The organism is Exiguobacterium sp. s183 (assembly GCF_018617655.1).
Taxonomy (GTDB): Bacteria; Bacillota; Bacilli; order Exiguobacteriales; family Exiguobacteriaceae; genus Exiguobacterium; species Exiguobacterium aestuarii_A.
Genome location: NZ_JACSKN010000004.1, coordinates 57,672 through 115,342 on the forward strand (window position 1 = coordinate 57,672; position 57,671 = coordinate 115,342).

At 48.2% G+C, this 57,671-nt stretch carries 57 protein-coding genes and 1 pseudogene (2 of these 58 cut by a window edge); 30 read left to right on the forward strand and 28 right to left on the reverse strand.

The window, feature by feature from the left end; genetic code table 11:
* The 6 genes from KNP62_RS10450 to KNP62_RS10475 all read left to right on the forward strand — a co-directional run.
* Window positions 1-423, forward strand: the end of a protein-coding gene (locus tag KNP62_RS10450; protein ID WP_214785457.1) for an alkaline phosphatase. It extends 948 nt beyond the left edge of the window; 423 of the gene's 1,371 nt are visible here — the last part of the coding sequence; the start codon falls outside the window, past its left edge; the stop codon is at window positions 421-423.
* A gap of 137 nt (window positions 424-560) precedes the next feature.
* Entirely contained in the window at window positions 561-1,226 is a 666-nt protein-coding gene (locus KNP62_RS10455) for an HAD hydrolase-like protein (RefSeq protein ID WP_214785458.1), read from the forward strand.
* Between the two features lie 61 nt (window positions 1,227-1,287).
* Entirely contained in the window at window positions 1,288-1,782 is a 495-nt protein-coding gene (locus KNP62_RS10460) for an LURP-one-related/scramblase family protein (RefSeq protein WP_214785459.1), read from the forward strand.
* A 13-nt stretch (window positions 1,783-1,795) separates the two neighbouring features.
* A complete protein-coding gene (locus tag KNP62_RS10465; protein WP_214785460.1) occupies window positions 1,796-2,338 on the forward strand; it encodes an NUDIX hydrolase in 543 nt (180 codons plus the stop codon).
* On the forward strand, window positions 2,313-2,882 hold the full coding sequence (locus tag KNP62_RS10470; protein ID WP_214749599.1) for a DUF1349 domain-containing protein: 570 nt from the start codon (window positions 2,313-2,315) through the stop codon (window positions 2,880-2,882). Before KNP62_RS10465 ends, KNP62_RS10470 begins: the two co-directional genes overlap by 26 nt.
* Before the next feature lie 159 nt (window positions 2,883-3,041).
* Window positions 3,042-5,432 carry a carbohydrate binding domain-containing protein gene (locus KNP62_RS10475; RefSeq protein WP_214785461.1) on the forward strand — a complete coding sequence of 797 codons (2,391 nt, stop codon included), beginning with the start codon at window positions 3,042-3,044 and terminating at the stop codon, window positions 5,430-5,432.
* Window positions 5,433-5,479: 47 nt separating this feature from the next.
* On the opposite strand, the gene mprF is transcribed toward KNP62_RS10475, so the two are convergent.
* Window positions 5,480-7,972 (reverse strand): bifunctional lysylphosphatidylglycerol flippase/synthetase MprF, encoded by a 2,493-nt coding sequence (gene mprF, locus KNP62_RS10480; protein ID WP_214785462.1) that lies wholly within the window; start codon window positions 7,970-7,972, stop codon window positions 5,480-5,482.
* A 172-nt stretch (window positions 7,973-8,144) separates the two neighbouring features.
* Here mprF and KNP62_RS10485 point away from each other — a divergent pair, with 172 nt between their 5' ends.
* From KNP62_RS10485 to KNP62_RS10500, 4 genes are all read left to right on the forward strand, one after another.
* Window positions 8,145-8,693 (forward strand): bifunctional transcriptional activator/DNA repair enzyme AdaA, encoded by a 549-nt coding sequence (locus KNP62_RS10485; protein WP_214749608.1) that lies wholly within the window; start codon window positions 8,145-8,147, stop codon window positions 8,691-8,693.
* On the forward strand, window positions 8,690-9,583 hold the full coding sequence (locus KNP62_RS10490; protein WP_214785463.1) for a DNA-3-methyladenine glycosylase family protein: 894 nt from the start codon (window positions 8,690-8,692) through the stop codon (window positions 9,581-9,583). The genes KNP62_RS10485 and KNP62_RS10490 overlap by 4 nt, the downstream gene beginning before the upstream one ends.
* The gene (locus KNP62_RS10495) at window positions 9,570-10,052 is read left to right on the forward strand and encodes a methylated-DNA--[protein]-cysteine S-methyltransferase (protein WP_214785464.1); all 483 of its coding nucleotides are present in this window, start codon (window positions 9,570-9,572) and stop codon (window positions 10,050-10,052) included. The genes KNP62_RS10490 and KNP62_RS10495 overlap by 14 nt, the downstream gene beginning before the upstream one ends.
* A 116-nt stretch (window positions 10,053-10,168) precedes the next feature.
* Window positions 10,169-11,032, forward strand: a complete 864-nt coding sequence (locus tag KNP62_RS10500; RefSeq protein ID WP_214785465.1) for a DegV family protein — start codon at window positions 10,169-10,171, stop codon at window positions 11,030-11,032.
* A gap of 26 nt (window positions 11,033-11,058) precedes the next feature.
* On the opposite strand, the gene KNP62_RS10505 is transcribed toward KNP62_RS10500, so the two are convergent.
* Window positions 11,059-11,601: a histidine phosphatase family protein gene (locus tag KNP62_RS10505; protein WP_214785466.1), complete on the reverse strand. Its 543-nt coding sequence runs from the start codon at window positions 11,599-11,601 to the stop codon at window positions 11,059-11,061.
* A 27-nt stretch (window positions 11,602-11,628) separates the two neighbouring features.
* On the reverse strand, window positions 11,629-12,090 hold the full coding sequence (locus KNP62_RS10510; RefSeq protein WP_214785467.1) for a DUF2691 family protein: 462 nt from the start codon (window positions 12,088-12,090) through the stop codon (window positions 11,629-11,631).
* Between the two features lie 191 nt (window positions 12,091-12,281).
* Here KNP62_RS10510 and KNP62_RS10515 point away from each other — a divergent pair, with 191 nt between their 5' ends.
* Window positions 12,282-13,781, forward strand: coding sequence for a malate:quinone oxidoreductase (locus KNP62_RS10515; RefSeq protein ID WP_214749625.1), 1,500 nt, complete (start codon window positions 12,282-12,284; stop codon window positions 13,779-13,781).
* A 70-nt stretch (window positions 13,782-13,851) separates the two neighbouring features.
* Here the strand turns inward: KNP62_RS10515 and KNP62_RS15780 are convergent, their stop codons facing one another.
* From KNP62_RS15780 to adhP, 5 genes and pseudogenes are all read right to left on the reverse strand, one after another.
* A complete protein-coding gene (locus KNP62_RS15780; RefSeq protein ID WP_483299213.1) occupies window positions 13,852-14,364 on the reverse strand; it encodes a methyl-accepting chemotaxis protein in 513 nt (170 codons plus the stop codon).
* A gap of 24 nt (window positions 14,365-14,388) precedes the next feature.
* Window positions 14,389-14,766 (reverse strand): annotated as a pseudogene (locus tag KNP62_RS15785) (PAS domain-containing protein); the annotation flags it as partial.
* Window positions 14,767-14,878: 112 nt separating this feature from the next.
* Window positions 14,879-15,406 (reverse strand): CarD family transcriptional regulator, encoded by a 528-nt coding sequence (locus KNP62_RS10525; RefSeq protein WP_271305830.1) that lies wholly within the window; start codon window positions 15,404-15,406, stop codon window positions 14,879-14,881.
* 107 nt (window positions 15,407-15,513) lie between these two features.
* Window positions 15,514-15,939, reverse strand: a complete 426-nt coding sequence (locus KNP62_RS10530; RefSeq protein WP_214785470.1) for a MarR family winged helix-turn-helix transcriptional regulator — start codon at window positions 15,937-15,939, stop codon at window positions 15,514-15,516.
* A 111-nt stretch (window positions 15,940-16,050) separates the two neighbouring features.
* Window positions 16,051-17,082 (reverse strand): alcohol dehydrogenase AdhP, encoded by a 1,032-nt coding sequence (adhP, locus tag KNP62_RS10535; RefSeq protein ID WP_214785471.1) that lies wholly within the window; start codon window positions 17,080-17,082, stop codon window positions 16,051-16,053.
* Window positions 17,083-17,276: 194 nt separating this feature from the next.
* Between adhP and KNP62_RS10540 the strand changes: the two genes are divergently transcribed.
* The 6 genes from KNP62_RS10540 to KNP62_RS15795 all read left to right on the forward strand — a co-directional run bounded on the left by KNP62_RS10540 (window position 17,277) and on the right by KNP62_RS15795 (window position 21,786).
* The gene (locus tag KNP62_RS10540; protein ID WP_214785472.1) at window positions 17,277-18,017 is read left to right on the forward strand and encodes a hypothetical protein; all 741 of its coding nucleotides are present in this window, start codon (window positions 17,277-17,279) and stop codon (window positions 18,015-18,017) included.
* Window positions 18,018-18,126: 109 nt separating this feature from the next.
* Window positions 18,127-18,873 (forward strand): methionine ABC transporter ATP-binding protein, encoded by a 747-nt coding sequence (locus KNP62_RS10545; RefSeq protein WP_214785473.1) that lies wholly within the window; start codon window positions 18,127-18,129, stop codon window positions 18,871-18,873.
* On the forward strand, window positions 18,866-19,528 hold the full coding sequence (locus KNP62_RS10550) for a methionine ABC transporter permease (protein ID WP_214696647.1): 663 nt from the start codon (window positions 18,866-18,868) through the stop codon (window positions 19,526-19,528). Before KNP62_RS10545 ends, KNP62_RS10550 begins: the two co-directional genes overlap by 8 nt.
* 20 nt (window positions 19,529-19,548) lie before the next feature.
* Complete coding sequence (locus tag KNP62_RS10555; protein ID WP_214785474.1) at window positions 19,549-20,361, forward strand: MetQ/NlpA family ABC transporter substrate-binding protein; 813 nt, start codon at window positions 19,549-19,551, stop codon at window positions 20,359-20,361.
* A gap of 76 nt (window positions 20,362-20,437) precedes the next feature.
* On the forward strand, window positions 20,438-20,947 hold the full coding sequence (locus KNP62_RS15790) for a helix-turn-helix domain-containing protein (protein ID WP_483299210.1): 510 nt from the start codon (window positions 20,438-20,440) through the stop codon (window positions 20,945-20,947).
* 8 nt (window positions 20,948-20,955) lie between these two features.
* A complete protein-coding gene (locus KNP62_RS15795; RefSeq protein ID WP_483299214.1) occupies window positions 20,956-21,786 on the forward strand; it encodes an IS3 family transposase in 831 nt (276 codons plus the stop codon).
* A 57-nt stretch (window positions 21,787-21,843) separates the two neighbouring features.
* Here KNP62_RS15795 and KNP62_RS10565 read toward each other — a convergent pair whose 3' ends face one another.
* The 3 genes from KNP62_RS10565 to KNP62_RS10575 all read right to left on the reverse strand — a co-directional run bounded on the left by KNP62_RS10565 (window position 21,844) and on the right by KNP62_RS10575 (window position 24,055).
* Window positions 21,844-22,680, reverse strand: coding sequence for an aldo/keto reductase (locus KNP62_RS10565; RefSeq protein WP_214785476.1), 837 nt, complete (start codon window positions 22,678-22,680; stop codon window positions 21,844-21,846).
* 78 nt (window positions 22,681-22,758) lie between these two features.
* On the reverse strand, window positions 22,759-23,721 hold the full coding sequence (locus KNP62_RS10570; RefSeq protein WP_214785477.1) for an HAAS signaling domain-containing protein: 963 nt from the start codon (window positions 23,719-23,721) through the stop codon (window positions 22,759-22,761).
* Window positions 23,708-24,055 (reverse strand): PadR family transcriptional regulator, encoded by a 348-nt coding sequence (locus tag KNP62_RS10575; protein ID WP_214696655.1) that lies wholly within the window; start codon window positions 24,053-24,055, stop codon window positions 23,708-23,710. The genes KNP62_RS10570 and KNP62_RS10575 overlap by 14 nt, the downstream gene beginning before the upstream one ends.
* Before the next feature lie 138 nt (window positions 24,056-24,193).
* On the opposite strand from KNP62_RS10575, the gene KNP62_RS10580 reads away from it, so the two are divergent.
* The gene (locus KNP62_RS10580; RefSeq protein ID WP_214785478.1) at window positions 24,194-24,595 is read left to right on the forward strand and encodes a hypothetical protein; all 402 of its coding nucleotides are present in this window, start codon (window positions 24,194-24,196) and stop codon (window positions 24,593-24,595) included.
* Window positions 24,596-24,632: 37 nt separating this feature from the next.
* On the opposite strand, the gene ahpF is transcribed toward KNP62_RS10580, so the two are convergent.
* Complete coding sequence (ahpF, locus tag KNP62_RS10585; protein WP_074036831.1) at window positions 24,633-26,156, reverse strand: alkyl hydroperoxide reductase subunit F; 1,524 nt, start codon at window positions 26,154-26,156, stop codon at window positions 24,633-24,635.
* 11 nt (window positions 26,157-26,167) lie between these two features.
* Complete coding sequence (gene ahpC, locus KNP62_RS10590; protein ID WP_015880295.1) at window positions 26,168-26,731, reverse strand: alkyl hydroperoxide reductase subunit C; 564 nt, start codon at window positions 26,729-26,731, stop codon at window positions 26,168-26,170.
* Between the two features lie 317 nt (window positions 26,732-27,048).
* On the opposite strand from ahpC, the gene KNP62_RS10595 reads away from it, so the two are divergent.
* Window positions 27,049-27,735 (forward strand): BglII/BstYI family type II restriction endonuclease, encoded by a 687-nt coding sequence (locus KNP62_RS10595; RefSeq protein ID WP_214785479.1) that lies wholly within the window; start codon window positions 27,049-27,051, stop codon window positions 27,733-27,735.
* A gap of 13 nt (window positions 27,736-27,748) precedes the next feature.
* Here the strand turns inward: KNP62_RS10595 and KNP62_RS10600 are convergent, their stop codons facing one another.
* On the reverse strand, window positions 27,749-28,195 hold the full coding sequence (locus tag KNP62_RS10600; RefSeq protein WP_214746560.1) for a very short patch repair endonuclease: 447 nt from the start codon (window positions 28,193-28,195) through the stop codon (window positions 27,749-27,751).
* A gap of 69 nt (window positions 28,196-28,264) precedes the next feature.
* Entirely contained in the window at window positions 28,265-29,602 is a 1,338-nt protein-coding gene (locus KNP62_RS10605; protein ID WP_251125682.1) for a MutH/Sau3AI family endonuclease, read from the reverse strand.
* Between the two features lie 180 nt (window positions 29,603-29,782).
* Here KNP62_RS10605 and dcm point away from each other — a divergent pair, with 180 nt between their 5' ends.
* Complete coding sequence (gene dcm, locus KNP62_RS10610; RefSeq protein ID WP_214785481.1) at window positions 29,783-31,117, forward strand: DNA (cytosine-5-)-methyltransferase; 1,335 nt, start codon at window positions 29,783-29,785, stop codon at window positions 31,115-31,117.
* A gap of 60 nt (window positions 31,118-31,177) precedes the next feature.
* On the opposite strand, the gene htpG is transcribed toward dcm, so the two are convergent.
* Window positions 31,178-33,046: a molecular chaperone HtpG gene (gene htpG, locus KNP62_RS10615; protein ID WP_214785482.1), complete on the reverse strand. Its 1,869-nt coding sequence runs from the start codon at window positions 33,044-33,046 to the stop codon at window positions 31,178-31,180.
* A gap of 278 nt (window positions 33,047-33,324) precedes the next feature.
* Between htpG and gloA2 the strand changes: the two genes are divergently transcribed.
* Complete coding sequence (gloA2, locus tag KNP62_RS10620) at window positions 33,325-33,705, forward strand: SMU1112c/YaeR family gloxylase I-like metalloprotein (protein WP_214785483.1); 381 nt, start codon at window positions 33,325-33,327, stop codon at window positions 33,703-33,705.
* A gap of 25 nt (window positions 33,706-33,730) precedes the next feature.
* On the opposite strand, the gene KNP62_RS10625 is transcribed toward gloA2, so the two are convergent.
* Window positions 33,731-34,357, reverse strand: coding sequence for a TetR/AcrR family transcriptional regulator (locus KNP62_RS10625; protein ID WP_214785484.1), 627 nt, complete (start codon window positions 34,355-34,357; stop codon window positions 33,731-33,733).
* A 123-nt stretch (window positions 34,358-34,480) separates the two neighbouring features.
* Here KNP62_RS10625 and KNP62_RS10630 point away from each other — a divergent pair, with 123 nt between their 5' ends.
* Entirely contained in the window at window positions 34,481-35,230 is a 750-nt protein-coding gene (locus KNP62_RS10630; RefSeq protein ID WP_214785485.1) for an SDR family NAD(P)-dependent oxidoreductase, read from the forward strand.
* A 33-nt stretch (window positions 35,231-35,263) separates the two neighbouring features.
* Here the strand turns inward: KNP62_RS10630 and KNP62_RS10635 are convergent, their stop codons facing one another.
* The gene (locus KNP62_RS10635; protein WP_214785486.1) at window positions 35,264-35,590 is read right to left on the reverse strand and encodes a hypothetical protein; all 327 of its coding nucleotides are present in this window, start codon (window positions 35,588-35,590) and stop codon (window positions 35,264-35,266) included.
* 122 nt (window positions 35,591-35,712) lie between these two features.
* Here KNP62_RS10635 and KNP62_RS10640 point away from each other — a divergent pair, with 122 nt between their 5' ends.
* Both KNP62_RS10640 and KNP62_RS10645 read left to right on the forward strand, forming a co-directional pair.
* Window positions 35,713-36,126, forward strand: coding sequence for a hypothetical protein (locus KNP62_RS10640; protein WP_214785487.1), 414 nt, complete (start codon window positions 35,713-35,715; stop codon window positions 36,124-36,126).
* Window positions 36,127-36,161: 35 nt separating this feature from the next.
* The gene (locus KNP62_RS10645; protein WP_214785488.1) at window positions 36,162-36,596 is read left to right on the forward strand and encodes a hypothetical protein; all 435 of its coding nucleotides are present in this window, start codon (window positions 36,162-36,164) and stop codon (window positions 36,594-36,596) included.
* A 32-nt stretch (window positions 36,597-36,628) separates the two neighbouring features.
* Here the strand turns inward: KNP62_RS10645 and rluF are convergent, their stop codons facing one another.
* On the reverse strand, window positions 36,629-37,339 hold the full coding sequence (gene rluF, locus KNP62_RS10650; protein WP_015880301.1) for a 23S rRNA pseudouridine(2604) synthase RluF: 711 nt from the start codon (window positions 37,337-37,339) through the stop codon (window positions 36,629-36,631).
* A gap of 92 nt (window positions 37,340-37,431) precedes the next feature.
* On the opposite strand from rluF, the gene KNP62_RS10655 reads away from it, so the two are divergent.
* On the forward strand, window positions 37,432-38,256 hold the full coding sequence (locus tag KNP62_RS10655; RefSeq protein ID WP_214785489.1) for a hypothetical protein: 825 nt from the start codon (window positions 37,432-37,434) through the stop codon (window positions 38,254-38,256).
* Here the strand turns inward: KNP62_RS10655 and KNP62_RS10660 are convergent.
* Together KNP62_RS10660 and KNP62_RS10665 are read right to left on the reverse strand one after the other, a co-directional pair.
* Window positions 38,222-38,872: a C39 family peptidase gene (locus KNP62_RS10660; RefSeq protein ID WP_214785490.1), complete on the reverse strand. Its 651-nt coding sequence runs from the start codon at window positions 38,870-38,872 to the stop codon at window positions 38,222-38,224. The genes KNP62_RS10655 and KNP62_RS10660 overlap by 35 nt on opposite strands.
* A 73-nt stretch (window positions 38,873-38,945) precedes the next feature.
* On the reverse strand, window positions 38,946-40,319 hold the full coding sequence (locus KNP62_RS10665; RefSeq protein WP_214785491.1) for a YjiH family protein: 1,374 nt from the start codon (window positions 40,317-40,319) through the stop codon (window positions 38,946-38,948).
* A 260-nt stretch (window positions 40,320-40,579) separates the two neighbouring features.
* On the opposite strand from KNP62_RS10665, the gene KNP62_RS10670 reads away from it, so the two are divergent.
* The 5 genes from KNP62_RS10670 (at window position 40,580) to KNP62_RS10690 (ending at window position 46,914) form a co-directional block, all read left to right on the forward strand.
* Complete coding sequence (locus KNP62_RS10670; protein ID WP_159563245.1) at window positions 40,580-41,572, forward strand: LLM class flavin-dependent oxidoreductase; 993 nt, start codon at window positions 40,580-40,582, stop codon at window positions 41,570-41,572.
* 137 nt (window positions 41,573-41,709) lie between these two features.
* Window positions 41,710-44,880 (forward strand): EAL domain-containing protein, encoded by a 3,171-nt coding sequence (locus KNP62_RS10675; RefSeq protein ID WP_214785492.1) that lies wholly within the window; start codon window positions 41,710-41,712, stop codon window positions 44,878-44,880.
* Between the two features lie 2 nt (window positions 44,881-44,882).
* Window positions 44,883-45,638, forward strand: coding sequence for a P-loop NTPase family protein (locus KNP62_RS10680; RefSeq protein WP_214785493.1), 756 nt, complete (start codon window positions 44,883-44,885; stop codon window positions 45,636-45,638).
* The gene (locus KNP62_RS10685) at window positions 45,626-46,483 is read left to right on the forward strand and encodes an MBL fold metallo-hydrolase (RefSeq protein WP_214785494.1); all 858 of its coding nucleotides are present in this window, start codon (window positions 45,626-45,628) and stop codon (window positions 46,481-46,483) included. The genes KNP62_RS10680 and KNP62_RS10685 overlap by 13 nt, the downstream gene beginning before the upstream one ends.
* A complete protein-coding gene (locus KNP62_RS10690) occupies window positions 46,483-46,914 on the forward strand; it encodes a GNAT family N-acetyltransferase (RefSeq protein ID WP_214785495.1) in 432 nt (143 codons plus the stop codon). The genes KNP62_RS10685 and KNP62_RS10690 overlap by 1 nt, the downstream gene beginning before the upstream one ends.
* 24 nt (window positions 46,915-46,938) lie before the next feature.
* Here KNP62_RS10690 and guaC read toward each other — a convergent pair whose 3' ends face one another.
* The 7 genes from guaC to KNP62_RS10725 all read right to left on the reverse strand — a co-directional run.
* On the reverse strand, window positions 46,939-47,922 hold the full coding sequence (gene guaC / locus KNP62_RS10695; protein WP_214785496.1) for a GMP reductase: 984 nt from the start codon (window positions 47,920-47,922) through the stop codon (window positions 46,939-46,941).
* Between the two features lie 198 nt (window positions 47,923-48,120).
* On the reverse strand, window positions 48,121-50,181 hold the full coding sequence (locus tag KNP62_RS10700) for a PAS domain S-box protein (protein WP_214785497.1): 2,061 nt from the start codon (window positions 50,179-50,181) through the stop codon (window positions 48,121-48,123).
* Window positions 50,182-50,293: 112 nt separating this feature from the next.
* Window positions 50,294-51,478 (reverse strand): MFS transporter, encoded by a 1,185-nt coding sequence (locus KNP62_RS10705; RefSeq protein WP_214695632.1) that lies wholly within the window; start codon window positions 51,476-51,478, stop codon window positions 50,294-50,296.
* 156 nt (window positions 51,479-51,634) lie between these two features.
* Window positions 51,635-53,644, reverse strand: coding sequence for a catalase (locus tag KNP62_RS10710; protein ID WP_214785498.1), 2,010 nt, complete (start codon window positions 53,642-53,644; stop codon window positions 51,635-51,637).
* Between the two features lie 133 nt (window positions 53,645-53,777).
* Window positions 53,778-54,431 (reverse strand): hypothetical protein, encoded by a 654-nt coding sequence (locus KNP62_RS10715; RefSeq protein WP_214785499.1) that lies wholly within the window; start codon window positions 54,429-54,431, stop codon window positions 53,778-53,780.
* Window positions 54,432-54,476: 45 nt separating this feature from the next.
* A complete protein-coding gene (locus KNP62_RS10720) occupies window positions 54,477-55,679 on the reverse strand; it encodes an NAD(P)/FAD-dependent oxidoreductase (protein ID WP_214785500.1) in 1,203 nt (400 codons plus the stop codon).
* Between the two features lie 98 nt (window positions 55,680-55,777).
* Window positions 55,778-57,671, reverse strand: partial view of a lamin tail domain-containing protein gene (locus KNP62_RS10725; RefSeq protein ID WP_214785501.1) — the 3' portion only. Its footprint extends 1,613 nt past the window's final position; only the last 1,894 of its 3,507 coding nucleotides appear in the window; its start codon lies off the right edge, out of view; it ends in the stop codon at window positions 55,778-55,780.

Below are 57,671 nucleotides of genomic sequence, written 5' to 3' on the forward strand. Positions count from 1 at the left end.
GTCGTGACAGCGGATCACTCGACAGGTGGTATTTCAATCGGAGCGGACGGAAATTACAACTGGGATCCGACACCGATCCAAGCAGCGAAACGCACACCAGATTTCATGGCGAAAGAAATTGAAGGTGGAGCGGATGTGGAAGCCGTCTTACGTGAGAACATCGATTTGGAATTAACGTCTGAAGAGATTGCTTCTGTGAAGAAAGCAGCTGAGACGAATGACGTGACGGAAATCGACAACGCCATCGAGAAAATCTTCGATCAGCGTTCAGGAACGGGCTGGACAACGGACGGTCATACGGGTGACGATGTACCAGTATACGCATTCGGGCCACAACAAGAGAAATTCGTCGGTATGAGCGACAACACGGATCAGGCGAAACGGATCTTCAACTTGTTGAAGAATAAAGGGAAAATCAAATAAGTAAGAATATACGCTAAGACTACGTGGGATTTCCCGCGTAGTCTTTTTTGGAAGAATTACTCAAAAAGAAGCTATACTCGGGTAAGAGTCGTATGATAGACAGACAAGCCATGAATCAGTCAACAAGGGGGAAGCGGATGAAACACGCAGTGATTTTTGATATGGATGGAACATTGTTTCGGACAGATTTGATTTTAAAGTTGGCGTTGGATGAAACGTTTGAGCACCTACGAAAAAATGGAGAATGGGATGGACCGACACCGATTGACGAATACCGAAAGATCATGGGCGTACCATTGCCTGTTGTTTGGAAAACCTTGCTCCCACAACACGACGAACAAACTAGAGAAGAGGTCGATGCCTATTTCTTAAGACGACTCATCAAAAACATTCAAAACGGGAATGGTGCATTATATACCGGGGTACTCGAGTTGTTTGAACAATTGAATCATAGGGGTTATCCAGTCTTCATTGCGAGCAATGGCTTGGTTGCCTATTTACAAGCGATTGTAACGCACTATGAATTGGATCATTGGATTACCGAAACATACAGTATTCAGCAAATCGATACGTTGGATAAGGGTGATTTAGTGGCTGAAATCGTGAATAAGTATGAACTACAGGATGGCTTCGTAGTCGGAGACAGATTATCGGATATCATGGCTGCACGAGCGAACGGACTTACTTCAATCGGCTGTCGTTTTGACTTTGCGCAAGAAGCAGAATTGAAAGAAGCGGATTACGTCGTGAATCACTTGTCGGAAGTGCTAGACATCGTTCTAAAGGAGACGGTTTCGCTATAAGTGAATCGATTTCGAGGTTGGGTTCGTACGTAAAGTACTACAACAAATCGGAGGGATCATTATGCACACGCTCTACATGAAACAAAAAGTGTTCAGTTTACGCGGCCGCTTCACCATTAAAGATGCGGACGGACATGATCAATATTTCATCGAAGGTAGCTTTATGAAGTTTCCAAAGTCGTTTGAAATTAAAGATGTGAATGGTCAAACGGTCACAACCATCACGAAAAAGACATTCAGTTTTTTACCGAAGTTTTTTGTAGAAGTGGATGGTACGGATATGATGACCATCTCAAAAGAGTTTTCATTCTTTAAACCGAAGTATTCGATCGATGCGGCCGGGATTGGTGTCCAAGGGGATTGGTGGGACATGGATTTTGACGTGACGAAGAATGGGCAATCTATCGGAAGTGTTCAAAAGAAATGGTTCTCATGGGGCGACAGTTATGAGATTCGCGTCGAAGAACCGGATATGGAGCACCTTCTCATCTCAATCGTCGTAGCCATCGATTGCGCGAAAGCAGATCAAGCAGCGGCATCAAGTGCAGCAACATAAAGGGGAGTATCTAATGGAATTTTGGGACGTCTATAGCGTGGACCGGGAAAAGACCGGTCGCACGTGGCAACGGGGAAGTCGATTGCCAGAAGGAGAATATCACCTTGTGATTCACGTGTGTATCTTTAACGAGACGGGCGAGATGCTGATTCAACAGCGCCAACCGTTCAAGGATGGATGGGCCAATATGTGGGATATCACAGTCGGTGGAAGTGCCACGGTAGGAGATACGAGCCAACAAGCTGCGATGCGGGAGCTCGAAGAAGAGATTGGGCTCAAGCTTGATCTATCTCAGACACGACCGCACTTGACCATCAACTTCGACGAAGGATTTGATGACATTTACCTCGTCGAAGCGGAAGTGGATTTGAATGAGCTGACACTCCAGGAATCTGAAGTGCAGGCTGTGAAGTGGGCGGATGAAGCAACAATTCTGCAGATGATTCGACAGCATGAATTCATACCGTATCATACGCCGATGATACCGTTATTGTTTGCCATGCGAGGACAATGGGGAGGGATTGATCGTCATGCATACGTACAAGTGGATAAATGAACCGAATAGCGTGAACGGATTTGAACCGCTCGCTTTCCGGACTTTGCCAGATACGGACTTTTGGCGAAATACACATTACGGATTTAACCGCATGACGGCGCATGCACGACTAACAGATGTCAAAGTCAAACGATTTACATGTCGGGCGACAATCCAAATGGAACCGAGCCATACATATGACCAGGCCGGGATTGTCCTATATGTAAACGATGACCATTGGATCAAGACGTCTGTCGAGTATATTCCAGACGGACCGTCCCATCTTGGCGCAGTCGTCACTTCGTTTGGCTATTCGGATTGGTCGACACGTGATTTTTCAAATGAGATGATTCCTCAACCATTGACGTTTGAAATCGTGTATACAGATGGAGATGTGGAAATTTTTGTTGAGTATGATGACGGTACGCGTGAACAGCTTCGCATTGCCCATCTTCATGACGTATCGACGTTACGCATCGGGCCGTATGCGTGCAGTCCGGATGTGAATGCGACAGGTTTTGACGTGACATTTTCAAATTGGGAACTGCGTGAAGCATCGACATGAGTCGGTGCTTTTTATGTCATTTTGATTTCACTTCCGAAAAGTGGTTGAAGTTGGGATGGATAAAATTTTATAATAGCGTTAACGAAAGCGCTTTCGGAAATCGCTTTCAAAAGAACGGACTGATATATTGCCATCACTTATCCTGAAGGAGGACACATGATGAAGAAATGGGTTGCACTCGCACTTGGAACAGGTCTCGTCTTGTCATTGCCACAAGAAATACCTGCTGAAAAGAGCTCAAAAGCAGACGACGCCAAGTGGAAACTTGTCTGGTCAGATGAGTTTAGTAAGGCGGAAATCGATCATTCGAAATGGAACTTTGAAACGGGGAACTGGATTGTCGACAAAGACGGAAATCCGGTCGCTGCCGGTTGGGGGAACAACGAGAAGCAATTTTATACGGACAAAAACGAAAACGCTTTCGTAAAAGATGGGAAGCTCGTCATCCGTGCAAAAAAAGAGCAAGCATCCGATCAATTCGGCACATATGATTACACGTCGGCGAAGTTGACGACGAAGGGCACGTTCAGTAAGACATACGGTCGTTACGAGATGCGAGCGAAACTTCCAACAGGAAAAGGGCTCTGGCCAGCATTTTGGATGCTACCGGAAGAGGACCGTTACGGTGGTTGGGCCGCATCTGGTGAGATCGACATCATGGAGTCATGGGGCAGTCAGCCGGACAAAGTCGCTGGCACGATTCATTACGGGGAAACATGGCCGAACAACAAGTACACGGGGAAAGACTATCATTTCGCAGAAGGTGACGGCATCGACAAATGGCATACATATGCGGTCGAGTGGGAGCCGGGTGAGATTCGTTGGTATGTAGATGGTCAACTCTACCAGACTCAAAATGACTGGTATGCGAAAGAAGCGAACAAAGCATCGAAATATAGCTATCCTGCGCCATTCGACCAAGATTTCTATTTGATCATGAACTTGGCGGTCGGTGGATGGTTTGATGGGGACGTCGATGAGACGACACCATTCCCGGCAGAGATGGAAGTCGATTACGTCCGCGTCTTTGACTTGAAGAATGGGAAGTATCGCGATGCTGTCGAGCCGACATACTCGGATGAAGAAGTCGTATTGCCAGAAGGAGCGAAGCAACCTTTAGAAGAGGGGAACCTCGTCTATGATGAAGACTATGTAGAACCAATCACAACGGTGACGAACGGTGCACAGGCGCTCAACCCGACGTATTGGAACTATGTGGCGCTTCCTGACTTTGGTGGTGTCGGTTCAGTCGATGTAATCGATTTGGCAGGATCACGTTTTGCCGACATTTCGATTGATCAGGCAGGAAGTCAGCCGTACTCGCATCAATTGATTCAAAACGTATCGCTCGGACAAGGCGGACATTATAAAGTGACGTTTGACGCCAAAGCGGACGCGGCGCGTTCGATCGCCGTTAAAGTCGGTGGTGGTCCAGACCGAGGCTATGCGAAATATTCAGATGAAGGGTCATTTGATTTGACGACAGACGTCCAAACGTACTCGATGACATTCGATATGACAGAAGAGACTGACCTTGCGGCACGTCTTGAGTTCAACGTTGGACTCAGTACGTCTGGTGTCCAAATCGGGAACGTCCGTGTCGAGCAGACACCTCGTGAGGCGTTCGATCCGAATGCGACAAAACCGAAGCTTGGAGACGGGAACCATGTGTATAACGGGACGTTCGACCAAGGTGCGATGGATCGCATGACGTATTGGACGTTCGACCCAGGCATCACGAAAGGGACAGGAACGGTCGACCCGGTAGAGCGTCTCTTCCGTTTTGAAACGAACAAGAAAAAAGGAGCACCGGCTACATTGGTGCAGCAAGGCATTCAATTGCAAGAAGGACATGAATACGTTCTCCGCTTCAAAGCACGGGCAGAACGTGTAGATGGTCTTAAAGTAGGATTGAACGGAGCGAATGGAGATGCCTATCTCCCACTCCAGCGTGTCGCTCTATCTGAAGCGTTCGATACGTATGAAATTCCGTTCACGATGGAAGCCGGAACGGACCTCATGAGTCAGCTTCAGTTCATTCTCGGTTCTGAAAAAGGTGTGATTGAAATCGATGACGTCGAATTGCGCGATGTCACACCGGTTTATATCGATCCGTCTCCACTTAAAAACGGAGCATTCACAGAAGGTCTCACACACTGGGGCTCTTATGTACACTTTGACGCACAGGCTGCCATCGAAGCGGTAAATGAGGCAGCACGTATCTCGATTACGCAAGAAGGGAACGAAGCGTGGAGTGTCCTCATGGAGCAAGGCGGTCTCGAGTTACAGCAAGACCAAACATACGTCGTTCAATTTGACGCATCTTCTACAGTCGCTCGTTCATTCGAAGTGACGTTAGAGAATGCCGGGTACTATCGCTATTTGAGCGAAGTCGTTTCGGTCACACCGGAAACGAACACGTACACGTTTGAAGTGACGATGCCAGTAACGGATATGACAGGATTGAAGTTCTTGATGGGACGTACAGAAGGATCACCACTCGGTGCCCATGACATCACGATTGATAACGTAAGTGTGACGTTGAAATAAGATTATACGTAAAACAGGAATTTCTCCTCGTGAGAAATTCCTGTTTTTTAACGTTTTCGACTAATCAACCGTGCCGTCCGTAAGATTGACGGCAAGAGTTTCCGACGTTGACGGAACGCAAGATAACGCCCTTCCCACGACGGTTTGAACTTTTGCTTAAACTGTCGTAATCCGCTGAACGGATAGATGTAGCTGATGTTTTCAAAAATATCGGCGGCAACGCGCTCTGGCCAATGGGAGAACGTCTGCTCACCAACGGCGGCAAGTGGTGCCACGCCGAGTCCGACATGTTCATAACCTTGCGCACGCGCCCATTCGATGATGTGAAGAATCAACACCTCGATTGCTCCAGTTGGTGCTTCATTTTTCGAACGCATCAAATCGATTGAAAGGATCCCATTCCCTCGGAGTAACGAAATGAAGGCGACGACGACACCGTCCGCGTCCCGTAACAGAGCGATCGGATAACGTCTTAATGTTTCGTAGTCAAAGAAACCGAGAGAGAATCCTTTCTCATTTCGATTTCCAATCCATTCATCTGAGATATCTTTTAACTCCTCTAATAACAAGAGGCTCGGTTCACAGACGATCTCGAATGTGATTCCTTTCTTCTCAAATTGATTGTAGAGGGAGCGCATATTTGCACGCTTCTTACCCGACAACGAGAAGGTCGACACGTCAATCGTCGCCTCTTCCCCAAGTTTGAAGAACGTGAAGCCGGCATCATGAAGGCGTGGCATCCAATTCGGTGTGATTTGATAAAATAAAGGAATATACCCAATCCGGTCCGCATCTTCAATGAAACGCGTTAACAGTTCAGTTGCGGCCTGTCGTTCACCTTGGATGTCTCCAAGAACAATCGCGTGGTTCCGCGCTGTCGCAAATAAGAGACACGCGTTTCCAGTCTCGTTCATATAGAAACGCTTATCTGCCATATGGGCCAAATCAAAGCCACTCGATGTGTGCTGTGTTGATTGAAACTGTCTGATTCGATCTTCATCGTATGCTTCGCCAAGCGCCGGACGCTTCCAGCGGTCGAACAAGAGCAGGAGTGCACTTGCTACGAGCGACGTGAAGAGGAGAAGGAACACCGTCAACCAACCAGCCTGATGCGATGTGAAGAACAAGTCGTCGGTACCTGCGAAAGATTGCAACAAGAGGGCGTGAGAGCCTACATACAGCAAAACGTAGAACAGGTTTCGAATGAGACGACCGGTCGTTAAAATCGAGCGGTATCGAACGTGACGTTTTCGCGTCAACCAGACGAAAGCTGCGAAACCGATGACGACGAATGTTTCGAATAAGTTCAAGCCTCGAGCGATGACCCCGACGGTCGCCCAGATGAATGCCGTATTGAGTAACCAGAGCGTTCGCTTTGTCCGCACATACATGCCATATACGGACAGGAACATGAGAAGTCCGGCACTCAATAAGAAGAGCGTTCCAATCCACTCGAACCAACGATTCACTTCATAGAGTGGTGTCACACTCGGGAGAAGTGTCTGGAACCAAATCAATAGACTGCTCATCAAGGCAATAAGACTCCCGGTCAAGCGCCCAATCTTCGCGAGTGTCCGGGAAACGATGCGCCATACGACGGTCCCGATCTCATAAGAAGATCCGATGATTGGTCGATATTCGATTTGTTTGACGACCTGGTCCCCGAACGCGATGGCCGCGAGAAACAGTCCAATCAAAAAAGGAACGACAAAATAGACGAATCGGTAGATGATTAAAGATGAGAGGACAATGTCTTGATGAATCCCCAATTGTGTCATTCCGACAAGATATAGTAAATCGAACGTTCCGGCACCCCCTGGGACGAGGGAGACGACACCGACGACCGTGGCGACGATAAATACTCCAAAGAGTTGGGTGAACGAAGCTGACCCGTCGAGTAACGATAACGCGTAGATGGCGACAAGTCCTGCGGTGACCCATTCGGCAAGTGAAGTCAGCGTGTATCCGATCAACGTGGACCAACCGACGTTTGAGCGGCGTGAGGTGACGAACAGGTAAAACGGGAGCATTGCACTCACAGCGAGCAACACTGGCCAAATCCAAGGTTTCGTCCCGACGAGTGCACCTGCTGGAAAAATTCCGAGAAGCACACCGATGGAGAGGATCGAAAGACCACTGATGAGTGTCGGTGTCATCCAGCCGATTGCACGGAGTAGGCGTTTCGTATCTGTGTAAGGACGGTACAGGGAAGTACGAAGGGCGATCCCAATCACCCCACCGAATCCGAGCATCCCGTTCATCGAGTTCGTGATCCATGCCGTTTGCACGACTTTTCGCTTCGGCAACTCAATATGTAAAGAACGAAGCAGGAAGTAATCGTATCCCGTCATCGTCAGGACGGCGAATCCACCGAGTAGAATGAGCGTGAACTGTTCCCACCCGGTCAGTTGTTTCAATGTCGTGAAGGCGGTCGCAAGCGAGAGATTTTTTAACTCTTGTCCGCTCTGGATTAAAATCAATCCGATTAACGCTATAGGGATGAGCCATTTTAATTGTTTCCATGAAAAACGAGTGCGCATGAGATTTTCTCCTTATCTGTCATATGACTGACAGCGTCTTCTAACTAAATCGTACTATAGGATACGACTGAAATCTGTAAAACGTTTCAAAAGAGGGGATTGTAAGCGCAAGAAAGAGGACGAGATGTTGATTTTATATTTGCTACAGTGAGAGTAAGAGAGGGGTGTGGACATGCTGACATTTGAAGAAAAGTGGGCGAAAGTGCTCGCTTGTGACGCAACGTATGATGGGTTATTTTATACGGCCGTGAAGACGACAGGAATCTATTGCCGACCCTCGTGTCGTTCCCGCAAACCGAAAAAAGAGAATGTTGATTTTTACATCACAAGACAAGAGGCAGAAACGAACGGCTTCCGACCGTGCAAGCGATGCCAGCCGGAAGTCGAGCATGCCCCACACCGAGCGCTCGTACAACAGGTGACCGTGTATCTGATGGAACATTATAAACAGCCGATTCGCCTCGAACAGATTGCCGAACATGTCCAACTGAGCCCGTTCCATTTGGAGCGGACGTTCACCCAAGCGACAGGAGAGACACCAAGGCAGCTATTGGAACGACTTCGTATCGACAAGGCGGCGTATTTATTGCGAACAACCACGATGAGCAATCTGACAGTCTGCTATGAGGTCGGGTTTCAAACGCCGTCGAACTTTTACCGCGTCTTCCGTCAAGTGAAAGGGTGCACACCGAATATGTATCGAAAAGGAGGGGACATATGAACGATTTGCTACTAGACGTTCCGCAACCGTTTGATTTTCATGAGTGTCTCGTCTTTTTAAGTCGGTCCGAACAAGAAGTGCTCCATGTCACGACGGACAGGGTAGTTCAAAAACTGATGCGAATCGGGGAACGCCTCATTCTCGTCGAACTTCAAGGAGAGCAAGACCACATTCGTATCCTGTTCCCGGTCGATGACGTCTCGGATACGGAAACAGAAAGCATTGAACGTGAAGTGCGTGACTGGTTAGACCTTGATCGTGACCTCACACCGTTTGAGGCGATGGGTGCAAAAGATGAATTATTGGCTCCTTTGATTGAAGCGCATCGTGGGTTACGGATGATTGGCTTCCCAAATTTGTTCGAGGCACTCACATGGGCCATCATCGGGCAACAAATCACGCTCTCCTTCGCCTATACGATCAAGCGGCGGTTCGTCGAACGATATGGCGAACAGCGAGTCGTCGAGGGAAGAACGTACTGGACGTTCCCGCGTGCGGAACGAATCGCCTTGCTCGAGCCGGAAACGTTACGTGAGCTTCAGTTTAGTCGAAGGAAAGCGGAGTATGTCATTGATATTGCACGGGAAATAACAGGTGGAACGCTATCGAAATCGGCTCTACAGTCGCAATCTTCATCCGATATTCGTCAACGATTGCTTTCCATACGAGGTGTCGGGGCTTGGACGGCGGACTATGTATTGATGAAGTGTTTTCAGGATGCATCAGCCTTTCCGGTCGCGGATGTCGGATTGCATCAAGCGATTCAGCATCAATTAGGTACGCCTAAAAAGCCGACGATTGAAGAAGTGAAACGATACGGAGAGCGCTGGAAAGGTTGGGAAGGATACGCGACATTCTATTTATGGAGGTCATTATATGGAGACGTATAAATTAGACATGGAGACGCCGGTTGGCGTGATCGAAATCGTTGGAACAGAGAAAGTCATCCAGTCGATCTTATTCGTTGAACGCGAAGTGGCGCAATTACCTGAACCGAATGTACCTGATGTGTTGCGACAGTGTAAGGAGGAACTCGATGCTTATTTTCGAGGGGAGAGGATGACGTTCACCTTTCCTATTGAACAAGTGGGCACGCCATTTCAGCGGGAAGTGTGGGATGCATTACAGACAATTCCTTTTGCGGAGACGACATCATATCGTGAACTCTCTGAACGAGTGAAGAGACCTGCGGCTGTTCGGGCAGTCGGTGCGACGAACGGACGCAACAAACTGAGCATCGTCGTGCCTTGTCATCGTGTCATCGGGTCGAATGGGAAATTGACGGGGTATGCCGGCGGATTATGGCGAAAAGAATGGCTCTTACACCACGAGAAACAAGTCGCACATCAAACCCAGTAAAAAAACATTTCCCCCTCCAAATCTGCTACACTAAAGGAGGTCCTATCGTGACGTCTGAATCGACGAAGTTGTAGGATGATTCCCGTCACTTATGGAGAAGGTTTTTGGAGGAATGTATGATTAAATTACTAGCAGATTCAACGTGTGACTTATCAGATGCAGTGCTTGAACAGTACAACATCGGGGTCGCGCCGTTGATCATTACGATGAACAATATGTCTTACCAGGACCGGGTGGATATCCAGCCGGATGATTTTTACGGAATGTTGGAAGCGCTCCCGGAATTCCCGACCACGGCGATGCCGAGTCCGGCGACGTTCTTAACATTGATGGAAGATGCGGTCGCTGCCGGTCACGAAGAGATCTTATGCATCTGTATGTCGAGTGGAACGAGCGGGTCTTACCAGTCAGCGGTCATTGGGAAAGAATACTTCGAAGAGGCGCATCCTGACTCAAACGTGAAAATCCATGTCGTCGATTCCCGATCGATGAGTCACGGCAGCGGCTGGCTATTGCTAAAGAGCGCGCAAATGCGTGAAGCCGGTGCGACGTTCGAAGAGCTCGTCGATTTTAACGAGACGTATAAGACGAACGTGAAGCACTTCTTGTCCGTGGATGACTTGGACCATTTGATCAAGAGTGGGCGCATCTCGAACGCGAGTGCTATCATCGGAAAACTACTCATGGTGAAACCGATTATGAGCATGAAGAACGGGAAAGGTGCCATTGTTGCCAAAGAGCGAGGCACACGTAAAGTGTTGAAGCATTATACGGATGAGTTCGTGAAGCGCGTGAATCCGGACATCACGAATTTCGTGATCATCGGGTACACATCCGATCAGCGGATTGCCGAGAACTTAAAAGCGAAGCTTGAAACCGAAACAGATTTCACAGGCGAGATTTACCTCATGCAGATGGGGGTCTCGGTCGGGACACACGTTGGTCTCGGAGCCATTTCGATGTTCTTCGTGGAGAAATAACAAAAGCCGTCTCATGTCGAGACGGCTTATTTATGTGGCCATATGCATTTGATGACGGGCTCTTCGTTACTTAAATCGAGACGATAGATGTCCGGGTTACGCATCGTACGCCATGTTTCAAAGTCATATTTAGGATCAAGCCGTTGTAACAGGAGCGCAAGCAGATTACCGTGAGTCACGAGTAGTATCGAGCTATGTTGAGATTGGGCACGCTCGATCACTTGCATGATTCGCTGAGTCGCTTCCTCACCAGATTCAGCACCAGGCAACTTGAACGTCGGGTCGATGAACGACTGACGTAGCGGTGTCAGCCAGTCTTCGAGCGGTCCATCAGACAGAATACGCTCTCGTAACAACGGTTCACGTTCGATTGGGAGTTGGTGGGCTTCGGCAAGAGGTGTGACCGAAGCGACCGCTCGGGTGTAGTCGCTTGAGAGTATTCGGTCAATCGGGATTTCACGAAAGAAATCACGGAGTAGGTGTGCTTGTTCGTGACCCGCTTCCGTGAGTGGTGCATCAGATTCTTGACCGGAGGCCGAGCAGTGGCGAATCAGATAGAGTGTGGGCATGTGGATTCTCCTTTTTGAAATGCTCAATTACCAGCAAGATAAGCGTGTCATCGAGTCATTATGACTTGTGATGTATGCAATCTCCTCGAATTCATGCAAAAAAGCATTTTCGTAGAGGGAGTTGAGCATCTCGTGGTCTTTACAGTATATCGTCACGTATTGACTATCTATCAAAAGTAGTACAAACTCGCACGTGCTCTGTAGAAAATCTTCATACGTTACGATTTCCGAGGACATATTAGAGTGGAACGCTTTTATATCAACAAAAATCAAATAGTGTTCATGTTGAGTGATCCGTTCATTGAGTTGTCGACCATTGATAATGGTCGACTTCGGAAACAACAACCAGTCAAGTTGTTCATCTTTCACAACATAGGATTCCTCATCAATTACCTTCCATTGATATTGGTCGATAGGGATAGGAGTCAAAATATCTTGTAAAAAATGACCGTATTGATTGGGGATTGTAAAACTTAGACCGCGTCTCACAAGAACACCTCCTTCGTTTCAAGGAATCATGACAATTTCATAAAAAGTTTCAGCACAAAAAATCATACATAACCCTTATCATTCATCACAAAAGAGTTATAATCGGTATAACGATTATAAAATATATGATTGAGGAATGGGGATTCTTCGGTTGTATGACAAAAAATTCAGGGGATAAGGATGGGGTTTTCATGAGCAGTACGCAAACGAGAACAGACGTCATTTTAATTGGGGCAGGCATTATGAGCGCAACGCTCGGTTCACTCTTTAAAGAGCTCGTACCGGAGTGGAATATCAAAGTGTTCGAAAAGCTCGATGCAGCAGGGGAAGAAAGTTCAAACGAATGGAATAACGCAGGTACGGGACATGCCGCACTTTGCGAATTAAACTATACAACGGAGAACGCGGATGGGACGATTGATATTTCCAAAGCGGTCAACGTCAACGAGCAATTCCAAATCTCACGCCAGTTTTGGGCGCATCTCGTCAAGCAAGGATTGATTGAAAATCCGGGTGCCTTCATTCGTTCAATTCCACATATGAGTATGGTCCAAGGGGAGAAGAATGTCGATTTCTTGAAACGTCGTTTGGAAGCGCTCACAACGAATCCGTTATTTGAAGGCATGGTCTTATCGGACGATCCGAATCAGCTACGGGAATGGTTCCCGCTCATCATGGATGGACGGACATCGGACGAACCGATTGCCGCGACGAAAATCGATTCAGGGACGGACGTGAACTTCGGTGCGTTGACACGGATGCTGTTTGACCATCTCACATCAAACGGAGTCGAGGTCAACTACGGCCATAGCGTCGAGGACGTGAAGCGTCTCGATAACGGTCTTTGGGAAGTGAAAGTGAAAGACTTGTCTGCGAACAAGATCGAGACGCATACGGCACCGTTTCTCTTCATCGGAGGCGGTGGCGGAAGTTTACCACTCTTACAAAAGACAGGGATTCCGGAGTCGAAACAAATCGGCGGGTTCCCAGTCAGTGGACTCTTCCTCGTCTGTAAAAATCGTGAGGTCATCGAGCAACATCACGCGAAGGTCTATGGAAAGGCGAAAGTCGGGGCACCACCAATGTCGGTACCGCACCTCGACACACGCTTTATCGATGGACGAAAAGAGTTGTTATTCGGACCGTTCGCCGGCTTCACGCCGAAGTTCTTGAAAACAGGATCGAACTTGGATTTGATTCGTTCGGTCAAACCAAACAACGTCATCACGATGCTTGCGGCAGGGGCAAAAGAGATGCCGCTCACGAAATACTTGATCGAACAGGTGCTCTTGTCACACGACAAGCGCATGGATGAACTTCGTGAATTCATCCCGAACGCCAAGAACGAAGATTGGGAAATCGTTGTGGCCGGGCAACGGGTTCAGGTCATCAAAGATACACCGCAAGGAAAAGGGACACTTCAGTTCGGAACAGAAGTCGTCAGCGCGGAAGATGGTTCCGTTGCGGCACTTCTTGGTGCTTCTCCAGGCGCATCGACAGCTGTTCATGTCATGTTGAAGGTGCTCGAGCAGTGCTTCCCGCAACAGTTACCGGAGTGGGAAGAGAAAATCAAAGAGATGGTTCCGTCATATGGCTTGAAACTTTCGGAACATCCGGACCTGTTCAAGACGATTCACGAATCGACAGCGGTCACGCTCGGTTTAGAAGAAAAGGACATGGTCCATAACTGAAGAGAATGAGGCGAGTATACAATCGTATGCTCGCTTTTTGTATAGAAAAAGCGACCCACCGTTAGGTCGCTTACACCATCTTAAGAAACGTCTTCGCCTGTTGTTCGAGTGTAGCGGCTGAATCCGCTAATTTCTCGAACTCTCGGACCGTCTGTTCGAGTTGTCCGGAGCTATCTTTCACTTTGTGAGAGATGCGTCCGATGCTCGTGGACACGTCATCGATCCGTTTGACGATTCCTTCGATATTGTGATTCACTTCCGTGATGGAGAGGGACACTTTATTCGACAGATTACGCACTTCCGTGGCGACGACATTGAACCCGCGCCCATGCTCACCTGCTCGTGCCGCCTCGATGGCCGCATTGAGTGCGAGCAAGTTCGTTTGAGCAGCGATTTCTCGAATCGTACGGACGATATCTGTAATCGATTTTGCCTCTTGCTGGAGCGCAAGGAGATGTTGCATATTTTGTATGGACTCTGCTTCGATTTGTTTCACGTTTTCTAGCACATGTTCCCCATCCTGTTTCCCGACTTTGGATTGTGCAGATAAGTACTCCGATGTTTCTTGAAGGTCGTTCGCCATATGGAGGACATCCTGTTGACGAGACGTGATATCAGCCGCAATCTTAGATACACCGATGACATGCTGGTTCGTGTCATCGAAAATCGGCATATAGGTAGCCTCTAACCAAACACTATGACCATCGGCCGCACGTCGCTCGATTTTGTCGTGATAGCTCAAGCCTTGCAACAGCTTTCGCCAAAACAAGTCATATTGAGGACTGTTCGCAAACTCGGGTAAGCAAAGGTCACGATGGTGTCGTCCCATCAATTGAGTGACTTCATAGCCCATCGTTCTGGCGAAAATTTCATTGACGTAAGCGACGCGACGATTTTCATCGAAACGAATGATTGCTAAATTGTTTTCGATTGCCCGAACGACATGCGTGTCGGTGACATGGGTCGTACTAGAGTGCAGTTGCATCCTAACATCCTCCCTATATCATAAGGTTTATTTGTTTTAGGATACCCGAAAATTGTCAAAAAAAGTATATTATTGTAGCAGAACAAAAAAAGACCTCTTCCACGTGGAAGGGTCAAGGTGTGAGTGTCGCCATGCTTTCATGTAAGTATTCACCGATTTGACGTTCGATGTCGCTCTCTGAACGTTCGAGAGCGAGCGAGAGTTCTTTCACCAAAATGGTTTTGGCGTTCTCTAAAATTTTACGATCTTGTTCGTACAGCTTTTTGTTTGCCTGTAACGCCTCGATTTGACGACGGCTCAACGTATTCACGACTTGAGCGATCTCATGACGGTTCCCTGAATGGACAACATTTAAAAATTCACGATTGCGATTGTTCGAATGCGGATTCCATTCAACGCCAGGCGAGCGGAACGACTCTAAAATCTCTAATGCTTCGTCTGCTTCGAGCAACGTCAACATCATCACATTGTCATTATCGACCGGGATGCTAATCTGCAACTTCTGTGAGTTGTTGATGGGGTGAAGCGTATAGTACGATTTCGTTTCTCCTGCGACCGTTTTGTCCGAAATGTCGTCGATCCGACATACGCCATGGGTCGAGTAGATGATTAAGTCTCCAGCTTTAAACAAGTCGATCACCTCTTCCTTACCTATAAGCATAGTCATTCAGAAGGTGAAATGTCAACTCGGTTGACGTTTGGTGCAAGGTGTGCATATAAAAATCGTGACGAGTGAACCCGACACGATTACAGTTTCCAGTCCATCCGTAGAATGGTTTTCAGTTGATTGAACGCCTCTTGTCCGATGCTTTCTTGAATCTGTTGCTCGAGCTGCGCTTTGAGTGCCTCGTTTTGTTCATAACAAGTGTGACCGAGAGAGGTCAGCTCGATACATTTGTCCTTTCGATTTTGCGGATGGTCCGTCACGAGAACGAGCGCTTTACCTTCTAGATTCTTAATCAGTTTATGAATCGCTTGCCGCGAAATATGGACGTTTCGCGTGACCTCGGCGATGGTCGTCTTTGCTTGATAAAGTGTAGCGAGAATATACCATTCGGAATTTGAGATATGGATGTCACTCTGCTCATTCCAGGATTGTTCACTCATGCGTCGAACTTGATCGTTTCGTTCTGTCAGTAAATCAAGCAGACGTGTTGACGTTGATGGAGTCAAATCAAGTCACTCCTCTTTCGTTTCCGGGTTTTAGACGTTCCTAACTATACAAAAGCGACTATACCCCGTCAACGTCAATCTAGAACAAAACGAGGCACAAGGCCTCGTTTTTTACTGACAATCTTTATTTTTGAAATCGATGACCATCCGTCCCTGAATTTTCCCTTGTTCCATCTCTTCGAACACGTCTTGTACTTCGTGAAGGCAACGCTTATGAACGACCGGGACGACGAGTCCTTCGGCTCCGAACTGGAAGGCTTCCTCTAGGTCTTTACGTGTCCCGACGAGCGAACCGACGACTTCAATCCCATCGAGAACGAGACGTGGGATGTTTAAATCCATCGTTTCAGAAGGAAGCCCGACGGCTACGACTTTCCCGCAGGCTCGAACGGCGTTGACCGCTGAATTGAAGGCAACTTTTGAGACGGCCGTGACGACTGCGGCGTGTGCTCCGCCGAACTTCTCTTGAACGATGTCCGCCGCATCTCCCTCGTTCGAAGGGTTGATCGTCAAATCGGCGCCGCTCTCTTTAGCGAGTTCTAGCTTGTCGTCGTTCAAATCGACAGCGATGACGTGCGCGTTGAAAACATGTTTTGCATATTGGATGGCTAGGTTGCCGAGTCCACCACAACCGTAGATGACGACCGTCTCCCCAGGCTTCACGTCCGCGACTTTGATGGCCTTATACGTCGTGACGCCCGCACATGTGATACTTGAAGCTTGTGCAGGATCCAAGCCTTCTGGCACTTTGACGGCATAATCTGCCACGACGATACTTTGCTCAGCCATGCCACCGTCAACGCTATAGCCGGCATTTTGAACGTTTCGGCAGAACGTCTCACGTCCCGTCGTACAATATTCGCAGCGACCACACGCATGGTACATCCAGGCGATGCTGACGCGGTCGCCAACTTTTAGACTTTTGACATCGTCCGCGATTTTTGACACGATCCCAATCCCTTCATGACCAAGCACACGTCCTTGGACATCCCCGAAGTCACCGGCCGCGACGTGAAGGTCCGTGTGACACACGCCACAGTACTCGACATCGACGAGCGCTTCCCCAGATTGTAATGGACGAATTTCCTTTTCCACGACTTCAATGTTGGCTTTGCTTGCTGAATTGACAACGACTGCTTTCATGTTTGAACACACTCCTTGTGAGAAATTAGCGAATCTGCCTAAAAACACTCTGAATCACACCGTCAGAATATCACAAAAAATGGAATGAAAGCGCTTTATTTTTTGGGTAGCATTTGTCTGAAACATGAACTTTTGTCACATGAAGATTTAGGGAAATAGAGATGAAGGAAGCAAACGAAAGGAGTGTCAGTTACATGACACGGACAGAGTTATTTCACACATACAAATCGAAAATTTTGCAGTTATCAGATTTAGAGGAAGAGACGTTAAAAAGCGAAGATTTTTTGTTAGACCGTGACGAAAAGAAACAACTCGATATCTATTACGCACCATTCGAATACATTAATCCAAATGCGAAAGTCGTCATCGCGGGAATCACGCCAGGCTTATATCAGATGCGTCAGTCGTTCGAGGCGATTCGTGACTTAGAAGATGCCACGGACGAAGAGGCGCTTCGAGCCGTCAAACAACGTGGCAGTTTTTCCGGTCCGATTCGAAAGAACTTAGTGACGATGTTAGATGATTTAGATTTGCATCATCACTTAGGGCTCGAGTCCTCCCTCGATTTGTTCGGATCAGCAAATCATCTCGTACAAAACACGGCGGTCCTCCCTTATCCGGTCTTTTATAAGGGCAAAAACTATAATGGGTCGAGTCCGGATATGATTCGGACGGATTTGTTTCGACCGTACGTGGAAGGTACGTTCGCTGAAGAGATGGCACACCTTCGAAATGCGCTCATCTTGCCGATGGGCGTGAACGTGCGGCGAGCCGTGGAATTATTGGTCGATCAAGGTCTCTTGGATCAGGAGCGCGTAGTGAGCGGGTTTCCGCACCCATCCGGTGGGAACGGCCATCGCCATCGCATCTTCGCCGAAAATCGAGACGCCATGAAGCGACACATCGCCGAACATTTCGAAAGACATCCACTCTGAACCGCACTGCGGTTCTTTTCGTACGAGCACATGACCTGACATCAACTCTTTACTTCGCTAAAATGATAAATGGTTGACTCACTCACGAGAAATAGAAAGGATGTCCGCCATGATCACGTTGTCGTCCGTCCATAAACGTTATGGACAAGAGATGGCCGTTCGAAATGTATCGCTTCACATTCGAAAAGGAGAGATTTACGGCATCATCGGCGCAAGCGGTGCCGGGAAGTCGACACTTCTTCGATTGATGAATGTATTGGAGCGACCCGATAGTGGAAGTGTCATAGTCGATGGCGACCAGTTGACCGAGCTCTCCAACCGGGAACTCCGCAAGAAGCGACATCGGATCGGTATGATTTTTCAACAATTTAATCTTGTCGCGAATAAGACCGTCTTTGATAACGTCCTCGATTCCCTGAAGCTTGCTAAACGACCGAGAGGATCATGGGAAGCACGCGTGATGGAATGTCTCCAGTTCGTCGGACTCGAAGCGTATCGCGATAAATATCCTTCCCAGTTGAGTGGTGGACAGAAGCAACGTGTCGCCATCGCTCGGGCACTCGCGAGCGAACCGAGCGTGCTCCTGTGCGATGAGCCGACCTCTTCCCTAGATCCGAACACGACGGCAGAAGTGTTACGTGTTCTTCAGTCGGTCAATGAACAACTTGGCGTCACCATCGTCCTCGTCACGCATGAGATGGATGTTATTCGTCAAATCTGTCATCGCGTCACCGTCATGGCAGAAGGCGCCGTTCATGAGACGATTGAACGGGAACCGACGGGTGTGGTGGCCATCGATCAGAACCCAAGTTGGTTCGTCGAACAGTTACGGAAGGAGGGCGAACCGAATGCCTGACATCCTGTTACGCTATCAATCGGAGATTTGGCAGTCCATCGCTGAGACGTTCATCATGGTCGGGGTATCGATTCTCGCCGCGATTCTAGTCGGATTGCCATTAGGCACGTGGCTTTATCTTTCGCGTAAAGGACAACTGTTAGAGAACCAAGTCGTCTTCTCTGTCCTCAACTTAGTCGTGAACATCGTCCGGTCTTTTCCGTTCTTGTTACTCGTCGTGTTTTTGATTCCATTTACACGGCTCATTATCGGGACGGCCATTGGAACAGCGGCAGCTACCGTGCCACTTTCCATCATTGCCATCGCGCATTATGCGCGCCTTGTCGAACAGTCATTGATTGATGTTCCGCGCGGGGTCGTCGAAGCGGCGCTCTCGATGGGGGCGTCGGTGAAAGACATCATCTTTAAGTTTCTTTACGTCGAAGCCAGATCCGGCCTCGTACTCGGATTGACGACGTCCATCATTAGCTTTATCTCGTACTCGACGATCATGGGGGTCGTCGGGGGAGGTGGCATCGGTGACTTTGCCATCCGTTACGGGTATCAGCAATTTCAGACAGAACTCATGCTCTATATGATTTTGATCATGCTCGTCTTCGTACAGCTGATCCAGTTCACGGGCACGACCGTGGCACGAATTATCGACAAACGCTAAACAGAAAGTAGGAAATGAATATGAAAAAATTGATGGCACTTCTTGCCTCGCTCACACTCGTCCTCGCCGCATGTGGGAACGACACGGAAACACAAACAGAACAATCGAACGAACCACAGACGTTGAAAGTCGCGTCACTCATCCCACCGATGACAGATATGCTTGAAATCGCGAAAAAACAGCTTGCAGAAGAGAACATCGAACTCGAAATCGTCGTCCTCGGAGACAACGTCCAGCCGAACTCGGCACTTGCGGCGAAAGAAGTCGATGCGAACTTCTTCCAACACGTCCCGTACATGGAAGAGTTCAACCGCAGCAATGATGCGAATCTCGTTCCAATCGAACCAATCTATTTCGCAAACTACGGCGTATACGCGAAAAACTATGACAACATGGAAGACATTCCGGAAGGCGCGACCATCGCCATCGCCAACGACGTATCGAACATCGACCGCTCGCTCTCCCTTCTTGCACAACATGATGTGATCGAACTCGGAGAGAAAGAAGGCACGTACTATACACAAGCCGATATCACATCGAATCCGAAAAACTTCAAGTTTGAAGAAGTCGACTTGTTGATGCTCGCTCGTGCATATGATGATGTCGATGCGGTCTTGATGACACCGGCTTACGCGGCACCGCTCGGTTTGACACCGAAGAGTGACGCACTCCTAACAGAAGGTGTCGAGAACGACTTCGCGATCACGCTCGTCGCACGTGAAGATAACCAGGACGACGAAGCGATCCAAAAACTCGGAGAGGCCCTCACGAGCGATGAAGTCCGTGCGTTCTTAGAAGAAAACTATGCAGAAACGGCTATTCCGGCGTTTTAAATAAAAAAGATTGAGCCTTCGTGAACTGCCCCATAAAAGTTGGACATGAAAATCCAACTTTTATGGGGTGTTTTTTATGACCAAATATTCAAAGGCATTGAAAGTCCAAATCGCCCAGCGCTACTTCACGGGAAGGGACGGATTTGAGGTTTTGTCACAGGAGTTCGGAATCTCGTATAACCAGGTGCGTACCTGGGCGCATCTCTACAAGCGTTGGGGGGAGGAAATCTTCGATCCTTCCTATACAGTCCACTCGCAGGCGTTTAAACTGGAAGTACTAAACGATATGGCTACCAATGGACTGTCCTGCTTGGATGCGGCCCTGAAGTACCGCATCTCCTCCCCTGGAATGATCTCCAAGTGGCGGTCCGCGTACGAACGGAAAGGAGTGGAGGGGCTGGTAGCCAAAGCGAAAGGACGTGCCCCAATGGCGAAACGCAAGAAAAAGAATCCTGACGAGATGACAGAGGTCGAGAAGCTCAAGGAACGGGTCGAGTACCTCGAGATGGAGAACGCCGCGTTAAAAAAATTGAAAGCCTTGGTTCAAGAAGAGGAAGCGCGACGAACCGGATCAAGGCCCAAGTAATCGACGAGCTGCGAGCCACCTATCCTGTACCGGGTCTCCTCCAAGTGCTCGATATGGCTCGAAGCGTCTACTACTATTGGCGGACACGCCTGACGGCTGTTGACAAGTACGCGGACGTGAAGGAAGCGATTCAGACCCTCTTCCACGAACACGAAGGACGTTGTGGTTATCGTCGCATCCATGCGCTTCTCGAGCGCCGAGGGTTCAGGCACGACCCGAAGACCGTATTGCGTCTCATGGACGAGCTTGGTCTCAAGTGCCTCGTCCGCATGAAGAAATATCCGTCCTACAAAGGAGAGGTCGGAACGATCGCACCGAACCTCCTCGAACGGGATTTCCAGGCCACAGGCCTAAACCAGAAGTGGGTGACCGATGTCACCGAGTTCCATCTTTTCGGGGAGAAACTCTATCTCTCACCGATGATGGACCTGGCCAACCGGGAAATCATTGCCTATTCGATGTCAGACAGTCCTAGATATCCGTTCGTCGGCGAGATGTTGGACCAAGCCATCGCAAGACTCGACGGTGATGGGAGACCAATCCTCCATTCTGACCAGGGCTGGCAATACCAGTTCCGAGCATTCACGGCGAAGCTGCGCGAACACGGCATCACCCAGAGTATGTCCCGAAAGGGCAACTGTCTCGACAACGCGGCCATCGAGAGCTTCTTCGCCGTGCTCAAGTCCGAGCTCCTTTATCTCAGGAAGTTCGAAGATATGACCCATTTCAAACAGGAGCTCGAGCGATACATCGAGTACTATAATCATCGTCGCATCAAGAAACGACTAAAAAACCTGAGCCCGGTGGAATATCGGACGCAGGTTCTAAAGGTCGCCTAAAGAAACTATTTAGTGTCTAACTTTTTCGGTTCAGTTCATTCGTCGGCTCAATCTTTTTTAGTACTCTTCGTATTCTCTTGGATCTTGGTCATCGATGCGACCATCTGGCTTCGTCAACGCATTGAGCGTCTCCATCTCTTCATCCGTCAACTCGAAGTTGAAGACATCGAGATTCTCTTTCTGATGCAATTCGCTAGACGAGCGGGCGAGCGGAATCACACCGAGCTGGATATGCCAGCGCAAGATGACTTGAGAGACGCTCTTTCCTTTTTGTTTCGCGAGTTCGGTGATCTTCTCGTCGTGGATGACCGTACGGGCGCGACTGAGCGGGCTCCATGCCTCTGTGATGATGCCACGCTCCTTATCGGCTTGACGCTGCTCGACTTGCGAGAAGTACGGATGTAGCTCGATTTGGTTGATGACCGGTGTTTCTCCCGTCTCTTCAATCAAGCGGTCAAGGTGCTCCGGCATGAAGTTCGAGACCCCGATAGAGCGAATCCATCCGTTTTTCTTCGCCTGAATCAAGGCACGCCATGCCTCGACGTACTTGTCTTGCTTCGGGTTTGGCCAATGCAAGAGGAACAAATCCCAATAGTCGAGGTTTGCCCGATACAGGGACTCCCGAATCATCTCGAGTGCCTGGTCGTAGTCATAATATTGCGCGCGCAATTTTGATGTTAAGAAAAGCTGTTCGCGCGGGATGCCAGATTGGCGAACTGCCTCACCGACCGCACCTTCATTATCGTAACGAATCGCCGAATCGATGAGTCGATATCCGTTTCGGATGGCGCACGTAATGGCGTCGACCCCTGCTTCACCTTTTAAATAAACTGTTCCGAGTCCAATGGCCGGAATCTCATAACCATCATGTAACTTCATTGTTGGAATACCCATCAAATGCCTCCCCATTCAAAATCCGTTCTCTTCTCCGCTATTCCACTTTCCTCGGAAATGAAACGTTTGAATGTGAGGTCAACGACGAAAGACTTTGATCAACCCTTCGGCCAGGTCGAGGATACACACGACGATGATCGTGAACAAAATACTCCATACACCCCAGCGACTGATTGTTTCGATGTCGATATTCGTTTGTTCAGCAATCAAAGAGAGTGCTTCGGTCGAAATTAGATCAGGTTGCAGTAAAATGAGTGCCGTGACGACAATCCATGCGATATTGAAAAGCATGTTCCATAAGGCGAGCGGCTTCGTCCAGTGTCGAACGATCCATTTGTAAATGGCAATCGCAATTCCGAAGATTGCTAAAACGATGATGAGCGGCAAGAATTGATTCAAGACGGACGAATTGAGTAGTGGATAGGATTCGCCATCCGTGACGACGCGAATTAACTGTTCGGCGTTGACGTACAATACGACCATCAAAACGGTGACGACAACATCAAACAAGATTGAACCAAGAGAGATTGAGGTCGAACGAGGTTTTACTTTCTTAAGTTGTTCAGGTTTCCAACTCGAGAAGGGGACTTCGCCCTCAGGTACAGCCCGTTCGATGATGAAGAACGTGAGGGTAATCCAGAATAGCGTTTGAACGACAACATTGAAGATGGCAGCCCCGGTTTGAAGGAATGCTTGAATCAAGAACTGACTCCAAGACGTGTCTTCTATGGGGTTGGTCAAATAACCGATGATGGAGAGAATTGTGACAACCGTGACGACAATCGGTAAGACGATCTTGATGATGTTCACGTACTGTGTGAAGAAAGCTGGTCCGATGAGATGGAGGGGACGATTCGCATAACGAGCAGCGAGAACATGAGGGTCGCCGAGTTCGCGCAACGCTTCAAACAAGGCAGTTTCAGACGGGTCATTTCCAGTCATGTCATCGATGGTCGATTCCAATTCAAGGGCGACATCTTGCTGCATCGATTCAGGGATTCGAGAGGTGACTTCATCGATATACACATCACGAAGATTCATGATCATTTCCTCCTTCAATTAGACGGGTCAACGTTTTCGACATCTTCATCCATTCTTCGTACAACTCATTCAAAATAGCCATTCCATCGGGACTGAGCACATAGTACTTTCGAGGTCGACTTTCCGTCGTATCCCAGGAGCTTGTGACGAGTCCTTGTTTTTCCAGTCGACGCAAGAGCGGATAGAGCGTGCTTTGATCAATGTTGATCTCGGCATCAAGTAATGCCTGGACGAGCGAGTAACCATACTGTGGTGTCTTCAACTGACTGAGTACCGCAATCGTCAACGTACCACGACGCAACTCTGTCACCAACGAGGCTTTGACATCCGACATTTTTTCGCCTCCTTCATTCGTTCATCTTTATACTGTATATAATACACTATAAGTCATCATACATCAATGTAGTTAATTATCTAAAAAACAAATTGAGTCTTTTCCTGATTCTGGGATAATGAAGGGGAGGTGATGTTCATGAAGTGGTGGTGGATAGTTGGCGGTGTGGTGATTGTTAGCTTATTGATGGTCAATGCACAATGGTATGGGAATGCAGGGACGTTCGGGGTGCCGATTGGATGGATGATTACGCTATTTGTTCTAGCCCATTTCCGAAAGCCGATATCGACTCGGTGGGCTGTGGCGTTTGGGGTGATCAGCGTAAGTATCGGAATCATGTTATCCGTACCAAGTTATTCAGTAGCGGAAGCACAAGAGACGCTGAATAAAACGTACAATGACGTGACGTACATCGAGAGCGTACCGACGACCGGGGGAGAATGGAATCCATTCACGCCTCGAGTGGGCTATCGGTTTGAAACGGGGAGCGGAGAGGCGGTCTTGTTCATCCCGGACTCCGGGCAAACGTTTGAATTGTAAAAAGACTCGCTCTCATGATAGAGGGCGAGTCTTTGTATTAGTTGCGAATCATGTAGTCGAAGGCGCCGAGTGCGGCTGTCGCACCAGAACCCATCGAGATGATGATTTGTTTGTAGGCGCTGTTCGTGCAGTCTCCTGCAGCGAACACACCTGGGACGTTCGTCGCGCCATGACGGTCGACAACGATTTCCCCGAAGTTGTTGCGTTCGACCGAGTCGAGCCAGTCCGTGTTCGGGACGAGGCCGATTTGGACGAAGACGCCTTCAAGTTCGACATGGTGTGACTCGTTCGTCTCACGAGACACATACGAGATGCCGTTCACTTTGTCCGTACCCGTGATTTCTGTCGTCTGAGCGTTCGTGATGACAGTCACGTTCGGAAGGCTGTGGAGACGGTCTTGAAGCACTTGGTCGGCCTTGAGTTCAGGAGCGAACTCGAGGACCGTCACGTGCTTGACGATTCCTGCGAGGTCGATGGCCGCTTCGATCCCAGAGTTACCGCCACCGATGACCGCGACACGTTTCCCTTCGAAGAGAGGACCGTCACAGTGCGGGCAGTAAGCGACCCCTTTGTTTTTGAACTCCGCCTCACCTGGAACGTTGACGTTACGCCAGCGTGCACCAGTTGAGAGGATGACGCTCTTACTCTTCAAGACAGCACCGTTCTCGAGTTCGATCTCGACGAGGTCATTTTTCTCAAGACGCTTCGCGCGTTGGAGGTTCATGACGTCGATTCCGTACTCTTTGACGTGCTCTTCAAGACTTGCGACAAGTTTTGGACCTTCCGTATAAGCGGTACCGATGAAGTTCTCGATGCCCATCGTGTCCATCACTTGGCCACCAAAGCGCTCCGCGATGATTCCTGTACGGATTCCTTTACGAGCCGCGTATACGGCAGCACTCGCACCAGCTGGACCGCCACCGACGACGAGGACGTCGTACGGGTCTTTGTCCGAGAAAGCAGAGGCGTCAGGACCTGTACCGAGTTTCGCTAAGATCTCTTCGAGTGACATCCGACCGTTACCGAACGATTCTCCGTTCAAGAAGACCGTCGGGACAGCCATGATCTCTTTCGCTTCCACTTCATCCTTGAACGCGGCTCCGTCGATCATCGTGTGGGTGATGTTCGGGTTGAGGACGCTCATGACGTTTAGCGCTTGCACGACGTCAGGGCAGTTGTGGCAGCTGAGGCTGATGTATGACTCGAAGTGATACGTGCCTTCGATGTTTTGGATCTGTTTGATCGTGTCCGCATCAACTTTCGGTGCGCGCCCGCTCACTTGGAGGAGGGCGAGGACGAGTGATGTGAACTCATGTCCGAGTGGAATCCCCGCGAAGACGATTCCTGTCTCTTCAGACGGACGATTCACGCTGAAGCTCGGTGTACGCTCGAGTGTCGCGCGTTCGACCGAGATACGTGATGACATGCTGGCGAGTTCGTTGACGAGCTCGAGCATCTCGTTTGAGACTTTGTCTTCCCCAGCGCTCACACGGAGGACGACATCGCCCTCCATGAGCTGGAGATATTGGTCGAGCTGTTGTTTAATCGCTGCTTCTAACATGCAATCGCTCCTTACAATTTACCGACGAGGTCAAGGCTTGGGCGGAGTGTTTCAGAACCCTCTTCCCATTTCGCTGGGCAGACTTCGCCTGGATTGTTGCGTACGTATTGTGCTGCTTTGACTTTGTTGACGAGCGTGCTCGCGTCACGGCCGATGCCGCCAGCGTTGATCTCGACAGTTTGGATGACGCCGTCTGGGTCGATGATGAACGTACCACGGTCTGCGAGGCCGTCTTCTTCGTTCAAGACGTCGAAGTTGCGTGAGATGACGTGTGATGGGTCACCGATCATGATGTACTCGATTTTTCCGATTTTCTCAGATGTTTCGTGCCAAGCTTTATGTGTGAAGTGTGTGTCTGTTGAGACAGAGTAAACTTCTACACCGAGGTTTTTGAGTGTAGCGTACTCGTTTTGAAGGTCTTCGAGTTCAGTTGGGCAGACGAATGTGAAGTCAGCTGGGTAGAAGCAGACAACGCTCCATTTACCTTTGAGATCGTTCTCTGTAACTTCGAGGAATTCACCTGTTTGGAATGCTTGTGCTTTGAATGGTAGTACTTCTTTGCCGATTAATGACATGGGTTATGTCCTCCTTGTTTTTTACTCTAGCGTTTCTATCTCGACTAGAATAATTATAATGTAATACTAACTTCATATAACGAGCTGAAATTGTCAAGGCGTTTGCATGCTTTGAAATGTGTTGAAATAACTCGTAATTATTTATGATTAGCTTAATATCAATGAAGAAAACGATTACAATAATGGTGTATTTTCTTTCGATAAGTAGTATCTTTACAAAATATTGAATGAGTCACAAACTTGTTTGAAAGATGGAGGGTGTATCGTTATTCTCGTCTTTCTGTTCGTGATTATCATTTACAGACAGGGGATTTGTTATGAGATATCGAGTCCATTCTCATCGATTCGGTGAGGCGATATTAAAGAACGGTGAAGAGTTCAAAGAGATTTGGTCAGAGATTCATGACATTATTCAGTCAATCAGCGACGATGACATCATCAAATTATTTAATGAAAAATACACTAAAAAGAACAAGAGTCTATCAAAGGCTTTGAACGAACTGTTCAGATTGGAATTTTTAAAAAGAGGATGGGTGCGTGAGAGTCCGATTTTTCAGGATCGTGACTATTCGGAGAATGTGTGGCGTCTTGATTTTGCAAAAGACAACATCTCGCTCGAGGTCGGATTTAACCATGCGGGTACCATCGCTTGGAACTTATTGAAACCGGTCATCGCAAGTGAACTGAACCATGTCGAAAAGGCGATTCAAACACGAATCGGAGTAATCATCTGTGCGACTCAACGTTTACAGCGAGCTGGTAATTTTGATGGCGCCATTGGGACGTATGAGAAATATGTCCACCATTTGAAGCCGCTGAACACGCAACTCACCGTACCCATTGTCATTATCGGACTTGAAGCACCTGATACGTTCAAAATCGTTGAATGTTTAAACGAGAAAGGCGAAAAAAGAGGCCGCGTAGAGGAATTCTACGCGAACCTGCTTGTCGATGAAACGACCGAGACCTATGATGAACCGATGTTCGATGAAGACTTGGACTGACGTACTTTTAATCTCAGCCACTTCGTATGTGTCGGTTTTGCTTGGCCATATCAACGAAATGAGTGATGGTATAGATGACATGATCAAAATCATCATTGACCTGGTGTTCCCAAAATCGAAGAATGATCCAACCTTCCTCTACATAATGTTGTGTGACGTCGGCATCACGCTCGATGTTACGTCCAATCTTTTGACGCCAAAAATCGGCATTCGTCTTCGGCAATTTGAAGTGGAGGGGACAGCCGTGCCAATAGCAAGAGTCCAGAAATACGACGACGCGTAATCCAGGAAACGAGATGTCGGGCGTCCCGTAAAGTTTGCGATTGTTCTTGCGATACCGATATCCGGCCGCCCACAGCGCTTTTCTGACTTTGACTTCCATCTTCGTATCTTTCCCACGGTTTCCGCTCATCGTCTTGAACACGGCTGGACTCGATGCTTTCGGTACGTTTCTGGCCATACCCTCTCCTCCTTGAGTTCTTAGAGAAGGTATTCCCTATACAGTCAGCAGATTATCAACAGAATATGTTCAAGATTTAATCATCATGGATTGCTGAAACTTTTTGTGTAAAAAATCTTTGTTAAACATGAAGCATGTTTTTCGTCCACCTTTGAAAAAAGCTTCATAACAAGAGTCGTCTTTTCCGCCTTTAGTAGAAATGACTAGAGGAGAATCTGGACATTTGGTCGCTGTTGGGAGATCCGAGATCTTGTTTGTGACAAGCGCCTTCTGAATCTGTTTATATGTCTTTGCGAAGTCCTCAATTTCGTCAGGGGTGAATGCGACTTTGAACAAACACTCTAACTTTCTGTGTCCATTTTTAGAGGAGTTCTTTTCGCCGAGATAACCGACATAGAAGAAAGTACTCTCTTCAAAAAATAGCTTCCAATCAGAAATCTCCCATTCATCTTGAAAATCTTCTCTGTGGAGAGTTCGGAAGGTTGCTTTTTCAAGAGGATAGTAGTTTGTTTTTATGGGGATACTCCTGATGTCATACGTCAATTTATTGAAAATCTCGACCTTCTCCAAATCCTCTTCGGTGCCAATGACACGTTTCTTAATCATTCCACCTATGCCTTTCGGAATTTTATCTTTAACAGAATCGGGGTCTACAGTCTTCAGGATTTCAATCTGGGTCATCCCTTTGAATTTTCTCAATCGATTCCACAACCACTCTTCCGGTGTAAGTTCTTTCGGTAGATGCACATCATAGCTTGCGCGATGCTCTTTCAAGACACCTTTTATGAAAGAGTTTTTAATCGAGAAGGCTCTTGTTTTAGCTTTGATGGGAGAATAAGGCTGAACTTGTGTTTGCCCAGACGCGCCTTTGGTGGCGGCTCCTAAAACGACGCTGTTTCCCTCAGATAGTTCGTGTGCGAGCCCTTTCTTTACAAAGTCTTGAATCACCAAGTAATCTTTTTCGATTACTGGTTCGATGGCCGTCATATCGTACAATTGATAGTCACGAATAACAAAATCTCTAGGGTCGCCTCCTTTGACAAATTCATACCAAATAAATAAAATTTTTCGGTTTTTTGAAATTAAAGAACTATATTGAAACTCTTGCTCAACGATTTTTGAAAAGTTGATTTGAGAGAGTGATATCCGTTCTTTGGCAGACCATAGCCCCTTCTTAGTCACTGTGAACCCTGAGACTTTTAGTTCAACCCCTAAATTGTCAAAGTCCGCTTCGGCGTTGTTGTTGTTAGGATATCCATAAAATCCTGTTTCAACTATTTTTCCGAGGATTCCCTTGTCATTCGAAAGTCGTTCAAAATAATTTTCTGTGTCGATTTCACCAAAAGTTTTACCAACAATTTCACTCGTCTTACTTAAAAGTGACTCGATTGAATCAAATTTCAACAATATATAGACCTCCAATAATGGTTATTATTAACATATTACTATAGATTATGATTATATTTTGTAGAAAAGATAAAATAGGATAGGCTTGATCCTTTTTGATATAGGTGATAAACTGTTTTCATTGAGAGAAATGTGTAAATGAAGTAAATTAAAGATAGAAAATACGAAAGGGTGTTCCCATTGATTAAAGTAGTTGAGTTATTTGCCGGTGTAGGAGGTTTCCGCATCGCGCTTGAAGGAATTGAAGATGTGAATGCCGAGCCTACATCCGACAAATTCGATGTGGTTTGGGGCAATCAGTGGGAGCCGGCGACGAAGGTACAACCGGCCTTTGATTGCTATGCTGAACGTTTTAAAGGACGTGGTCAACACGTGAATGAGGATATCGCGCTGTCGTGGATGGAAGCAGGGCCACACCATTTGCTTGTTGGTGGCTTCCCGTGCCAAGACTACAGCGTGTCACGTAGCTTGAAGAATGAGCAAGGGATTCAAGGGAAGAAGGGTGTCTTGTTCTGGGAAATCATGAACATCATCGAGCAGGAAAAGCCACCTTACGTCTTACTTGAGAACGTCGATCGCCTCATGAAGTCACCTGCGAAACAAAGAGGGCGTGATTTCAGTGTCATGCTTCGTGCGTTTGCCGATCAGGGATATACGGTCGAGTGGCGAGTCATCAATGCTGCCGATTACGGTTTTGCTCAACGCCGCCGTCGCATCTTCATCTTTGCGACTCGAGCAGATTTAAAGCATTCAACCCGAGCGGGGAAAGCAAATCCTGAGCAGTGGTTGTTGAAAGACGGGTTCTTTGCACCGACTTTCCCGGTCATGGAGATGACGAGCGAGAAGCATCCGGGCTCGACATTCGAATTGCCGAAAGACATCGTCGAAATCTCGGACACATTCTCTGCGACTTATCGAAATGCAGGTGTGATGACGGGAAATCAAGTGACGACGCTTGAGACGCTCCCGGTTCGAGAAACGCCTAAGACGCTCGGAGAGATTGTCCAAGAGGTGTATGAACAGTTTGGTCCTGCCCCAGAACATTACTATCTAGATACGGAAAAAGTTAAAAAATCTGGGCGTACGGAAAAAGAGGAATTGGCTTATATGAAAGGGCCGAAAAAAATCGAACGTACTTCTGCGAGCGGTCACGTCTATGTCTATGCTGAAGGAGGCATGTCCTATCCGGATTCGTTAGACCTTCCAGGTAGAACGATGTTGACAAGCGAAGGGACGTGCAATCGTTCGAGCCATGTCATCGAAGACCCGCATACGAAAAAATTGCGCTATTTGCGTCCGGAAGAATGTGAAGGGTTGAATGGCTTCCCATACGGATGGACCGCGACTATGACAGACCGCAAGCGATACTTCACGATGGGGAATGCTCTAGTCGTCGGGTTGATTGAGCGGATGGGTCATCGAATTGCGGAGATTCATGAGCAAGAAGATGAAAAGAGCTTGTTGCATGAAGTGAAACAGATGCAGCTTTTAGGAACATATAATAACTTTAAATAATTAAAATGCCCTCATTCCGAATGATATTTTCATTCAGATGAGGGCATTTGCTATTTAGAGTCACTCCGCCATCAACGCACACACCGCATTCGAATACGCTACCGGATCTTCAATCGGTAACCCTTCAATGAGGAGGGCTTGTTGATATAAGAGGTCTGTATATTGTTTCGCTTTCGCTTCATCTTCCTTATACACACGTTGGAGTGTCTGGAAGATGGCGTGGTCGGCGTTCACTTCAAGTACTTTCTCTGCTTTCATGCCGCCGCCATTTGGCATCGCGTTCAGAATCTTCTCCATCTCAATCGAGACGTCACCCGCGACCGTCAAGCAGACCGGATGTGACTTGAGGCGTGTCGAGGCACGCACTTCTTTGACGCGGTCCCCGAGTTCTTCTTTCATGAAAGCAAACAGGTCTTGGTTGTCCTCGTTGAGCGACTTCGCTTCCGCGTCATCGAGACCGAGGTCACCGCTCGCAATCGACTTGAACTCTTTGTCGTCATACGACTGCAGCATCTTGATTGCGAACTCGTCGATTTCTTCTGTGAAGTAGAGGATTTCATATCCTTCCTCTTTCAAGCGCTCTGCTTGTGGCAAGAGGTCGATGCGATGAATCGATTCGCCTGTCGCATAGTAGATATACTTCTGATCTTCTTTCATCCGCTCAACGTACTCTTTGAGCGAGACGAGTTTCTTCTCATGAGAAGAATGGAAGAGAATCAAGTCTTTCAATTCGTCTTTGGCTGCTCCGAACTGGTCGTACACGCCGAACTTCAATTGGCGACCGAACGACTCGTAGAACTTCTCGTAGTCCTCGCGCTCGTTTTGGAGCATCTTCTCGAGCATCCCTTTGATTTTGGACTTCACGTTCTTCGCAATCACGCGAAGCTGGCGGTCTTGCTGCAACATTTCACGGGAAATGTTGAGTGAGAGGTCTTCAGAGTCGACCATCCCTTTGACGAAACCGAAATAGTCCGGCAAGAGGTCTGGTGACTTCTCCATGATCAACACACCGTTCGAGTAGAGCTCGAGCCCTTTCTCAAATTCTTTCGTGTAATAGTCGAACGGAACCGTTGACGGGATGTAGAGGATCGATTGATAACGAATCGTCCCGTCGACGTTCAAGTGAAGATGCTTGAGCGGTTCATCAAAGCCATAGCGCTTCTCGTGATAGAACGCTTTGTAATCTTCGTCAGTCAACTCGCTCTTACGCTTCCGCCAAATCGGCACCATGCTGTTGACGGTCTCTTCTTCCTTGTAGTCCTCATACTCTTCTGAGTCCTCTTTTTGACGATGTTTCGTCACATCAAGTTTGATTGGGTAACGGATGAAGTCCGAATGTTTCTTGATGAGCGAGCGGATCTCGTATTCTTCAAGGAATGACGAATACGCGTCATCTTCTGTGTCTGCCTTCAAATGGAGCGTGATTTCTGTACCGATGTCCGCCTTGTCTGTCGGTTCGATTGAATAGCCGTCTGTGCCTTCTGACTCCCATACGTATCCTTGATCACTGTCAATCGAGCGAGTCCGTACCGTCACACGGTCAGCGACCATGAACGCGGAATAGAATCCGACCCCGAATTGACCGATGAGGCTATAGTCTTCTTCCATCTTCGTCGCCTGTTTCATGGCGAGTGAACCGCTCTTTGCGATGATTCCGAGGTTCGTTTCAAGTTCTTCTTCTGTCATCCCGATGCCCGTGTCGCGAATCGTAATCGTCCGTGCCTCTTTATCGAGTTCGATTTTGACGAAGTAATCGTCTTTGTTGAACTCGATGCTCTCGTCGGAGAGGGCGCGATAATACATCTTGTCGATCGCGTCACTTGCGTTCGAGATGAGCTCGCGCAAGAAGATGTCCTTATGTGTATAAATTGAGTGGACCATCAACTCTAAAATTCGTTTCGATTCCGTTTGAAACTGTTTCTTTGTCATGATCGTTCTCCCTTTTTTGTCTGTATTTTGGCACTCTCGTATAAAGAGTGCTAACACTATTGATTATCCTAAAAATTAGGAAGATGTCAACCGGATTTGAAGAAAAGATTGACGAGGACGTAGGTTTCGCATATAGTTGAGTACATGCGATGAGCTGGTCTATGTAAGACGGCGGACATTCCCTTGAGGAGCACGTTGTGGAGCGTGGTCTGTCGCGGTAGACTTTCGAGAGCACCTCTAGTGAGAGGTGCTCATTTTTTGTATACGGGGGTAGAATGATGAACTTACATACGATTCACCACGTCGCAATCATTGCGTCGGATTACGATAAAGCCAAGCAGTTTTATGTCGAGGCACTCGGATTCGAAGTGATTCGAGAACACCACCGCCCGGAGAAACAGGATCACAAAATCGACTTACGTCTTGGTACATATGAGCTCGAGCTGTTCATCAAACCGAATAGTCCCGAGCGTCCAAATTTCCCAGAGGCGCGCGGTCTACGACACTTGGCGTTTAAAGTCCACGACATCGAGTCCGTCGTTGCCGAATTAAACGAACGTGGGATTGCGACAGAACCGATTCGTCGTGATGATTTTACAGGAGAGAAGATGACTTTCTTCTTCGACCCGGATGGACTGCCGTTAGAACTACACGAATAAACCCCTTCACGAGGAAGGGGTTTTCTTATGCCCGAATGGATGCGAGCAACATCTCTTTCAACGCGTTGATTTGCACAGCCGGTTCAATATCGTCCTCTAAATAACTGATGTGCGACTTCAACATGATATTGTTGCCGAACGTCCCGAATGCATTGATGATCGTAACAATTGTCACTTTCACATCGATATCTGGTCGGAACGAGCCATCACGCTTTCCGTCTTCGATCAACGGTTCAAGCGTCTGCATGATTCGTCGTTGTACGTCAATGTATGTCTCGATGCCAGGAAGGGGTGTGGCGACGAACGATGCATAGCTCTCGAACGCCTCACGAAAACGGGCGTGGTCTGTCCGCTCCAACTGCATCTCGAAAAAGTGGTTCAAGATGATCTCGAGCCGTTCATAGGCGTTGCCTTCCTCATTCACAAACTGTTCAAATCGCTCGAGTGTCGGCTGTAGATTTTTGACGGCCGCTGCGACGATCAATTGGTCTTTCTTCGGAAAATAGCGAAACAGTGTCGCTACCCCAATCCCTGCCGCATCCGCAATGTCCTGCATTTGAACTTTCTCAAAGCCATTCTCTAAAAATAAGCGTTCGGCCTCATGGATAATCAGTTGGATCCGTTCTTCTTTGTTTTGTTGTCGTTTACTCAATTCCATCACCTCATTGTCTGTCATAAGTATATCGTCTTCGAGCAGTTTCGTTGAGATTAATGTCACATCCAATTATTATTATGATAGTTAGACTATCATAATTTAACGAATGGAGCTGGGACAATGCGTTTAGAGGGGAAAGTAGCGGTCATCACAGGGGCAGGAAGCGGTATGGGAGAGTCGACGGCACGTCTATTCGCCAAAGAAGGGGCGACGGTCGTCGCAACCGATATCAATGAACAAGGGGTACAAAGCGTAGTCGAGTCGATTCGTGCACAAGGTGGGGAAGCCATCGCGGTGAAGCATGACGTGACCTCACGTTCAAGCTGGGAAGACGTGTTTGCAGAAGTGGAAGCGACGTGTGGAAAATTGGATATCCTCATCAATAATGCCGGAATCGCACTCGCGAAACCGTTCTTGGAACAGACAGAAGAGGACTGGGCACGGACATACCGCATCAACATCGATGGAGTCATGTTAGGAACGCAGTATGCGATTCCGCTCATGACAGAAAATGGCGGAGGATCGATTGTCAACATCTCCTCCATCTCAGCACTGACAGGTATGGCAGGTGCCGGGGCATACACGGCCTCAAAAGGTGCTGTCCGTTCTCTCACAAAAGCAGCGGCCGTCGATTACGGGAAGCAAAATATTCGGGTCAACTCGGTGCATCCGGGGTATATTGTGACACCGATGAGTGCGCCGCATATGGAACATCCGGACTATAAGCAGCACTTCTTGAATCAAATCGCTTTGCCGAATCTCGGACAAGCGGATGAGGTGGCAGCAGCCGTCCTATTCCTCGCGTCAGACGAAGCGAATCATATTAGCGGAATCGAACTTCCGGTAGACGGTGGCGTGACGGCGAAATAAAACTAGGGTCTCTATGGAGGCCCTAGTTTTTGATTACTCAAAGATTCCGACTAACTCCATCACGAGTAGCATGACTAGACCTGAGCTGAGCACAGCGGCAAAAAAGACGAGCACAGCATACTCTTTCTGCTTCAGAATAGCCCACCATCCTGTCACAAACGCTCCGAGCCCGAGGACGGAGAATGTGGTCATATAGCTGAGTCGAAGCATGTTTGCAGTATTGTCGCTCCAAAGCGTCGAGTAAAAGGTCGTATCAAAGTTATCGAGCAGGAGAAACGGCACATACATGGCAAGAAACAAGGCAATCAGGATGATAGACCACTTGCCGACCGAGGTGTGTGGAAAGATTGCACCATTCATGACGAATCACCTCTTTTCGTTTGAAAACCATCTGTACCATTCATATTCCCGTTTTGAGTAAAAAATTTAAATGATTCATCAAATTGACATGATATAGTCGAAACGAAAGCGTGGGGATGAGGATGGTAGAACAAATCAAAATGACGCGAATATGGGAAGACGATTTCGCAATCGAAGTGATGATGACGCTAAAAGGAAAGTGGTGCGAGGTTACCGTGAACGAGTATGTCACAGCATCCGATATCAACGCCTTCATCTCTTCGTTACGAGCGTTCAATGAACGGAATGGGAAGTCTCCGGAGATGTGGATACTCAACCTTCCACTCGTCCGTCTCTCCTTGACGTTCGCGCTTGCGAATGCAAGAGGGGTTGTTCAAGTCAGCGCCGCAATCGAGCAAAATAAAGGTGATGGCGGAGATATGAAGGCGACGTTCTCGTTCGAGACGACGATGGGACAGATGGATGATTTGCAGCGACAACTGTCGGCATTCTTAGGACACGAAACCGATTCGGTCGAATCGCTTCGCCCAGAGTAAGTGGTCAGATTAAAACGAAAAGGCGTGTGCGAAAAGTGAAAACTCAATTCGAGATGGAACGGATTTGGATGGATGAGACTGAGCTGTTTTATCAGGTTAGGCTACAGCTCCATGCATCCGTCTGTTCGAGCAATCAAGATGTATATATACAGGACGAGACATTGGAAGAACTGATTGACTCAATCGATGGATTCAATAATATATGGGGAAAGAATCCCGTGACTTGGGAGTTGTTGGACCCGGATGCGGATGACCAAAAAATCAGCCTCACGTTCACACTGATTGATCGGATAGGCACGATTCAAGTCGACGTCTTCATCCATGACGAGTGGCAACACGATTCGTTCGACCACTTCCATGCGACCTTTAAGTTCAGAACGACAATGGGCCAGCTCGACGACTTGAGCGCTCAACTCAAACGTTTCATTCGTCGTGAGACCGACCATGTCGCATCGCTTCAACCAGAATAAAAAACAAGCCTAGACGCGCGTCTAGGCTTGTTTTAGTACCATTCTTTCGGTTCGTAATTCAATTCGCGGAACAACTGCTCCCGCTCTTTTTTCGAAAGGTCGCGCCATTGTCCAGGCGGGAGTTTTCCGAGCGTGATGTTCATGACACGCACGCGTTGGAGGCGGAATACTTCATAGCCGAGCGCCTCACACATCCGACGGATCTGACGGTTTAGTCCTTGCGTGAGGGTGATGTTGAAGTCGAATTTCGAGAGCGGACGCACTTTACATGGTAGCGTCTTCTGTCCGAGGATTTTGACGCCGGCTTCCATCTGTTCGACGAATTCTGGTGTGATCGGCTTATCGACCGAGACGATGTATTCTTTCTCGTGCTCGCCTTCTGCGCGGAGAATCTCGTTGACGATATCGCCATCGTTCGTCATGAGGATGAGACCTTCCGAGTCCTTATCGAGACGACCGATATTGAAGATGCGGAGCGGGTGGTTGACCATGTCGACCAAGTTCCCTTTTACTTTCTTCTCTGTCGTACTCGTGATCCCGACCGGTTTATGGACGGCGATATACACGTTGTTTCGTGCGACACGTGCGACCGAACCGTTGACGAGGACTTCATCCCCCGGTTTTACCTGGTCGCCGATTTTTGCTTTTTTCCCGTTGATGGTGACGCGTCCCTCTTCGACGAGGCGGTCGGCTTGGCGGCGGGACGCCTTGCCTGATTCACTGATAAATTTATTGATGCGCATGTGTACACGTCCTTTGTTTGGCTTCGTCCTCTCACTATAACGCATTTTATAAACTCTCGAAAGCGGGAAACGAACGGGAGAGGAGGGATGATATGGAGGCAGTACAATTGTTACAAGATGCGATTCGATTTCAAGCAGTGTTATGTGAGACATCGTTTGGTCAAGAACTGATTTCAGAAGCATCACCTGTCCTTTGGTACGGTCGTCCTCGTCCGAATCAATGGCTGACCATCGGAACGAATCCGTCGCGCGGCGAATTTTTACATCGAGACGGGACACCGAGAACGGGGCAAGCCCAAAAGTTCTATTGGCGTGATGCGCTCTCGTTTGAAGATTACCTCGGAAATGAAGAGGCGCTACAAGAAACGATAGAACGAGCATCGGCCTATTTCGAATCGGGTCGCGCGACGACGAGCTGGTTCGGGAAACCAGGTGGGGCCAAACTTGAGGCGCTGTTGAATGGGATGGGACGGTCGTTCTATGACGCTTCGACCTCTGTCATCCACGTCGATTTTTTTAAGTATGCCACGTATGAACAAATGGGGAAGGTGAAGACCGGACGCGACTGGATGGAACACCCGAACTCAATCGAGTTATTGGAGCGCACAATTACATATATCAACCCGACCCGGTTGATTGTGCTGGGGCGAGAGAATTGTCGTGCCTTCACAGGTTTCTCGACGACGGGGAGACTGGCAGCCTATCCTGCCGTCACCTATGAAATCGGACGCCATGAATCGGGCATCCCGATGATTGGACTTCATATGAAGCCGTCTGAAGTGTTCGTCGGGCTCGGGAATGGTCGTGATTCAAATGGGCTGCATTACGGGTCATATGCCAAGCGTGAGCATCTGTTACGAATCGGACAAGCGCTTGAAACGATTATGGACGAGTGGCTGGCGGATGGACGCGCGTGATACTTCCCCAGAAATTGAATTCGTTGAAGTCGATGTAGCGCACGTCTTTTGAACGGTTGTCGAGCACGGCCAACAAGATGACGTCCGGAAAACCCCGTTTTTCAAATTGTAAATAACCGATTCCGGTGACGGAATGGTTTTTATAAAATCCGTTCGCCATATTCAATACAAACGGGCGACCCGCTTTCAGCTCACGCTCAAACGTCGACCATTTCCATAGATAGCGTGAACTGCCTCGACCGTCATATCCGTATCGCTTCCATAGCTTCGTGATGATGGTGGCGATTTGAGTCGGAGGTGTCCCTTTCTCGTCTTTGAAATGATGCATGAAGGCGATCTCGCGCACATCTTCTTGAATTTGCGTCACATCATCTGGAATATTCGTATACCCATGGTCTCGATAGAAACGAAAGATCGCGGTAATGGACGTCAACGTACAGTTGTTCTTTCCGTTCTCGAACTGGCGTTGGAGTAAGACGGGCACGCCTTCAATCTGTACGGAGCGCTTTAATGTCCAGCGTCCGTGATAGCGATCGTTCACATAAAGCTCCGGGTCGATGATTCCGGCATATCCGTTGTTCGCGACCTCGAGTTGTCCTGCAAATGGGTGCTCCATCTTGGTCTCCCTCCTTTTCTTTTAGTATACAAAGGACGCCCCATCTCATAAAAGAGAAAGGGCGTCGTTTTCGTTAAAAGACAAGATGTGCGATTCCGACGATGATCGGAAGTGTGATGAACGTCCGTAACAAAAAGATTAAGACGAGGTCGAGGAATGAGATCGGTAGTTTTGAACCGAGCAATAAGCCACCGACTTCAGACATATAGATAAGCTGAGTGACGGACAGTGTGGCGATGACGAAACGCGTCAACTCGCTCTCGATGCCGCTTCCGAGGACGGCCGGCAAGAACATATCGGCGAAACCGACTACCATCGTCTGAGCAGCCTCCGATGCCTCAGGTACTTGCAGGAGCATCAGGATTGGTTCGAACGGCTTCCCGATAATGGTAAAGAACGGCGTATATTCTGCGATGACGACCGCAATCGTCCCGACCGCCATGACGACAGGGAGAACACCGATCCACATATCGAGGACGTTTTTGAAGCCGTCTTTGAGTGTCTCTAGGAAACTTTTACTCGAACGTGACTTTTGTAGCGCTTGTATCAACGCCCACTTCCCGAGTGAAACGTCTGACGGAACTTCTTCTTCCGGTTTGAGCTCGGTCTTCTCATAAGCCGTATCTGCTTTTTTAGATAGTGGATAAATCCGTGGCATGATGAGCGCTGCGACCAAGCCAGATAAGACGATTGCCCCGTAGTACGGTAGGAAGTATTGATCGAGTTCGACATATTGTAAGACGACAATGGTGAACGTGATCGAGACGACGGAGAAGGTCGTCGCAATGATCGATGCTTCCCGTTTCGTGTAATAACCTTCCTCATACTGTTTGGTCGTCAGTAGAATCCCGATCGTCGCATCTCCGACCCATGAAGCGAGCGAGTCGAGTGAGGCGCGCCCTGGCAATCGGAAGAGTGGGCGCATGATTTTCATCAAGAACGTCCCGACGAACTCGAGAAGCCCAAAGTTCAAGAGAAGCGGTAACAACATACCTGCAAAAAAGAATGTCGCAAACAAGATTGGAATCAAATCAAAGAGGAGCAAACCTCCTGTGAATTCTGACGTGATCATTTCTGGTCCGAGTGTGAGTAGCGTCATGACACCGGCGACAAAACCGATGATGCGCATGACGAACCAAAACGGTGTCACGCTAAAGAGTGCGTTGATGGACGGTCGTTCCACCATAAAAGCAGGACGTGCCGTAAACAACAATAAAGATCCAACAATCGAAATACCCATCATGATGACAGCGAGTGTCGGGACGAACTCCCCAATCCACTCAATCAATAGATTGGATAAGAAAGCGACCGGAATCGTAAAGCCTTCTTCTGATGAGATTGGTACGATGAAAAACATGATGCCGATGAGCGATGGAATCAAGAACTTAAAAAAGTCTCGACTCGAAAAAGAAGGTTTCTTTCCGTCTGGTGTTGATGAACCATTCATGATGCATTCCCCATTTCCCCGAAGTGTTTGTACTGTCTATGTATCCCCATTACACATCCAGCTCTTCTTAAAACGTATTTCTTTATTAGTATAAAAAATATGACCAGGTGCTATCAACCGAATGCGTAAATTTTCTGAAAAATATAAAGCAGACACTAGGCAAAAGATTCGTATTCCCTTGAAGCATTTAGTATGATGACGGCGAGTCCAACAAATTCAAGATATTTAGAAACTTCATTATAGAGATAGGAGAATGCATCATGAGATTGAGTGTGTTAGACCAGGCGCCGGTCACGTCGGGTCATACAGGCGAGCATGCGCTGAACAGCGCGGTCGAGCTCGCACAAGTCGCAGAGGAGTTAGGATATTACCGGATGTGGATGGCGGAGCACCATGGCGGCATGTCGTTCGCGAGCTCGGCTCCGGAGGTGATTGCGGCCTATCTGGCGGCGAAAACGAATAAGATTCGTCTCGGGTCCGGCGGCATCATGATGATGCACTATTCGCCATTGAAGATGGCGGAAGTGTTCAAGACGCTCAGCGCCCTAGCGCCAGGACGCATCGACTTCGGTGTCGGACGCGCACCAGGCGGGGACGCGAACGCCATCTATGCGATGTCACAAGGGCAGAAGCCGATGATGGACGGTCTATACGAAAAGCTCGACACGACGCTTCAATTAATCAAAGATGAAGCACCGGAAGAACGATGGTATAAAAATACGCCGGCCGCCCCAACAGGCGTCACGCTTCCGGAAGCGTGGTTACTTGGATCGAGCGGAAACAGTGCCGTACAAGCCGGTCGGATGGGACTCGGCTATTCCTTCGCACAGTTTTTCAATGGTCAATTGAGTGCCGACACGCTTGATACGTATCGCCACCACTTCACCCCGTCTGACTTTATGGAGAAGCCGGACATCAGCGTCACGTATTTGGTCACGACGGCAGAGACGGAGGAAGAGGCCGAATATTTGGCTCGACCGTCTGATTTGTCGCGACTCTTCTTGATGCGCGGACAGTTGAGACAATTATTGAGTCCGGAAGCGGCCCATGACTATCCGCTCACGGAAGTCGACAAGATTCATATCGCCAACAACCGGGCGATTCACCTCGTGGGAACACCGAAACAAATCGCAGAACAGTTGCGAGATGAATCGGAACGCTATGGTTTCGATGAAGCGATGATTTGTAGCATCCAGCATAAGCAAGAAGATCGCTTGAACGTCTATCGCCTGTTAGCGAACGAGTTGCTTTGATTCGACGAACACCTTCTCAGATTGAGGAGGTGTTTTTGTATGAATGAAAAACGTTTTCCCATTTTTTCAAAGGTTTTCTCCCTAGTCGGAGCGAAACCAACTACACTATAAGAAAAAGGAACAGGTGGAGGTATACGATGCAACGGATGAAAGGCGACCCATATTATCTATTCGAGCTGTTCACACGCTTGTATCGAATGGTATTTCTAATGGAAGTGACGGATGAAGGCTATCGTTATGTTCATGTGAGCGATCAGGGGAAAGTCGCTTCCTCGCTTCCGAATGATGTGGAAGGTCAGTATTTACATGAGATGTATCGCTCAGAAGTGGCGAATGAATTGATTGGACATTATGATGCGGTCGTCGAGACGGGGGAACCGGTCTATTTCATGTCAAAAATGAATGTCGAATCCAATACGGCCCGATTCGCTTCCTCTATGCTTGTGCCAATCGAAGATGAATCGGGTGTCGTGCGCTATGTGCTCAGTTTGACGACGGATTTGTCAGAAGAAGCGGAAATCAAGTTGTTACGTAGTATCGAACATATGGACTATTTGACGGGGATGCCGAATTTGATGAAAGTCAAATTGGATCTCGATCAACTGTTTGAACAACAGGGCACGGAAGAAACAAGTGTGATGCGCCTACATATTAATCGTTTCAAGATGATGATGTCGCTCCAAGGGGTGGAGCGCTCGAATGAATTGATTAAAGACATCACGCGTCAATTGGCGAATACACTCCCGCAAGGTTCCATTATCGGTCGGGTCGATGGGGAAGATTTTATCGCGGTCTTGCCCCACGTCCCGATGAAGACGGCCTATATGTATGCGGAACATTTACTTGATGTCATCGCGAGTCATTCTTACAAAGTGGCCGATGCAGAATTTCCTTTATCAAGTTGTATCGGCATCAGTTCGGGAGTTGCTGACGCCGATCGCGTCATCATGAACGCCTCAACGGCTTTATTAGAGGCACGTCAGAACGGTAACCAAACGATTCATCTATATGAACATGATGAGTATGTACAACGTTACATTGACGAAATCATGATTGAAACGGAATTAGTGAAAGCTCTCAAACAAGATGAACTATATATGGTGTATCAACCGAAAGTGACGATGGATGGGTCGATTCATTTCGAGGCGCTCGTTCGTTGGAATAGTCCGGTACTCGGGTTCGTCTCTCCTGAAACGTTCATTCGTGTGGCGGAACAGTCACTGCTTATTGAAGACGTGACACAGTTCGTCATGAATCGAGTCTGTCAGGACGTATCTGCACATGCAGAGCAATTCGAAGGTCGTCGTGTCGCCGTGAATGTGTCACCAAATTTGTTTCATGAGCATCACATGAATGAATTGGTGACCATCATTTCGTCATATGACCTGAAGCCGGAGCAGTTTGAATTCGAAGTGACGGAGCACACACTCATGCATGAACCGGTCGCTGCCATCAAAACGGTTGAATCGTTGAAGCAGCAAGGATTCCGATTGGTGATTGATGATTTTGGGGTGAGTTATTCTTCTTTAAATTACTTGAAGCTATTTGAAATCGATGGCATCAAGATTGACCGATCATTCGTTGCACAACTCGATCAAGAGAATGGGATGAAAGAATACGAAATCGTCAAACTGATTGTGTCACTCGCTAAAAAATTAGAACTCGAAGTGACAGCAGAGGGCGTTGAAACGGAAGAACAGTATCGTATTTTACGTCAGCTCGGCTGTGATGAAATTCAAGGTTATTTCTTTAGCCGCCCGATGGCGCTCGAAAACCTAGATGAGTCACTCGAAATCTTGTATTCTCACCAGGCGGTCTTATCGAAAATTGAACAGCCGTCGCAGTTACTTCATCCTTCACTCGATGAACGCGAGATAAAGCGAATAAAGGCCATCTTACGATTGGAGATTTTAAACACGCCACACGAAGAACGGTTTGATCGGATTTCTCGCTTGGTCGCACAAACGTTTCAGATGCCGATCGCCTTCATCTCCATCATGACGACGGACCAGCAATGGTTCAAATCGTGTGTCGGGATTGAACTCGAGTCTTCTCACCACAAGCGGGAGTGGACGCTATGTACGCGAGTCGTCACGTCGGAACGTCCGATTGTGATTGAAGATGTGGCCGCTGAAGCATTTGAGAGTGAGAGTCCGTTTCTCGAACAAGTCGGGTTCTATGCCGGGGTGCCGCTCCGGACGAAACAAGGTCACGTCATCGGTACGCTTTGTGTGGTAGATACGAAAGCAAGAACGTTCACTGAAGAGAATCTACATGCGCTCGAGTCGTTCACACACTGGGTCATGGCGGAGATTGAGCATACAGAAATGTCACGGCGACAAATCAAACGCCAACAAGTCGTAGAGGCGTTGTATGAAGCGACGGCACTTCGTATGCCGTTCCAAGACCAGTTGGCACGTGTTCAAGAAGTTTTGTTGGAATGGGTCGGTTACTCGCATGCCGTGATTTTCTCAAGTGAATCCTCACATCGTCTCTTGGTCGAGAATGGGGTGTCTCGTCTGATGTGGGAGGAAGAAGAGCTACGCACCCTCCATCAACTGACGACGGTCGGTTCACAAACTCTCCAAGAAGGAGAACTGATTGTAGATGGAATCGAGTTCACAACGATTGTCAGCTTCCCTTTGACACATAAACACCAAGTGTTTGGGTGGATTGTCTTATTGGCGGAACAAGGCAATTTAAACGATCAACTCGACGAAGAAACCCTGCAAGAGTTGGCAGACACGATTCGGTTGCTTGCAAGATGGTTAGAGAACGGCATTCGGAAAGAGCGGAAACAACGCGAAATGATTCGAATTGCGACACAGGATCAACTGACAAAACTCTGTAATCGATATACACTGATGACCGATTTATATAGACAGATTCAGCGTTCACAAAGAATCACATTGTTGTTGATCGATATAGATGACTTCAAACGGATTAATGATCAATATGGTTACCTAATCGGAGATGAATTGTTGATTGAAATCGCACAACGATTGAGCGGGTTCGTGGAAACGTTCGAAGGTCAGGTATATCGGTTTTCAGCTGATGAATTCGTTGTCGTTCAAGAGGATGGACCTGTTGGCTTAAATGAGATAAACGACGTTATTTCCCAGGGAATAAACGCGTCAAATGGTGAAACCATACGTCTTACAGTAAGTATCGGGGTCGCCACGATCCAATCTACCTCAACGATTGATTCGATTCTTCAGCAAGCGGATGCGGCTATGTATATTGCGAAGAACAATGGTGGCAACCAATGGTTTCAATACGATGGATATTCAAATGATGAGGGGTTTTAAGTATGGGGAAATTGTGGTTGATTGAGGGGTTGCCGGGAAGTGGGAAATCCACATTTGCTGAAAAGATGTGTGCGTTGAAAGAAGGTGTCTTCTATTCGGAAGTGGACGCTGCTCACCCCGTCGATCTGCATGAAATCTACTGGGTAACGGAACCACCTTCACATGGTACGATTCTTGATGAAATTGAAGACGGATGGCTCGTTCGTTACGATGAAGGGGAAAAGCGCGTAGGAACGGATGTCTATGAGTTACCCTTTGCACTCCACACACGAATCATGTGCGAACGATGGCGACGTTATGTAACGAAATTCGAGCAGGAAGAACGTGACGTCATCTTTGAATGTGCGTTGTTCCAAAATCCGTTCACGATTGGGATGGTCGCCCAAGACGTTTCGTTAGAGGCGATTGAAGCATACGTTCAAGAGGTTTCATCGATTCTAAAACCAATCGAACCAATCATCATATATTTGGAGTTAAACGATGTCGCTCGGATATTTCCAGTCGTCTACGACGAGCGACCGATTGAATGGCAACAGGGGTTTGTCGAGTATTACACGACAGGGTCCTATGCATCGAAACGTAACCTTGTCGGTGTATCGGGGACGATTGCGGTATTGGGCGAAAGACAGCGACTTGAACTCGAATTACTTGAACGGATCCCACTTCGTCATGTCCGAATCCAAAATGATGAGCGTTCTTCATTTGAAGAACTAACCAAATTGATAGAAGAGGAGTCGAGCCGTTCATGCAAACCTTGATTAAACATTCGGATCGTTTTTGGTATATGACACCGGTTGCGCATACGGATCGTCCGATTCTTGGTGCCGTTGTCGGTGACACCCATACATTACTCATTGACGCGGGCAACTCCGTGGCGCACGCATCATTCTTTTTACAGCATTTGAACGAGCGTGGTCTCCGTGCGCCTTCGATGGTCGCATTGACACATTGGCATTGGGACCACATCTTCGGTCTACCTGCCTTAGAAGGAGTGGTCTCGATCGCAAGCGAGGCGACGAAACACGAGATGGAGAAACTCGTCCCTTACGCTTGGGACGATGCATCATTGAATCAACGAGTTGCTGAAGGAATTGAAATCGACTTTTGTGCCAAGGCGATCCGCGAAGAGTATGGTGATTCGCGAGACATTCAAATCGTTCTGCCGACACTGACGTTTCAGGAATCGTTGACGCTTGATCTTGGTGGGGTTCATGTCATATTGAGGCATGTCGGTGGCGACCATGCAAGAGATTCGGTCGTTCTCTATCTCGTGGAAGAACGCATCTTATTTTTAGGAGACGCGCTGTATGCAAATTTGTATGCCCCGACATGGCGAATGACACCAGAAGAGACACTTCGGTTGTTACATGTACTAGAGACATTTGATGCACAACAGATCGTCTGGTCACACGGTGAGATGGTAAGTCGTGAAGCGTTCGCAGCAGATTGCCTTACTTTGAAAAGAATCGCCAAGATTTCAAGTGATTTCCCGGGAAATATTGAAGAAATCACACAATCATACGCTGCACTTGTCAATCGTGAGGTGAATGAGGACGAGCAGGAGCTGATTACGTTTTTTGTGAATGGGACGGTGGAGAATTAATGCATACGATTGTACGAATCCATGAAGAAGACGAGTCATTTCAACAGTTTTTGACTGGGAAGCTACGTGATTATAACAATGTTCACTCTGCGCATCATCGCGAGATTCGCGAGGCGATCGTACCGGCCATTCAATTGAAAATCGAGCAAGAAGGACGGATCATTGCTGGCTTATACGGGAGTGTGTATTGGGGATGGTTCGATTTAGACCGTTTATGGGTGGAGTCGAATGTTCAGGGGCAGCGGCTAGGGAGTCGCTTGCTTGAAGAAGGGGAAACGATTGCGAGGTCGCTCGGTGCAACGCGTGTGAAGTTGACGACGTTCTCGTTTCAGGCTAAATCATTTTATGAGCGCTTTGGCTATACGGTCGCCGGTGTGCTACCGGACTACCCACCCGGATCTGACTATTACATGATGATGAAGGAACTATAAAAGGCGACACGAGGTCGCCTTTTTTTAGTACACTTTATCCCCATTGAAGATTGAGTTTTTCACCATGACATAGTCTACCGTGCGCAATGCTTCGAGACTGTCGCCACCCGCGTAAGAAATCGCCGACTGGAGATCTTGCTCCATCTCGGTCAATGTATCTTGTAATGCCCCTTTGTGTTCGACAAACATCTTTTTCCCCTCGACGTTTTTTCGCTCACCTTTTTGGAACTCGGAAGCAGAGCCGAAATACTCTTTTAGTTGTTTGCCGTCTTGCTCGAACGTTTCCCCTGGAGATTCGTCATGGCCAGCGAACAATGAGCCGATCATGACCATCGAAGCGCCAAAACGAATCGACTTGGCGATATCCCCATGTGTACGGATTCCCCCATCCGCGATGATTGGCTTCGTCGCTGCCTTGGCACACCAGCGGAGCGCCGCTAATTGCCAGCCGCCCGTGCCGAATCCCGTTTTGATTTTCGTGATGCATACTTTCCCTGGTCCGATTCCGACTTTCGTCGCATCCGCTCCGGCATGTTCCAATTCACGAACGGCTTCTGGCGTCCCGACGTTCCCCGCGATGACAAATGAACCAGGAAGATGGTGCTTGATATGTTGAATCATTCGGATGACCGCGTTCGAGTGTCCATGTGCGATATCGATCGTAATAAATTCTGGTGTATGACCAGTCGACTGAAGCATCTCGATAAATGCGTACTCCTCTTCTTTCACCCCGACGCTGATTGAGGCATAGAGACCTTTCTCATGCATGTCTTGGATAAACGCGAGACGCGTCTCAGGATTGAAGCGATGCATGATGTAAAAGTAACCGTTCTCGGCCAACATGAGCGCCACTTTCTCATCAATAATCGTTTGCATGTTAGCCGGGACGACCGGTAAACGGAACGTGAAGCCCCCGAGCTCGACGGTCGGGTCACATTCCGAGCGACTCTCGACAATACATTTTGCAGGAATTAATTGAATATCTTCATAATCAAACACTTTATCCATATGTCACACCCCTATTCACGAACATTAACAACTTGAACAATAAAAAAACTTCGCCCATTCGGTAATATAACGCGAACAACTTTCAATGTCAAAGGTAAACTTTATAAAAATGACCTAAAAATGAATATATTTAGGTTCTTATGCATTTAATGTTCGGATTTGGGTGTTTTGCGGATGTTTCACGTGAAAAAAGGACCATTATTCATGGTCCTTTGCGAGTACATATTGGTTTCGACCGTCTGCTTTCGCCTCATATAAAGCGAGGTCGGCGCGTTTCAACAGCTGTTTAGTCGACAATCCTTTTGTATAACGAGCGCCACCGACGCTCGAAGTTGTGATGAATGTATGCTGGTCGATTTCCCAAGGTCGTTGTAACGCTTGGATAATCTTTTCGGCGACACGATGGAGAGAAGAAGGATCGGTGAATCGGATGAGGACGGCGAATTCATCGCCCCCGAGTCTTGCCACCATATCTTGTTTTCGGAGTACCGACGTCAATCGGCGCGCCAATTGACGCAAGAGCTCATCCCCGACATCATGGCCGAACGTGTCGTTGATTTGTTTGAAACGGTCGACATCGAGCGCGAGAACGCCTAATTGCTCTTTCTCATATCTCGTCTCTTCGATGGCTTCTTCAAGATAGGCGAGGAAGTAGCGTCGGTTCGGCAAATCAGTCAGCGTGTCGTGATATGCCAAGTGCTTTAAGCGCTTCTCAAGCGCTTTTCGCTGCATGATTTCTCGGCTGACCGTCAAGTAGTGCAGAAGATGCCCTGATTCGTCATAGATAGCTTGAATTTTTGTCTCGAGCCAGATCCAGCGTTGGTCCGCGTGAAAGTGTCGGAATTCAAGAGTCAGCGAGACGTCTTGCTCTTTCAAGTCCTTCAATTGTGAACGGACGATTTGAATGTCATCTGGATGAATATAGTCGAGCGTATTCTTCCCTTCATAGTAATCGGCCGCAAATCCGAGAACTGTACGATGAGAAGGGGAGGCGTAACGAACCGTCCCATCCCGTTCTAATATGCAAACGAGATCACTCATGTTTTCCGTAATCAGTCTGTATTGTAACTCACTTTGTCTCAGGGCCTGTTCCATTTCTCGTTTTTCCGTGACATCGCGCAAAATCGTCAATACGGCCAGTTGTCCTTCATAGTCGATGAGGAGACTGCTGATGTCCATATGAAGTCGGTCCCCGCTCGGCGTCACAACGACCGTCTCCGTATCTTGAACAGGTCCACCTAGTTCAAGGGTAGCGAGACGTGTCCGAGTGGATTGGTGATATTCTTCTGCAATGAAAGAAAAGATGGATTCACTCTCGAGATAAGTCTCTCCAATCGTTTCGAGCGCCATTGCGTTCGCATATAAAATCTTCCCATCTTGGTGAACGATGATGCCTTCCGGAATCGTCTCGATCAGTTGGCGATAGCGACGTTCACTTTCGATTGTGGCCCGTTCAGCGTTCTTCTCAGGCGTTAAATCGATGATGATGGCAAACAATCCAGTGATGTTGCCACCGACTTCGATCGGGATGTTCAATACGGTCAAATCAAGCCGCTCCCCAGACTCATGAGTGGCGTAAACCGAATACTTGTGCGGAATGCCGGATAACGCGTACTGCAACCCTTTCCGTACACGAGAACGTTCGTCCTCGGGAAGCCAGTAAAGGAACGGTTGATGGAGCATCTCCTGCTCGGCATATCCAGTGATGCTCATGACGGCCGGGTTGACCGATTTGATATTCAGATGATGATCAAGTACAAAAATGCCGTGAGGCGAGTAACGTCTTAATGACTCATGATGATCTTTCAAAATGGACAATTCCAGTTCGCGACGCTTTCGTTCCGTCACTTCGCGGACGACCGAGACGATATGTGTACATTGTCCCTCGTCATTAAAAATAGGAGTCACTTCTGACTCGAAGTAATGAAGTGGAAGCGTCAATACGTCATTTGCTTCTACCGTATCTGTGTAGAACGAGTCAGCGAGACGATAGTCCTCATAGACGACACTTTTTTTCGTTCGAATCGCTTCATCGTAATATGTTGTGATGAGCGCGGCCGTTTCAGCGGGGACAAGCTCATCTATTTGTTTTCCGATATCTGCGTCCGACCAGTTGATCGCGCGTTTTGCTGGTTCATTCACGAAGACGTATCGATAAGCTGAACCATCGACTTCCATAAAGAACACATAGTCTGAAATTTTATCGAACGTCCGTAATAAAATCGATGCGTTGTATTGAAGTGTTTGGTCAGCCTTCATCTCGTCTCCCTCATTTCGTTCATTCTATTTTTTACACGTCATTTTTATCTTAACGTATCCTTCGGTAAAATGTGTGAACTTTCAAAAAAAGACAGGATGTAAGAACATCCTGTCAGGCAGCCTCTTTTAGTTGTTTCTGTTCGCTCCGGCCGTTCATGAGGTAATACAAGAAAATGGTAAAGAGAACGACACCGGAAAGCATCAAGTACAACGTCGAAAATCCAGTCAACGGAATGAGTAGACCGATGAAATACGGACCAAACCCGAGACCTGCATCGAGTGCGATGAAGAACGTCGAAGTAGCCATACCCATCCGGTGGGGTGGGGATGCTTTGACGGCAATCGCTTGTGTACCCGACTGGATATTCCCAAACCCAAGTCCGATCAGAGCACCTGCGAGCAACAGCATCCAGCCGCTATTCGCTTGACTGAGCACGAGAAGCCCGACGGCAAAAATCGCGATTGCTGGATACATGACGACATTCGCCCCGCGCGCGTCCATCAATTTCCCGGTAATCGGACGAGACAACAGGACGGCGACGGAGTAGACGAGGAAGAAGATACTCGCCGCTTCAATCAAGTCAAGTTCACTCGCGTAAAAGTTGATATAGGACAAGACGCTCGAGTAGCTGAGCGCGGCCATCCCGATGATGAGTGCGATCGGTAACGCCTTCGGTTCAACGAATGATTTCAATGAGAAACCGCGAACGACTTCCGGTGCGTCTACTTCTGGTACGTTCACGAAGAACGTACTCGCCAAACTGATCAGTCCGATCACGAAACAAAGTCCGAAAATGACGGTGAAACTCGTATATTGGCTAAGGAGCAACCCGACGAATGGCCCGATGGCTGTCGCCAAGGTAGAGCTCATACTGTAGTAGCCAATCCCTTCGCCTTTTCGTGTCGCGGGAATGACCTGTGCCACGATTGTTCCGGTTGCGGTACTCGATAATCCCATCCCGAGACCGTGTACGAAACGAGTGAGCAATAAGAACCCGACGCCCCAATGGACGAAGTACAACAAGATGGTGGCGGTGAAAAAGACGAGCCCGATATAAAGCGTCTTTTTCCGGCCAATCGAATCGATGAGTCGACCGATGAACAATCGTCCGGTCAACGTCCCGATGATAAAGATGCCGGTGACGAGCCCTGCTTGACTCGTCGTCGCCCCGTACGACTCGACGGCATGTACCCCGATGGTGACCATCAATAAGAAAAAGATGAGCGTCAGGAAGAAGTTGATGAGCGAGATAATCAAAAAGTCTCTCGTCCACAGTTTTTGGATAGGTTGTTGCATCGAACACGACGCCTCCTTTTCTTCAAATTCGAATAGTTAATAAACATAACTAAAAGAGTATACCAAATCAAAACAGGATTGTCTGAGATGATGCATTCCATGAGTTCATGGAGCAAATAAAAAAACTCGACTCGTGAATCGAGTCGAGTGGTATCGTTAAGCGCGGTCCCAGAAGCGGGCGGTCGCGATTCCGTCGATGAACGTATCGAATCCATCGAGGTTATGCGTATCAAACGTGAAGACCCCAGGCTGGTCTGTCTTCACGCGACATGTTGCGAGCGCTTCTTTATGATGCACGTGCAGGGCGAGCGGTTTATAGTGCTTATACGTGTTCTCGATGAACTCGAGGACGTCATCTTCGACCGAGGTTGCGGCACTCACCAAGAAGGCGGCGTCGAAGAGGCTCGAGTCGACCGTGTCATACGTCTCTTTTACTTTCAAATCACCGAGCATATAGGCTTTCTTACCGACGAGACTATAGTTGACGTTGTGGTCGGCGAGTTGCTTCACCCATTGCTTCACTTGATTCGCATCCACGTCACCGGCGAGGAGAAGGGCGACGCTCTTCGTATCTGGTTTTTTGATCGTGTTCGCCATCGAGAGGGCAGGGGACGTCTTGTTTGACTGGACTTCATTGTTTTCTTCAGGTACTTGCACGCCTAAATTGTCAGCGACGACCTCGGCGAGATGGCGATCGATCCGATTTAATAAATCGACAGCGTTTTCTTTCACCATATCCGACTCACATTTCCCGAGCTCGAAGCTGCAGGCGTCTTGAATGTGCTGCTTTTCGACATCGGTCATGCTGTTATAGAAGAGTTTCGCCTGTGAATAGAAGTCTCGGAAGCTGTCGCTGCGTCCTCGAATCTTATGTCCATCGACTTTCTCTTGATAATGCTCAAATCCGCCTTGGTCAGCTGGTACGGGTTCAGGCTGATTGTTATTGAGCGCATTTTTATGATAACTCGTTTGTCCTTTGTGGACGGCCATTTGATGCATGCCGTCACGCTGATTGTTGTGGAACGGACAAACGGGTTTGTTGATCGGAATCTGGTGGAAGTTTGGTCCACCGAGACGCGAGAGTTGCGTATCTGTATAAGAGAACAAGCGCCCTTGTAAGAGCGGGTCGTTCGAGAAATCGATTCCTGGAACGAGGTGTCCCGGATGGAAGGCGACTTGCTCGGTTTCAGCGAAGAAGTTATCGACGTTTCGGTTGAGTGTCATCTTCCCGACAAGTTTCACAGGGATTTCTTCCTCGGGCCACAGTTTAGTCGGGTCTAAAATGTCGAAGTCATAGTTGAACTCATCTTCTTCAGGGATGAGTTGGAGTCCGAGCTCCCATTCCGGATAATCGCCTTTGTTGATGGCTTCATACAAATCGACACGGTGGAAGTCCGCATTTTTCCCGACTGCTTTTTGAGCTTCGTCCCATACTTGTGAATGGACACCGAGCTTCGGTTTCCAATGGAACTTGACGAAATGTGCCTTTCCTTCTGCATTCACGAGACGGAACGTATGGACCCCGAACCCTTCCATCATGCGTAGACTACGTGGAATCCCCCGATCACTCATCGCCCACATGACCATATGAGCAGTTTCGTGGTTTTGTCCGACGAAGTCCCAGAACGTATCGTGCGCGCTTCCCCCTTGCGGCACTTCCGTATGCGGTTCAGGTTTTACGGCATGGACAAGGTCTGGGAATTTGATGGCATCCTGAATAAAGAAGACCGGGATGTTGTTTCCGACTAGGTCGTAGTTCCCTTCGTCTGTATAAAACTTCGTCGCAAAACCGCGTACGTCACGGACTGTATCCGCAGACCCACGCGAGCCTTGGACGGTCGAAAAACGGACGAATACCGGTGTTGTCTTTGAAGGGTCGTTCAAGAAATCAGCCTTTGTGATGTCGGCGAGCGGTTCATACACGTGAAACTCTCCGTGTGCCCCAACGCCGCGAGCGTGGACAATCCGTTCTGGAATCCGCTCATGGTCAAAGTGGGTCATCTTCTCCCGGAAATGAAAATCTTCAATCAAGGTCGGACCGCGACGCCCTGCCTTCAGTGAGAATTCATCTTCCGCCATCTTCAATCCTTGGTTCGTCGTCAAGCCTGCTTGTTGTTCGTTATCAATCGTATGTTGTTTTAACTGCTCTTCTTTCTTGTTCCCCATGTGATTGCCTCCCTTAAGTATGACTGACCGTTGTAAGTCACGTTTTGACCTACTGTATCGGTGTTCCCTAACCGAAATAAAAAAATCCCTCTTTTTTTAAAAAAGAGAGATTTCACACAAACGAGTAACTCACTTATAGCGCGGCCCATACGTGCTGCTTCAAAACGATTTGTTGCACCATTTTTGGGTCAAGATCATATTCATTGGAGACGATTCGCGTCACTTTTGATTTCACGTCCGGGTCGTCTGGATCCTGTTTCGTATATTGTTCCTGCCATAACGCCCAGATTTGAATCTCTTTTTCCGCTAGTTTCGTCGACCACTCTTTCTCACGAAGCTGCCAGCCGAACATCATCTCGTCTGTTTGACCAGGTTCGACCCAGTCGGCAAGCGCATAGTCGCCTTCAGGAGCGAATACGGCCTCACCGAGTGGGGGTTCTGTCCCGATATAGGCGGCGTCATCATAAAATCGTAACAAGGCGGCCTGGAATTGGTCAGACTGTTGGACGTTCTCGATGACGTCATGGCTAATGGATTGAAGTTCATCCGTACTTGGTTCACCATGCACCACAACATCATATTCATATCGAGTCACATCATCTTCTACAACGGGTGAACGCTTTTCGATCGTGTATATTTCCTCGGAAATAGAGACTTGTTCAGACTTTAATTGCGTGGTGGGTGTCGACTCGTTTGGCCAAAACCAGATGGCGCAGCCAAGAGGGACGAGAAACACGATCAGTCGGCGAAACGTGTACACCCATCTTGCTTTTCTTTTTTTCTTCAATCCAAAAACACTCCTTCAATATGTAACAACCCCCAAGAATAGGGGTTACGTTCGGTCTAGACGAACGAGATCAGCGTCTGGATGATGCTGACCACGAACGAGGGCACTCAGGATGTGAGAGCCGAGCATACTGTACACCGTCCCATTTCCCCCATATCCGAGCAAGTAAAACAAATTCGGTCGATTCGGGTGCTCTCCGATGAACGGGAGTTGGTCCACCGATTCTCCAAACAAGGCGACCCAGGCATAATCGACTTCAAGATCATACATCGGGAAGAGTTCTGCAATTTTCTCCTTCACTCGTTCAGCCCGGTCGTTCATGAGTGCCTCATCGTGAGGCGTCTCTGCCTTGTCTTCGTCGAGACCACCAGCGATAATCCGACCGTCCGGAGTCGTACGTAAATATAGGTATGGTCGTTTCGTCTCCCAAATGAGTGCGCGTCCTTCCCATTCGCTGAACTCTGCAATCGGATTCGTTGCGATGGCGTATGAACGGTTCAAATCGATCCGATGAGAATCAAGTAGGGGAGCAGGACCGTAACCTGTCGCAAAAATGACTTTGTTTGCTTTGAATGTACCGTTTGAAGTGAGGACAATCCATCCTTCGCCATCTGAAACGACTTCATCTACTGATGTTTCTTCAAAAATCGGGACGTTTTGTTTCGATAAGTGACGAATGATTTGACGGCTGAGCGTGAGCGGATTGACTTCGGCATCACCTTTTGTGATCAAGGCCGCCGGTTTGTCGAATGGGAAACGTTCACGCAATGCATCGCGATCAAGCCATTCCACTTCAAAACCATGCTTCGAAAGCATCTCATACTCAAGTTTCAATTTGGCAACATCGGCCTCTTCACTCGCAAAACAAAGGCTATCCCGGCGAATATAAATATCGGCTGCCCCGACATCTTCCGCTACTTGATCAAGTGATTCGACGGCATCGAGACAAAGACGATAGAAGCGTACCGCCGCGTCTTCTCCGATTTTTTCGGCGAGTTCATGTAACATAATGTCATTTGAATATTGAATAAGACCGGTGTTGGCCGACGTGCTGCCTGTTCCGACTTTTCGTCCGTCGAGCACCGCAAAATCCACGCCATCCTGTTGCAACGTATAAGCTGTCAGCGTTCCGGACATTCCGGCCCCGATGACGAGTACGTCATACTGCTCTTTTTTCTCAGGTTGTTGCAACACCACGTCATCTGATTCGGTCGTTGGCCAATATAAATCTCCGTTATACAATTCCATCAGTTTCATCCTCCATGATTCAGCATCTTCCTTTTTATCCCCGCTTCAAAGGAGCTGAAACCAAAAAAACGCAGACGATGTGTCTGCGTTTCAACATGTTATTTCTTGATGATGATGGATGATGGAGAAGCACCTTTCGCATACGTGATGCGCTGGACATTTTTCGCCCCGCGAATCTCGGCAAGGTTTTTTCCGTCAACGATCACTTCTTTCACTGTTGCGCCTTTGAAGTCGATGATGGCACCGGCTTCTTTCGGTTTCACTTGAACGACGACATTTTTCAACGCATCACCCGTCAATTCCGTGTAAGCGCCACGGACAAAGATTCCGTTTTTAAAGTTTGTTCCTTTTCCAATCGTCACACCGATAAAGTCCTCTTGAAGGACGAGACGAGCGGCTGGATGATTTTCTACCGTGTAACGCGTCAATTCCACTTCAGGTTCTGGAGTGAAGTCGATTTGTGCGAGAACCGGATCATGGTCACTCGCGCGACCTGACATCTCGGTGAAGTCCGCATTGACGTGAATCATGTCAATCTTCGTAGAAGCGGCCAAGCGGTTCGACACGAGGATGTGGTCGAGTACTTGTGAGTTTCCTTGATAGACATATGAGTAGCGGTCAACAGCAGGGACTTTCTCGACCATGTTCGTCATCAAGTCACCTTTAAAGATCTGAAGCGCATCCGAGAATTCGAAATCGTTAAAGTCTCCGAGTGCGACAACGTTCGCTTCAGGGTTTTTCGTCTTCACGTCCGCCACGAAGTTGTGGACGACTTGTGCAATCTTCTTACGTTGTACTTCACTTCCGAGTACGACCGGCTGTTGTGAACCGAAGAATCCAGTATCGCCGCCTTTTGAGTTCCAGTGGTTCGCGATGACAATCACGTTCTCACCTTGGAAATCAAATTGAGCTGCCAACGGTTTACGTGAGCGATTGAACGCTTCGTTCGTCGGGTCGATACGTCCCGGGTTGTGCGTCAACTTCCCGTCAACATATCCGACTGCCGTCGTCGCGTCACCAGCAGGCATTCCATCCGTCAACGATACACGCGCAGGGTCATACAAGAAACCGACACGAATGTTGGCATCCGGTGCACCACCGTCTTGGTTGTTCTCAGGGTCGATGTTGACGTACTTATACGTTTTCCCGCCGACAGCGACGATGTTGTCGATCAACCGTTGATAGCTTTGATCAGCGGCAGAACCCGCACCTTTGTCTTGTCCATCGTTGTCCTGTACTTCTGTTACGCCGATGATGTCAGGGCTGTTCAATTCATTGACGAATGCTTTTGCCAATTTGAGCGCTTTCTCATCTGATGTTTCTTTAATGTTGTTCGAGAAGTTTTCTAAGTTGTAAGACGCGATCGTCAATTGATCTTCTTCTGCTTCGATGAACGTCTTCTCACGCTGCGCATCCCCTTTGACGAAAGCAGCTTTCATATCTTCGAGCGACGCTTGAATCTTATAGTTTCCGAATGAGTAGCCGACGACACCAACGATTGGTCCATTGAAACGGTCGCCAGTCGCCACATCGAAGTCACGCGCTTCTGCGTTCGGTTCGAGACGGAATTGAATGCGCTCCGGGTTTGCGTCGTTCTTTTTCAATAAGACACCACCATTGTAAGTCTCCGTTGGCGTATCTTCGAGCACGGTCACGAGGTCACCGTATTCTTGTGGTCCGACTGATTTCAAGTTGTTCGTTTGAACGCGCATGCCTTCGAGGCTTTCCCAGAAGTCAATCGCGTCCTTCTCCGGGTTGAAGACGGCGAGGTTATCACTATCGATAAACTCTGTCGGTAGGTTTGAAGCATCGATTGTAATCGGAGTCGGGAGTGTCACACCGCTCGCGACGACTTCGACTTTTCCATTGCGTGTATCGATTTGGGTCATCTTCATGTCCGTCTGTTGGCGATCGCTATATCCTTCAATCGCGTATTCGCTCACTTTCCCGTTCACCTTGACGAGGTCACCGACTTGAATACCAGCGATTGAA

Coding starts and splice junctions, on each gene's coding strand:
- KNP62_RS10630 (WP_214785485.1), top strand. CDS start 34,481: ATGCGTTTAGAGGGGAAAGTAGCGGTCATCACAGGGGCAGGAAGCGGT.
- KNP62_RS10720 (WP_214785500.1), bottom strand. CDS start 55,679: ATGGAATTGTATAACGGAGATTTATATTGGCCAACGACCGAATCAGAT.
- KNP62_RS10495 (WP_214785464.1), top strand. CDS start 9,570: ATGGAGACGTATAAATTAGACATGGAGACGCCGGTTGGCGTGATCGAA.
- KNP62_RS10640 (WP_214785487.1), top strand. CDS start 35,713: ATGGTAGAACAAATCAAAATGACGCGAATATGGGAAGACGATTTCGCA.
- KNP62_RS10455 (WP_214785458.1), top strand. CDS start 561: ATGAAACACGCAGTGATTTTTGATATGGATGGAACATTGTTTCGGACA.
- KNP62_RS10475 (WP_214785461.1), top strand. CDS start 3,042: ATGAAGAAATGGGTTGCACTCGCACTTGGAACAGGTCTCGTCTTGTCA.
- KNP62_RS10675 (WP_214785492.1), top strand. CDS start 41,710: ATGCAACGGATGAAAGGCGACCCATATTATCTATTCGAGCTGTTCACA.
- KNP62_RS10485 (WP_214749608.1), top strand. CDS start 8,145: ATGCTGACATTTGAAGAAAAGTGGGCGAAAGTGCTCGCTTGTGACGCA.
- KNP62_RS10710 (WP_214785498.1), bottom strand. CDS start 53,644: ATGGGGAACAAGAAAGAAGAGCAGTTAAAACAACATACGATTGATAAC.
- KNP62_RS10595 (WP_214785479.1), top strand. CDS start 27,049: ATGAGATATCGAGTCCATTCTCATCGATTCGGTGAGGCGATATTAAAG.
- KNP62_RS10460 (WP_214785459.1), top strand. CDS start 1,288: ATGCACACGCTCTACATGAAACAAAAAGTGTTCAGTTTACGCGGCCGC.
- KNP62_RS10505 (WP_214785466.1), bottom strand. CDS start 11,601: ATGCCCACACTCTATCTGATTCGCCACTGCTCGGCCTCCGGTCAAGAA.
- adhP (WP_214785471.1), bottom strand. CDS start 17,082: ATGAAAGCAGTCGTTGTCAATTCAGCAAGCAAAGCCAACATTGAAGTC.
- KNP62_RS10680 (WP_214785493.1), top strand. CDS start 44,883: ATGGGGAAATTGTGGTTGATTGAGGGGTTGCCGGGAAGTGGGAAATCC.
- KNP62_RS10635 (WP_214785486.1), bottom strand. CDS start 35,590: ATGAATGGTGCAATCTTTCCACACACCTCGGTCGGCAAGTGGTCTATC.
- ahpC (WP_015880295.1), bottom strand. CDS start 26,731: ATGTCATTAATCGGCAAAGAAGTACTACCATTCAAAGCACAAGCATTC.
- htpG (WP_214785482.1), bottom strand. CDS start 33,046: ATGACAAAGAAACAGTTTCAAACGGAATCGAAACGAATTTTAGAGTTG.
- rluF (WP_015880301.1), bottom strand. CDS start 37,339: ATGCGCATCAATAAATTTATCAGTGAATCAGGCAAGGCGTCCCGCCGC.
- mprF (WP_214785462.1), bottom strand. CDS start 7,972: ATGCGCACTCGTTTTTCATGGAAACAATTAAAATGGCTCATCCCTATA.
- KNP62_RS15780 (WP_483299213.1), bottom strand. CDS start 14,364: ATGGCGAACGACCTTCAAGAAACATCGGAGTACTTATCTGCACAATCC.
- KNP62_RS10500 (WP_214785465.1), top strand. CDS start 10,169: ATGATTAAATTACTAGCAGATTCAACGTGTGACTTATCAGATGCAGTG.
- KNP62_RS10600 (WP_214746560.1), bottom strand. CDS start 28,195: ATGGCCAGAAACGTACCGAAAGCATCGAGTCCAGCCGTGTTCAAGACG.
- KNP62_RS10555 (WP_214785474.1), top strand. CDS start 19,549: ATGAAAAAATTGATGGCACTTCTTGCCTCGCTCACACTCGTCCTCGCC.
- guaC (WP_214785496.1), bottom strand. CDS start 47,922: ATGGATAAAGTGTTTGATTATGAAGATATTCAATTAATTCCTGCAAAA.
- KNP62_RS10685 (WP_214785494.1), top strand. CDS start 45,626: ATGCAAACCTTGATTAAACATTCGGATCGTTTTTGGTATATGACACCG.
- KNP62_RS10575 (WP_214696655.1), bottom strand. CDS start 24,055: ATGTCGGATGTCAAAGCCTCGTTGGTGACAGAGTTGCGTCGTGGTACG.
- gloA2 (WP_214785483.1), top strand. CDS start 33,325: ATGAACTTACATACGATTCACCACGTCGCAATCATTGCGTCGGATTAC.
- KNP62_RS10565 (WP_214785476.1), bottom strand. CDS start 22,680: ATGGGTATTCCAACAATGAAGTTACATGATGGTTATGAGATTCCGGCC.
- KNP62_RS10700 (WP_214785497.1), bottom strand. CDS start 50,181: ATGAAGGCTGACCAAACACTTCAATACAACGCATCGATTTTATTACGG.
- KNP62_RS10515 (WP_214749625.1), top strand. CDS start 12,282: ATGAGCAGTACGCAAACGAGAACAGACGTCATTTTAATTGGGGCAGGC.
- KNP62_RS10470 (WP_214749599.1), top strand. CDS start 2,313: ATGCATACGTACAAGTGGATAAATGAACCGAATAGCGTGAACGGATTT.
- KNP62_RS10655 (WP_214785489.1), top strand. CDS start 37,432: ATGGAGGCAGTACAATTGTTACAAGATGCGATTCGATTTCAAGCAGTG.
- KNP62_RS10665 (WP_214785491.1), bottom strand. CDS start 40,319: ATGAATGGTTCATCAACACCAGACGGAAAGAAACCTTCTTTTTCGAGT.
- KNP62_RS10490 (WP_214785463.1), top strand. CDS start 8,690: ATGAACGATTTGCTACTAGACGTTCCGCAACCGTTTGATTTTCATGAG.
- KNP62_RS10465 (WP_214785460.1), top strand. CDS start 1,796: ATGGAATTTTGGGACGTCTATAGCGTGGACCGGGAAAAGACCGGTCGC.
- KNP62_RS10670 (WP_159563245.1), top strand. CDS start 40,580: ATGAGATTGAGTGTGTTAGACCAGGCGCCGGTCACGTCGGGTCATACA.
- KNP62_RS10540 (WP_214785472.1), top strand. CDS start 17,277: ATGACACGGACAGAGTTATTTCACACATACAAATCGAAAATTTTGCAG.
- KNP62_RS10690 (WP_214785495.1), top strand. CDS start 46,483: ATGCATACGATTGTACGAATCCATGAAGAAGACGAGTCATTTCAACAG.
- KNP62_RS10550 (WP_214696647.1), top strand. CDS start 18,866: ATGCCTGACATCCTGTTACGCTATCAATCGGAGATTTGGCAGTCCATC.
- KNP62_RS10660 (WP_214785490.1), bottom strand. CDS start 38,872: ATGGAGCACCCATTTGCAGGACAACTCGAGGTCGCGAACAACGGATAT.
- ahpF (WP_074036831.1), bottom strand. CDS start 26,156: ATGTTAGAAGCAGCGATTAAACAACAGCTCGACCAATATCTCCAGCTC.
- KNP62_RS10580 (WP_214785478.1), top strand. CDS start 24,194: ATGAAGTGGTGGTGGATAGTTGGCGGTGTGGTGATTGTTAGCTTATTG.
- KNP62_RS15790 (WP_483299210.1), top strand. CDS start 20,438: ATGACCAAATATTCAAAGGCATTGAAAGTCCAAATCGCCCAGCGCTAC.
- KNP62_RS10545 (WP_214785473.1), top strand. CDS start 18,127: ATGATCACGTTGTCGTCCGTCCATAAACGTTATGGACAAGAGATGGCC.
- KNP62_RS10570 (WP_214785477.1), bottom strand. CDS start 23,721: ATGAATCTTCGTGATGTGTATATCGATGAAGTCACCTCTCGAATCCCT.
- KNP62_RS10705 (WP_214695632.1), bottom strand. CDS start 51,478: ATGCAACAACCTATCCAAAAACTGTGGACGAGAGACTTTTTGATTATC.